Genomic DNA, 57,671 nt, shown 5'->3' with positions numbered 1-57,671 from the left:
ATTGTATCTAAAATCTCAGATAAGCTGGGAATTGAAAAAGGAGATGTACAGGCAACGGTAGAATCCTTTATGGAAGAAGTGAAAACTTCATTGGAAGGTGGAGATAATGTTTACCTTAGAGGTTTTGGTAGTTTTATTATAAAAACTAGAGCAGAAAAGACTGGAAGGAATATTTCTAAGAACACGACCATAAAAATACCTGCCCACAACATACCCGCCTTTAAACCAGCTAAGGTTTTTGTAGAAGGAGTAAAAAGCAACGTACAAGTAAAATAATAATCTAAAAGAAGAACTTTATGCCGAGTGGTAAAAAAAGAAAGAGACATAAGGTAGCTACACATAAGCGCAAAAAGCGTAGAAGAGCTAACCGACACAAGAAAAAGTAGTTTTTTAAACTACTTTTTCATTTTAATACGTTCCTTGACATAGGGATTCCAAAGATGAATCTCGGCAGGTTCAAACGAATCTGTTTCTAACATTGTTTAATCTATTTATCCGCTTTTTTAAAGCTGGATAAATACAAATATATTCAGGTGAATAGAGAATTAATCGTAAGATCTAGTTCCAATTCTGTTGATTTTGCTTTGCTTAAAGATGGGAAACTCACTGAACTACATAAAGAAGAAGACAATAATAACTTTTCCGTAGGCGATATTTTTCTCGCTAAAATTCGGAAGCCGGTCACTGGGCTAAACGCTGCATTCGTCAATGTAGGGTATGAAAAAGATGCATTTTTGCATTACCATGACCTGGGACCACAGCTTTCTTCAATGCTAAAGTTCACTAAACAAGTGAGTACAGGTAAATTAAGGGATTACTCCCTAAAAGATTTTCCATTTGATAAGGATATTGACAAACATGGCGTAATAACAGATGTTATTAAAGCCAATCAATCTCTTTTAGTGCAAATTGTTAAAGAACCCATATCCACCAAAGGACCAAGAATAAGTTCAGAACTTTCTATAGCTGGACGCTATTTAGTAATGGTTCCTTTTTCCGACCGCGTTTCCGTATCTCAAAAAATTGGAAGCTCAAAAGAAAAAGATAGGTTAAAGAGACTTGTAAAAAGTATAAAACCAAAAGGATTTGGAGTAATCATAAGAACAGTTGCAGAAGGCAAAAAAGTAGCAGAACTAGATAAAGATCTAGAAAACTTGTTGGACAAATGGTCCACAATGTGTAAAAAATTATATCGCGCTCAAACACCTTCAAAGGTATTGGTAGAACTTAACAGAGCATCCTCTATATTAAGAGATGTTTTCAACGATAGTTTTACCGGTATACATGTTGATGACACCACGCTGTTTGATGAAATTAAGGATTACGTTATGGAAATCGCTCCTAACAAAGAATCGATAGTCAAACATTATAAAGCCAATGTTCCCATTTTTGAAAAATTCGGGATAGAAAGGCAGATTAAAACCTCTTTTGGACGAACGGCTACAATGAGCAAAGGTGCCTATTTGATTATAGAACATACCGAAGCTCTTCATGTAGTTGACGTTAATAGCGGCAACCGTTCCAATAAGGCAAAGAACCAAGAAGACACTGCCCTAGAGGTAAACTTGTTGGCCGCCTCCGAAATAGCCAGACAATTGCGTCTTAGGGATATGGGAGGTATTATTGTAGTGGATTTCATTGATATGGTCAAAGCGCAGCACAGGAAAAAACTTTTTGAACATCTTAGAGATGAAATGAAAGATGACCGTGCTAAACACAAGATTCTACCGCCAAGTAAGTTTGGGCTTATCCAAATAACAAGGCAACGTGTAAGACCCGAAATGAATATTAAGACTACCGAGGAAAACCCTAATAATAGTGGGCAGGAAGTAGAAGCTCCTATAGTCTTAATAGACAAAATAAACGTAGATCTTGAACGTTTATTGAAAGGACCTGCAAAGGATAACAGCATAACACTAAACATACATCCTTTCATTGCAGCCTATCTTACAAAAGGTTTCCCATCTATACGCTTTAAGTGGTTCTTAGAGCATAGAAGATGGATTAGAATACAACCTAGGGATGCATATACGTATCTTGAATACCGTTTTAAGAACAAAGACGGTAAAACCATATATTAGTGAAACTCTTTTTTCAAAGCGAAGAGCGATGAAAAAGGAAGTTAAACTAACCCTAATTATTATTAGGGTCTGTTGAAGAATAAACAGATTCAAAATTTAAGCGACCTCAGCAAAGGGGTCGCTTTTTTTGTTTGTCTAAAGCCGTAAAAGGTTTTCTTATTTTTGACCTATGTTACAAAACAAAGCATATTCCCTAACGGAGGCCACTAAAAAACTGGAAAGCTATTGCGCTTATCAAGACCGTTGCCATAAGGAAGTAATAAGCAAATTAAAGCAGATGGGGATGATTCCCGTGGCCATTGACCAGATTGTTACTCAACTTATCCAGGAGAACTATTTGAACGAAGAACGCTTTGCGAAGAGTTTTGCCAGAGGTAAGTTCAATATAAAAAAATGGGGTAAAAAACGTATCGTGACGGAACTGAAACAACGTGATATTTCCAAGTATAATATTAATACGGCTTTGAAGGAGATTAATGAGGTAGATTACATAAAAACCCTGGATGCTCTTGCGAGAAAAAGACTCCTACAACTGAACGAGTCAAACAAGCTTAAAAAAAGAAAAAAACTTGCTGACTATTTACTTTACCGTGGCTGGGAAAGTCATTTGGTCTATGAAAAAATGAAGGAGCTTATTCCTTAATTCCAATATTGGCATTAGTGTTGACTATTGTTTTTTTATTCTTTCGCTCAATCCATCGTTGGCCTTGTAATTTTCGCATCAATACATCAAAATGGCGCATAACGAAGATATTGTAGGCCGCGTGGGCAAAATTTTTAGGATTTCGGGCTAACCCACGTAAACTCATTGAAAAGCCCGGTGTTTTGTATTTCATATAATGCCAAAATCCTTCAGGCATATACAATACCTCACCGTGCTTCAAAGTAGTTTTGTAGCCGCTTACCTTCTCCAAAGCGGGCCATTTTTTGAAATCTGGATTAGAAAAATCGATACTTTCGTGCGTGATTATAGCATGCGGTACTTTATAGAGGTATTTATTCTGCGATTGCGGAAACAGAATACACTCCTTTTCCCCCTCAAAATGAAAATGAAAAATATTGGCCAGATCAATATCATAATGCATAAACGTATGTGAATCCTTTCCTCCGAAAAACAACATAGGAACGCCTTTCAGTAGCCTAATCCCGAAATCGGGATAACTAAAGTCCTTCTGTAAAGCTGGTACTTCCTTTAAAATATTCCAAAGAAAAATTCTGTACTTGGTAGGTTCACACTTCAAAAGATCTACATACTCGGACATCAACATCTCTGCATGGGGCTCGTTAAAACCATCTTTGTGATGTACGGGACGGTCATCGTACAAGGGAACTATCTTATCCCCGGCCATCTCTTTCATATAATCTAAAGACCATTTTTTGTGCGCGGCCCAATTGCCATCAAACTCCTCAATCACCAAAGGTTTTTGTGGTTTTAAATAGTCTTTTACAAAGTCTTTCTTTGTGATAGATTGTACCCTATTTACTTCAACTAACTTCAATGGTCTTTTGGGTTTTTAGAACCTCAAATTTAGGCAAGCTCATGAAAAGAATATCTTAAAAGTTCAATAATAAAAGCTTAGTCCGTCAATTTGGCTTTTAGTTTTGCCTCCTCATTACGCTCAATTTTATGACCCGGTCTTGTCCATTTTGGTTTCTCTCCTAACGGTTTAAACTCAGAGTCCGATGCTTCGACTGTTTTTGGTTGGGAAACTTTAGTAAACGGTTTCTGAGGATTTAAGCCTAAGAGCTTGAACATCTCCATATCCTCGTTAACATCCGGATTGGGCGTAGTTAGTAATTTATCTCCCGTAAAAATAGAATTGGCTCCCGCAAAGAAACACATGGCCTGCCCTTCTCTACTCATTTCTGTTCTACCGGCAGACAAACGCACTTGTGTTTCCGGTAAAACAATACGCGTTGTGGCTACCATACGAATCATGTCCCAGATAGCAACGGGTGCTATGTCTTCCATGGGCGTTCCTTCTACAGGCACCAAAGCGTTAATAGGCGTAGACTCTGGCTGTGGACTTAAAGAAGCCAGGGCAACAAGCATCCCGGCTCTGTCCTCCAACTGTTCTCCCATGCCTATAATACCGCCGCTACATACCGTAACGTTGGTCTTCCTAACATTATCTATGGTATCTAAACGATCTTCAAAAGCTCTTGTAGAAATCACATCCTTATAATAATCCTCTGAGGTATCCAGATTATGGTTATACGCATAGAGTCCGGCCTCTGCCAGTCGTTTCGCCTGATTTTCCGTAATCATCCCTAGGGTGCAGCAAACTTCCATATCCAATTTATTTATGGTGCGCACCATCTCCAAAACCTGATCAAACTCCGGACCATCCTTTACGTTACGCCAAGCTGCTCCCATACAAACACGCGAACTTCCCGAGGCTTTAGCCCTAAGTGCCTGCGCCTTTACATGCGGAACCGTCATTAAATCATTCCCTTCAATATCTGTATGATAACGCGCTGCTTGCGGGCAATAGCCACAATCCTCAGGGCAACCCCCGGTTTTTATAGAAAGTAGTGTGGAAACTTGGACCGTGTTGGGGTCGTGGTTTTTTCTATGAACGGTAGCTGCTTCATAAAGCAACTCCATTAACGGTTTATTATAAATATCAAGAATTTCTTCTTTCGTCCAATTATTTCTCACTTTGCTCATAAAATCTTGGGTTGTTTGCAGATTTCAAAAATAGCGGAATTCAAGTAGAAATAATAATAGTAACGTTTAAATAGTTCATTAAAAAAAGTAAGTTAACCATATGTATATTTAGCCAAAAGAACATTAGTTTTAGGGTCGCCCTAGAAATACACTAACCGCATTACCTCCAAAGCCTACGGCATTGACCAATACGTTTTGGATAGTTTTAGGAACGTTATCGTAAGTGACATACGGTACTTTTATAGCCTGTTGATTTTGCAACATGAGAATTGCCATTTCTATACTTAGCATTCCCGAAGCTCCAAAGGTGTGCCCTACTTTCCATTTATTTGTAGTTAAAAAAGGCTGTTTGTTACAAAAAACTTTTTTTATGGCATTGTATTCACTTAAATCTCCCTTGATAGTGCCAGGTGCGTGCATAACAATAGCATCAACCTCATCCGGTGAAATTTCACCTAAGGCCATTTTCATTGATCGCTGAAAGCAGACGGCATCGGTGGATATGGACACATTATGCTCCAAGGGTTCCGTAGCATAGCCAACTCCTTTGATAATAGCCAAAGTGTTTTTTGAAGTACCCCTTTGCAAACACGCCATGGATGCGGCTTCGCCCAAGACCATGGTATTTTTTCTTTTAGTTAAGTCTAGGGCTTTACAAGGATACGACTGCTCAACTCCGCTCGAAGCGACAGCAGAAGAGGTATAAATTTTCAGTGCTTTTAGTTGCGCTATGGTGAACGGGGTCAGGGGCGCCTCACTACCTCCTACCAAAAACTTATCCGCCATACCTCCTTGAATCCATGCCACGCCGTTCAATAAAGAGTGTAATGCCGTAGAGCATGTAATAGAGTGCGATACATCCGGGCCCTTAGTCTGTAAATCATGACCGACCCATGACGAAATATTTCCTAAGGTTGTTGTAGGTGAAGTTAGCGTCGCTGTTCTGCCATTTTGCAGGTACTCCTCATGGAATTTTTCAAAAAGGGCTGTAGCCCCTCGTGACGAACCAATGTTTATTCCAAAATTGTTCTCCCCTGACCATCCCGCAGTCTTAATCGCTTTTCTAGAGGCGTAAATGGCGTAAAGTACACTGTTATCCAAATTCTGGTATTTGGAATCTGAGATTCTTAACTCTGTAATTTTCTCCAAAACATCGTCAGGCAAAGGAGCTATCCACGTTTTCTCTTTGTCATATTTTCGATGCGTAAAACAATGATTTCGTTGCTGATATTTTTCAAAAGCACCTTCTAATGATTCTCCCAAAGGGGATATAGAAGCAACTGCTGTTATGGATATTTCTTCTTTCAAAATAGTTTTAAAAGGTTTCCAATAGTTCTATAATTACCTCATATATATTATGCAATTGTTCATTGGTAATCACATAAGGTGGCAAAACGTATACGGTGTTTCCCAATGGACGTAAAATTACGCCCCTCTTTATAAAAAACTGATACAATTCATCCCTTAAATTACCATAGCGCTCCATTTCTACATTCAAGTCAATAGCCATAATTACCCCCATGCAGCGTGCATTGCCTACTTTTGGATGGTCTTTAATCTCGCTTACAAAATGTTCGTGTGCATTTTTTATATAGGTGCGTCTTTCCAATATTTCAGGAGATTCCAACAGGTCTAATCCGGCCAAGGCAGCGGCACAACCAATGGGATGGGCACTAAACGTATGTGCATGAAAAAAGCCCTTGTGAACGTCTTCACTTAAAAAAGCTTCATATACGTTCTTAGAGCAACTGGTAATGCTCAAAGGGAACATTCCTGCTGTAAGTGCTTTGCTAAGGCATATGATATCTGGTTGATGCTCTAGATTCTCGGAAGCGAAATTCTTGCCTGTTTTACCAAAACCGGTCATTATTTCATCCGCAATACAAAGGATATCCAATTCTTGGCATTTTTCTATTACTGCATCCAAGCCTTTTTCAGAATGAAATTTCATTCCCGCGGCTCCCTGGGCCAAAGGCTCAAAAATAAAGGCCGCACATTTATGGTTTCGCACAATGGTTTCCAATTGTGAAAGTACCTCCTCAATAGTATCCTCTTGCGGAGTAGGAATACGTTTTGCTTTTAATAGAAATTCATCAAAAGGTCCATTATACGACGAAATCCCCGATGCACTCATGGCCCCAAAAGTATCTCCATGGAAACCATCTTCAAAAGCTATTAGTACGTCTCTTTTTTCGCCTTTATTGTGATGATATTGCAAGGCCATTTTAATCCCAGCTTCCACAGCGGTAGAGCCATTATCATTGAAAAATAGCTTCTCTTGATTAGACGGTAGTATCTTCAGTAGTCTTTCTGATAACTGCACGGCAGGCTCATGTGTAAAACCGCTGAAAATCACGAAATCCAATTGCTCCATCTGTGCCGTGACAGCATTAATGATATATTCATTACAATGCCCGTACATGGCTGTATACCAAGAAGCGATTCCGTCTATATACTCTTGTCCTTCCTCATCCCAGAATAAAGCACCTTTTGCCTTAACGATACCTAAAGGAAGTGCCGCAGTTTTATGCTGGGTCAGTGGATGCCACAGATGTTTTTTATCTCTTTCCGATAGATTTTGCGCTTTCATAGAATCTAAAAATCCTCAATTTATCTATCTTGCAAAGATGGGAAATAAAAGAACGAAATGATTCTTTTATTTATGCCCAATCCGAGATTAACAGCGTAAATCTTTACGTCTTTTAAAAAGAGGTGTTCCAGTATAAGATGAAAATAAACCACTCGCATTCTATTTTTTCTTACTATCAAAGATTGAATGATAAATGGGTTTTTCTGAATTTATTAGTGCTGACCATTCTTATTCGATTTCCATTTTTCTTTAGGGATTACATTGATCGTGATGAAAGCACGTTTATTCTTATGGGACAATCTTGGGTAGATGGGCAACTACCATACTTAGAACTTTGGGATTTAAAACCTCCATTAACGTTTGCTTTTTTTGCTATTATCATTTCTGTATTTGGAAAAAGCTTTGTAGCAATTCGTTTCATCGGTGCGCTTTTAGTAGTCGCAACCGCTTTTTTTACCTTTAAAATCAGCATTAGAATCACCACCAAACAGGTTGCGTTATGGATGTCCGTTTTCTGTGTAGTACTGCTGAGTTTGTTCGGAAGTCTACAAGGGGTGATGTCAGAACATATTTGTATGGCCTTTTTTGTGCCGGGACTATACATTTTCATTTCAAAGAAAAAGCCATTATGGTTCTTTCTAGCCGGTCTATTCATGGGCATAACGGTAATGGTAAAACTGAATATGGCCTACCCCGTTCTATTACTTGGCCTTTTTCTACTCTATAAATTTCACAAGACCAAACATACCTCATGGGTTTGGAATACACTTTTATACGGCATTGGTATTTTATGTGTAATAGCCCTCACTTTTATGCCCTATTATAATTTAGGTGAAGGTATGGTTTGGTGGAAATCAGTGATTTTAGCTCCATTGGAATATACCGAAGCAAGACGTTTTTCGGTACTTAAACTAGCCCCAACGTTTTTATTGGTCTGTGGTTTTTTATTTTTCTCGTGGAAAAAAAACTGGATAGACTTCAAGAATACCACTGGCACCATTCTTTTAGTTGCTATTATCGGAGTGTTAATATCCTTTCTAAAAGGAGGTAGAATTAATGGACATTATCTCATACAGCTTTACCCTATGTTGCTTATCCTAATAGCAAGCACGGCTCACGCTCTTGTTTCCAATTACAGGTCTAAGTTACCAAAGGCCATGCTGTTACTTTTACTCCTGATACCGATGGAGAGTTATCTAGAATACGGGAACATTATACAGAACAAATTTAATAACGGTACTTTTTTTAACGGGGAAGGTTTTACAGCTCCCCAATACATACGCAATAACGAACTAGAGAAAAAAAATATTCTTTTCCTTGGGTACCACATAGGATATTGGAATTTAAGGTCTCTACCTCCGACCAAGGCCGCTACACACCCAAGTAACATTTGTAGGGATGAGCTGTTTCCTTTTTTTGATAATGAGAGAGATAAAGCAATTAAGGAACTTCGCTATATTATGGAGGAACTGCGCCCTAAAACTATAGTCGTAAGACAAGGCCGACGTGTTTTTGACAAAAAGGAGGAAAAACTAAATGCGTATATAGATGCTTATTTATTGAAACACTATCGGGTGCACGGCGTAGTGGAAAAAGCAGAAATACTACAACGCTTATAAGGTTTCTAAAATATGTCTGAACTTATCGGCATATTTCTTTATGATGCTTTTATCAAAAAACGGCTCTTCTTCAATTCTGCCGATTAAAGAAACACCTGTCTTTTGAAAAATGATATTCTCCGTATGCGGATTGGCGTCGCCGCTGAACAATAAGGAAACATCGTATCCCTTATGTTTTAACCAATTTATGGTCAGCAAAGAGTGATTTATACTGCCTAAATAATGCCTGGACACCACCACCACCTTGTAATTGGGCATAATAATATCGAACATGGTATCTTCTTCATTCAAAGGCACAAGCAGGCCTCCGGCACCCTCTATGACCAAATGGTTGTTCGTTTCCGGTTCTTTAATATGAAACCTATCGATACGAACACCTTCGATATCCGCTGCCGCATGCGGACTCATAGGTGTTTTAAGCTCATAACTACTGGGATGAATGACCGTCTTGGTATTGCTGATATAGCTCGCTACTTTATGACTATCCGTATTTTCCAAATCCCCAGCTTGTACTGGCTTCCAGTAATCTGCCGCCAGGGCTTCGGTAATTATGGATGAAGCGATGGTCTTGCCCACTTCGGTAGATATTCCGGTAACAAATATTTTCTGCATTAGGTACGGGGATTAGTGATAATACCACAATTTAAGCACTTATATTTTCTTTTTTCAAAAAATGGAAAAAGTTTATAAAAAATACCTTTCCTGTTATAATAGACTTCGGACCTACTGGCCTTGCAGTTTGGGCAGACTATAGGCTTGTCATTCTCATCCAAGGCGTAAGCGCGTACCTCATTATATATGGCAAGAGCGCGTTCCTTATCTTTTGAATACACCTGTAGTTTAACGCCCCCGATAGCATTGCTTATCAATGGGTCAGAGTTGAGCGTATTCTCATCCCTCAGAAACACAGGAATCCCCTCAGACTCTAGTTTTCCCTTTATAATCTGAACATCGGCAGCGTATTCGAAAGAGGCCAATTGGTAAAATTTTTCTCCCATACAATTAAAGATAGCGCGATAATAATTCTAATACCAATCCTATCTCTTCTTTAGAATTGTAACTATGGACGCAAAAGCGTAATCGCTCTTGACCCTCAGGTACCGTAGGAGGCAAAATAGCTTTCACATCAAAACCCTTATCCTTGAGTTTCTCCGATACCGTTTTCACCTTATCGTTACTTGTTATAACGCAGGATTGGATAGCGGCGCCACTACAGGAAAAGTATTTCTCCAGTTTCAATCTCTTTACTTGTTGCTTAAAGTAGCCGATGTTATCTAAAAGCCGTTGCCGTTCTGCTTGCCCCTCCTCTTCCAAATAAGTATACGCAGCAATACTAGTTGCCACTCCATGAGGCGGTAAAGCTGTAGAATAGATTAGACTACGAGAAAAATTTACCAAATATTCATTTAAATCAGTGCTCCCAAGAATTGCCGCTCCATGGGACCCTATGGCTTTTCCGAAAGTAACGATACGTGCAAATACCTTTTCTTGAAGTTTTAAAGCTTGAAGGTACCCTTCACCCCTTTTACCTAATACACCAACGGCGTGGGCTTCATCTACGATAAGACGATATCCTTGTTCATTGCAATGACCCGTAAACGATTTTAAGTCAGGCATATCTCCGTCCATGGAAAAAACAGATTCCGTAACCACGTAAATCTCTGTATGTGCATCGCTGCCTGCATCTTTCTGTGTTGTCTCTATCTTAGCCTTTAAAGCAGACAAATCATTATGTGAAAATTTATAACTCTTCGCATGGCTCATTCCTATACCGTCCCTAATGCTCGCATGGATATGTTCATCATAAAAAATAACATCTCCCCTTTGCGGAACAGCACTGAAAAATCCAACATTAGCGTCATATCCTGAATTGAAGACCAGTGCGGCATCGGCTTCATGAAACGCTGTTAACTTCTGTTCTAGAATTCTATACAACTGGTGATTTCCACTTAATAATCGAGAACCAGTGGCCCCATTTTCAGCAATATTATAGTTTAATAAAGATTGAAAAGTTTTGGAGAATATAGTTTCGTTCTTAGCAAAGCCTAAGTAATCGTTAGAGGAGAAATCTACCAGACCAGTCGTTTGCCCTAATCGGCGTAGGGAATTGTCCGCTATCCTATCGTTAAGTTTCTGTTGAAGTTTATGAGGTAATGTTGACATGACCCCAAATGTAGGGCGTTTCCATAATAAAATTAATGTGAAACATCAATTAATCTGAAACTACAAACTCAAAATCTTCCTGAGTTTTATCAGAGAACTGATGAATTATTTCAATACTTACTTTATCAAAATTCCATTTACTCTGTAAATCAAAGAATTGGCTGTTTAAACGATATGACCCCTCCTCTGCGAGAATTATTCCGATGCGGGATTCATAGGTGTCTCTTGCGTCGTTAAGTCTGGCCGTAGCTCCGTAAAACTCTTCTACTGTACCTTTTTCAGCAAAAATAAACCGGTCTGCAATTTCAGTAAAAACGTAACTATCACTGATAGCTGAGTATTTTAAAAGTTCTAGGGGATAAAAAAACTCTTCTGAATCCGTACTTTCATAAACGTCCAATAGGTTTGAGAAACCTTCCTCTTCTAGATAACGACTAAAGTTCAATTCTACGAAAATAGTATCCCCCACTGAATAGTTCTTATCATTTTCAAAATTGAAGGCATCCGTGAGCTGCAACTCTACATACCTTGTACCACCTTCATCATCGTAAGAAAAACAACTCTGCAACAGTATTCCAATACCGGCCAGTAAAATAAATTTTTTTGTTTTCATAATCAGTAATTAAAATCTGTATCCTACTTTAATTCCCGTCCGAACTAGCGCAGCATTCAGAAAAAAGAAATCTACATCAAAATTGGTCCTAATTCCGAACTGGGCTTCCAAAACCAGTTTCTTTTCCAGAAACAAAAACCGATAGCCATAGCCTATTCCCAAGCCGCCTACCGTAAAGTCCCGAAGGCCTCTTTCATAAACACCGAAACCCTCCTCATTGGTGTTACGGACAAATGCACCCCGTTCTTCCATTTTACTTAACGACCCAAAAACTTCAAGGAAATGGCTTTTATTCTGAGCACCTTGAAAGTAAATTCTAACAAAGGGCATAATTTCATACGTGGTGGTCAAATCATATTCATTAGTATACGAAACAGCTAAATCCTGCCCACCTTCTCCATAAACCGCAGCAGCTATTCCTATCGCCCATTTGTTGGCAATGGTACGTTCATAACTCAAATCAACACTCTCTAGAAAAGGTAAAATTAAATTGGTGGATATTTGGTTTCTTTTCAGCGTTGAATCTTCTTGGGCGTAGCAAGAAGAAAAAATAGCAGCGCTAATAACAAAAAACAATACTTTCTTTATCATAAATGTGGGGACTTATAAGTAAGATGATAAAAACCCTAAAGGTTGCTTATTTCTGTAATATTAGTGAATTCTACCAAGAGGCCCCTTGTTAATTCCTATATTTAATCCAGTTTATTAAAAAAATGCTCAATGAAAATTTCACATCTTACATGTTTGCTTTTATTTATTGCTTACGCCTCTAGTGGACAGACAAATGCCTATAAAATTTCATTTGACAACGCCGTTCACCACGAAGCTGAAATAGCTGGGTATTTTCCAAATATTGCTGCGGACACCTTAGCCATTAGAATGAGTAGAACTAGCCCAGGACGTTATGCGCTTCATGAATTTGCTAAAAACGTTTACAACTTCAAAGCAACGGATGGGTCAGGTAAAAAACTAAAAATTACCAGACCGGACCCCTATCAATGGCTAGTAAGCGGGCATAATGGTGAGGTCCATATTTCATATACCTTATTCGCAAACCGCGGAGATGGCACCTATTCTCAAATAGATGAAACACATGCGCATTTAAATATTCCTGCTACGTTTATGTATGCACCGTCTTTGAGCGAAAGAGAAATAGAAATCACCTTTCTCCCGAGGGAAGACCTCAACTGGAAAATTGCCACACAATTACCACTTTTGGAGAAAACTACTTACACCGCTCCCAACCTACAGTACTTCATGGATAGCCCTACAGAAATTAGTGACTATAGTCTAAGGGAGTTTACGGTCGATAATCAAACCATACAGTTTGCACTACATCATAACGGCACTAAGGAGGAATTGGACACCTATTTTGAAAAGGTAAAGAAAGTGGTGCTAGCGGAAAAGGAGGTGTTCGGGGAGCTTCCGATATTTGATTATGGTACATACGTATTCTTAGCTTGCTACATCCCTAATGCTTCCGGAGACGGCATGGAACATAGAAATTCTACCATTTTAACAAGCACCAGAAGTTTGGCAGAAGGAGGTATGGAGCGTAACATCGGAACGGTATCACATGAGTTTTTTCATGCTTGGAACGTGGAGCGAATACGACCTAAATCCTTAGAACCCTTTGATTTTGAAAAGGCCAACATGAGCGGTGCCTTATGGTTTGCCGAAGGTTTCACCAGCTACTACACGAATCTTATGCTTTGCCGAGCCGAACTCATATCGCAGGAAAGTTATGTAGAGAGACTTTCAGGCACGTTCAATTATGTATGGAACTCTCCTGCTCGAAAATTCTTTAATCCTATTGAAATGAGCTTTCAGGCGCCTTTTGTGGATGCTGCCACCTCGGTAGACCCCGTAAACCGCGAAAACACCTTTATCTCTTACTACTCGTATGGAAGTATACTAGGATTGGCGTTAGATTTAACCTTAAGAGAGCACAACTTAAATCTGGATGACTATATGAAATTAGTTTGGAAAACTTATGGCAAAAACCAGAAACCATACACAATTAGCGATTTGCACGATAGTTTAAATACGTACGCCGGTGCGGCTTTCGGAGATAATTTTTTCAACAGGTTTATCTATAAAAGCGAAATGCCCGACTATAAGGTATTACTTGAAGCAAACGGTATTCTTTTAAAACGAAATGCCAATAACCCTTATTTTGGAGTAGCTGCGGCAATAAATGACGACTTAAACGGAGTTATTAATAGTAATCCTAGAATTGGTAGCCCAGCCTACAAAGCTGGTTTAGACAAAGGCGACGTTATTTTGCGCATTAATGAACAAGCATTTCCAAATGGAGAATCCTTTGATAAATACATTGCCAAATTAAATGTGGGGGATGTATTGAATGTCGAATTCGAACGTTTTGGAATTAAGAAAAATAGACAGGTTACATTGCAGCCTGATCCTACTTATGTAATTACCTTAATGGAGAAAGAAAGTCTTGAACCAAACAAGGAAACATTACAAAAAAGAACGGCATGGTTAAAGAATTAATCATTTTTTCCCAATACTAATCCTAAAACAAAGTACCGTTTTTCTTTCTCTAGGATGTAAATGACGAATGCGCCCAAAATTTAATATTATTGTTTTTCAATAATTTTTATATATTTGTTATCGTAAAACGATAATATTATAAGTATGAAGATTTTTGGACCCAATTCACTCTCTCATTTTCTCTTTTATTTAAGTCGCCTATGTATCATTGGAAGTGTATCATTAATTGCCTTTATTCTAATCTCGTTACTACTTCGTAATTATGAAATCGTCAATAATCAATTTAAAATTGGCCTTCCCTTTTTTCCTGAGACTTTTATAAGGGCCAATTATCAATCTCAGCATATTATTACAATTACTTTATCAATGTTATTTTTTGCGGTATTTTTTTACCTCCTTTCTACTATTTTTAAAACTTTTAAAGCTCCAAAACTTTTCACGGATAGGGCTATCAAGCAATTAAACTATTTTGCGCTGCTAAATTTGATTGCGGCACCTCTATTGTTCTTAACCATAGATTTCTTTATCATGCAAAAACAACAGATAGGAAACATTTTAAATTACCTTTTGACCTTCCTTTTAGGAATTTTTCTACTATTTATTGTGGCTATTTTTAAACAAGGTTATCAGGTTCAAAATGAAAACGATTTAACGATATAACATGGGCATCTTAGTAAATCTGGACAAAGTACTTGCTGACCGAAACATGAAGAGCAAAGAACTTGCAAGGGCTATTGGGATTACTGAGGCCAACTTGTCCATACTAAAATCTGGAAAGGCAAAAGCGGTTCGCTTTTCCACTCTAGAGGCTATTTGCAAAGAATTGGATTGTCAACCTGCGGATATTCTAGAATACAAACCATAAAAAAAGCCATACGTAAGGTATGGCTTTTGAATAATATTTGAATTTCATACTATCTAATCCGCTAGTACAATCACTTTATTATCTTTCATTTCAATGGTTCCACTAGAAATAGAAAGAATTGTTTTCCCTGTAGAATCCGTAGAAAATTTATTTTCGTGCGCTTCTTCAATAGCAATATTTCCTTCTACCTTAACGTCTCCTTTTTGCAAAAGCGATACCACTGGTGCGTGACCTTGTAACATTTGAAATTCACCGTTAATACCTGGCACCGTAACTGATGTTACTTCACCTGAGAATAAGGTTGCTTCTGGAGATACGATTTCTAAATACATAGTTCAATAGTAGTTAGTAGTTAGTATTCAGTAAAGCGTTGCTGATCGCTCAATACCAAATGCGAACATCTCAATATTATTTTTAAGCTTCAGCGAGCATTTTTTCACCAGCTTCTATAGCCTCTTCAATAGTTCCTTTAAGGTTAAAAGCAGATTCTGGCAAGTGGTCTAATTCACCATCCATAATCATATTAAATCCTTTGATAGTATCTTTAATGTCTACCAACACACCTTTAAGCCCGGTAAACTGCTCAGCCACATGGAAAGGTTGTGACAAGAAACGCTGTACACGTCTTGCTCTACCTACGGCCAATTTATCTTCTTCGGATAACTCCTCCATACCTAGGATGGCAATAATATCCTGTAATTCTTTATAACGTTGTAACAACTCTTTTACTCGTTGTGCACAAGCATAATGGTCGTTTCCTAAAATTTCTGCCGTTAAAATTCTAGAAGTAGAATCCAGTGGGTCCACGGCAGGGTAAATTCCTAATTCCGCAATCTTACGAGATAATACCGTAGTTGCATCCAAGTGAGCAAATGTTGTTGCCGGAGCTGGATCCGTTAAATCATCCGCAGGAACATAAACCGCCTGTACAGATGTAATAGAACCTCTTTTAGTTGATGTGATACGCTCTTGCATTGCACCCATTTCCGTTGCCAAGGTTGGTTGGTAACCTACCGCAGAAGGCATACGACCTAAAAGTGCCGATACCTCTGAACCCGCTTGTGTAAAACGGAATATATTATCAACGAAGAATAAAACGTCTTTACCTTGACCTTCACCAGCACCATCACGGAAATACTCCGCTATGGTCAAACCTGAAAGCGCAACACGTGCACGTGCTCCAGGTGGCTCGTTCATTTGACCAAAAACGAAAGTCGCCTTTGATTCTTTCATCGCTGTCTTATCCACTTTGGATAAGTCCCAGCCGCCTTCTTCCATAGAGTGCAAGAAATCATCTCCGTACTTAATAATACCGGACTCTAACATCTCACGAAGTAAATCGTTTCCTTCACGAGTTCTTTCACCTACACCTGCAAACACAGAAAGACCACCGTGACCTTTTGCAATGTTGTTTATCAATTCCTGAATCAATACTGTTTTACCAACACCTGCACCTCCAAACAAACCAATTTTACCCCCTTTAGCGTAAGGCTCAATCAAATCGATTACTTTAATACCTGTGAACAAAACTTCAGTAGTAGTGGTAAGGTCTTCAAATTTTGGAGCTTCTCGGTGAATTGGCAAACCATCTTTACCCGCTTTAGGTAAATCACCTAAACCATCAATAGCATCTCCAATTACATTAAACAAACGTCCATAAACATCATCTCCAATAGGCATCTGTATAGCGGCTCCAGTAGCAACTACATCAGTACCTCTGCTTAGTCCATCAGTAGAATCCATTGAAATTGTCCTAACCGTATTCTCTCCTACGTGAGATTGTACTTCTAACACCAATTTAGACTTATCCTTATTCGTGATCTCTAAAGAATCATAGATTTTAGGAAGGTCTGCGCCTGATTGAAACTCTACATCAACCACTGGGCCAATGATTTGTGAAACTTTACCTGTAACTTTTGACATTACTCTTTTGTTTATGTATTGCGTTTAAAATAAGCTGGAGAATGCTTTCATTTTCCGGCTGCAAAGATATGTCATTACATTTTAAAGAAAAACTGTTTTTTGGGTTTTTTACCAAACAAAAGAGGCACTACGAAAGTGCCTCTTTTAATTTCTCTTATACATGTTATTTTACTGAAGCGCAGGCGAATAATTAGTTGGAAAATCCCCAACATTGACAAGATTGCCCGAAGCTTCGAAGTTAGAGCCGTATGTAGCATCTATAGCTTTCATAAATTCGTTTGCCAAAAGTGCATAGCCCCTTGCTGTTGGATGAATTCCGTCTAATGAAAAAGCGCTACCTGTAACCAAACTTGATGTTAACGTAAAATCACCACTAGTAATGCCTCCATTGGCCAATTGATTCAACAAACCATTAGCATCGACCAAAGCCAAACCTGCAGCGTTTGCAGTAGCCTCAATAATCGTATTAAATGCCGCCGTGGCTGTTGCTATTTCTGCTTGCTCCTCTGGAGTAAGCACCCATTTATCTTCTAAAGGAAGTGAAATACCCTCAACAGAGAACTGGCCGGCCAATGCTTGCGGTAATCCTTGGGCAACTAGTGCCCCAACGGAAGCTGTGTTTACAGTACCAATAATGGAAGCACTTGGTAAGACCAAAAGATCATCTGCAGTGGCTTCCCTTGTCTGTCCGTAAATGTTACCTAACAAGCCCGCAACCAAGGGTGCTGCTTCTGCAGGAAGCCCGAAGGATTGTACAAATAATGGAAAAGCAGTACTAGCATTAAAAACTCCTGCAATCTGAGCCGACAAATCCGGTAAATTCTCATCCTTTATCACTACCTCACTGGCAGCTGTTGTAGAAAATTCAATACTTCTTTCTGGAACACCTAAAAAGGCATAAACTTGATTTAATTGTCCGAAAATACCATTTAGCGTAGCTATTTGAGGACCGAAATCAGGATTCGTAGGGTCTAACGGATTATGCGGTACCGTAGTAAAATGCGGAATATCGATGACATTTGGGATATTTGAAACAACGCCTTGCGCCCCACCTGCTGTAAGTGTTGCTATCAACGCACCATAACTACCATCAAAACCAACACCGGGCGCTCCGTTTACAGGCGTTAAAGGGTTAGTCCCGTCGCCACCTGTAGTAGCATAACCCAGTACATCATTATTCCCAATCCAAAGTGAAAAGAAGCTTGGTGCTTGGCCTACGGCCAATTCAAGAACACTAGCGTCTGGTGTACTTCCCGTCATCCGAACAAAGAATGGATTAGCAAGTCCCAAAGGAACATTTGCTAAATTACCGTAGCCAGGTGCTAGGAGATGAAAACTTTTAGCACCAGGCACTCCTAAATTGTTAAAAGGACCTGTTGGATTGTTCAAAGCGATATCTGTAGTCACCGTAACTGGACCTATCACAGATTCCAACCCTACCGGACCTGCTCCTCCAAAAACCAGTCTGGGCCCTTGAATTCTAGTCCCCGCCAATGCTAAACCTCCTAAATTATCGTTGGTTAAGGGTTGCGTAAAACTACCTCCGCCGACTATTGCAAACTTTTGAGAAAGAATGTTCGGAAAAGATAAGTTTTGACTTGCTTGAAACAAAGCGCCATCAGTAAAACCTGCCGTCAAAGAGTTTCCTAAAGCCACATAGTTGGAAAAGTCCGCCGAACCTGCGGTAAGTTCTGGAGTAGGCTCCATTACCTCTGGAGCATCCAAATCTATATCTTCAATATCATTACAATTGACAAATAGTAAGGATGCCGTTAATAAATAAATATATTTTAAGTTTTTCATGTCAAATACGTATTTGATTTTCATTTAGTTGTTGATAGTCCATGATAGGTAATACATAGAACCTATAAACCCTGTTCCAAAAGCAGTAAAATATTCATCGCCTAACAAGTTATTACCACCTATTTTAAAAGTGGACTTAATACTAGGCACAGCATAATTTATCTGTGCATCAACTACATGGAACTCAGGTATTACTCCGTTGCCAAAAGTAGCCTCCCAGAAATAATCATCGCTAAACCTGTAATTAACATTGAATCCGAAATTTTTGAATAACTCTGTATTACCAAATGAGGCTTTGAACTGATGCTCCGGTGTATTGAACTGCACCTGAAAATCAGGATTTAGCTCTCTATCAAAATCTAGTTTAGTAAAGGTATAACTACCGCTTAAGTCAAAATTACCAAGCACTTTAGCAGTAAGCCCTAATGAAGCTCCGTAGGAATTGATGTCCACATCAGAATTCGTGTAAGCCTGATAGGTCTGAAAATCTCCATTAGCAATCGCAGCAACGGACAAAGAGCCATCACCAACAGTACCATAATAGGGAGCAATCACGTTCTCCGGAGAAAGAAAATCTTTATAGCTATTGTAATATGTACTGAAATCGATGACCAATTTATCAACCTTACCACGGTAACCTATCTCAAAAGATGTTACCTGTTCTGGCTGCACCAAATCAGGATTTGCGATTTCCAAATCCGCTGGATTGCCGGTTTCGGACAAACGAAGTACAGATTCGGCAGAGTAAGAATTCTCATAAGCCGCTCTACCGGTCTGCGTAATCTGCGCAGGCTGACCTAATAATTGACCTCCACCACTAACTTCGTAAGGTCTAGAAAAACGATCTAGGTTATCAGGTGCCGCTCCGATCAATATGGCCCTACCCGCATTTAAGCCGATAAACAAATCTTGAGTGGTAGGGTTTCTGAAACCTGTTTGTATAGAAGCTCTGATGTTATGATCTCTATTCAGGGTGAAACCTGCAGAGACTCTTGGAGAAAAGAAGCCATCAAAAAATTCTGACTTATCATAACGTACGGAACCAGTTAGTTTCAAACTTTTTTCTCCTTCTAATTCAATCTTCTTTTGAATTTGTGTGTACACCCCAAATTCTGAATAGTCTATCGGTCCATCAAAATCAGTATAAATGGTTCCTGACGAATTTAGACTATACTGTCTGTAAGACCCCCCTATCTGAATCTCAGCAAAATCTATCAAATGACTGAAATTATAATTGGCATCTGCGTGATAGTACTTAGAGGCATCTTGGAACTTAGAACCCGTTGATAAATCCGGATCATTTATACTACGATTAAAAGCCGCCTGAAACTCTGGTGTTCCTGGTAAAAATCTTCCCGTTTCTGCCTGTGCCCGTGCCGCTGCATGTGCTTGTTCGTTTGTAGCTCCTCCTAGTGTAGCCTGCACATAGGTGCCAGTGTACTCGCCAAACCAAGTGTTATCGTCTTTCCAAGCTCTATTAATATTAATACCCGTAAATACCATATCGTAAGAATCACCGGCCTTATCCGCCACTACATAACCTCTAACAAAGAAATTATCGTTTCTAATCTCCAGCTTATGCTGTTCTTGGAAGAACCTCGCGATATTATATCTGTTCGTGCCTTGATAAATCGTGTTCCCCGTTCCTATTTTCCCTACATAGGAAAGTTCAAGACTTTTACCTTCTATTGGTCTATAATAAAGACCCCAGTCAGATTTAATACTTCGTGCCGTATAGTTAGTAAGGTCTCTTTCGTTGTAGCCTGTTCTACTTACTTCAACAGAGGGAACCAATGCATTGGCACCAGCGGGTAAGACCCCTAAACCTTCTAAAGTAACGGCTACATCCTTAATATCTGTTGAAACTTCATCACCATAAACATTGATTCCGTCATAATTTAAATCTGCCCTTGTAGCTCCGGGATTAAACTTATCAACTTCGCTCGTAGCGGCCCAATCAGTACCATCTAAGAATCCAAAGTTCCATTTCACCGCAAATTTATCACTGAATTTGTGCGCGGCCCTTATACCAACATCCGTGTAGGAATTGGTTCCCGCAGCCTCTTGTGAAGTGACCCCTTGTTTTACGGAAGCACTTATGCCTTGATAATCAAAAGGACTCTTACTACGCATAAAGAGAATTCCATTAAAAGCATTTGCACCATAAAGTGCAGAAGCTGCACCTGGTAGTAATTCCACACTAAGCACGTCTGGCTCTATCATACCTACCAAATTCCCAATAGGGAAATTCAAAGCCGGCGTGGAGTTGTCCATCCCGTCCACCAATTGCATAAAACGAGTATTGGCAAAAGTGGCAAAACCTCTGGTGTTTACCGACTTAAAGGTTAAACTGTTCGTGTTAACGTCTACGCCTTTTAGATTTTCTAATCCTCCATAAAAATCGGCAGATGCAGTGTTTTGAATTTCTTGTAATCCAAAACGCTCTACGGTAACCGGAGATTCAAAAATACGTTCCGGAGTCCTGGAAGCGGATATCACCACTTCATCCAAAAAGGTCTGTGTTTCTTCCAATACCACCGTAAAGGTTTGGTTGTTAGAAGTAACGTTCTCTACTGCGTCCGCATACCCAATACTAGAAATATTAATTTGAAAGGGGGGGACTTCTGATGTTTCCAAAACAAAATTACCGTCAAAATCAGCGGTAGTACCGATTGCTTTTCCTACGATGACAATATTTGCACCAGGAATAGGTTCATTGTTCTGATCAACAACATTTCCATTGATTATTGTTTGGGACAACCCTACGGTTCCAGACAGCATCAATGCTAAAAATAGTATTGCTCTCATTATAAATTTGAGTTAAAATTAGTTTGGGGTCAATATACAGATAATTTTAAACGGAAAATAGTAAAATGAAAAAAATTATGCATGCATAGTATTATTTTGATAAAAATCATCCATACATAATGGGAAATCCTTAAAAAACAAAAGGAACCCAGTAAAATCAGGTTCCTTTTTAAAACAAATTTTAAAAACGTTTATTCTACGGTAACAGATTTTGCTAGGTTACGTGGCTGATCCACATTACACTCTCTCATCACCGCAATGTGGTAAGAAAGTAATTGCAATGGAATCGTCGTAAGCAAAGGCGTAAGACTTTCTAAAGTTTCTGGCACTTCTATTACGTGGTCGGCAAGCTCTGTTACTTGTTCATCACCCTCCGTTACGATAGCGATAATTTTACCTTTTCTTGATTTTATTTCCTGAATATTGCTAACTACTTTTTCATAATGTCCTCTCTTGGTAGCTATCACAAAAACAGGCATTTGTTCATCAATAAGCGCTATAGGTCCGTGTTTCATCTCCGCAGCGGGATATCCTTCTGCGTGGATATAGCTTATTTCTTTTAGTTTTAAAGCACCTTCCAGAGCAACCGGGAAATTGTAGCCCCTACCTAAATAAAGACAGTTACTTGAATCCTTATAAACATTGGATATGATTTCGATTAACGGATTGGATTCCAAAGCTTTTTCTACCTTGGCAGGAATAGTCTCTAATTCCGTTAAGTATTCGTGATATTGTGTTTGTGAAAAAACACCTTTCTCCTTGGCCAATTTTAAAGCGATAAGCGTTAAAACGGTAATCTGTGTGGTAAAAGCTTTGGTAGAAGCCACCCCGATTTCCGGTCCTGCATGTGTATAAGCTCCCGCATCGCTTTCTCTTGCAATGGAGGAACCTACTACATTACAGACGCCAAAGACGAAGGCTCCTTTTTCCTTGGCTAATTTAATTGCTGCTAACGTATCTGCTGTTTCTCCAGATTGGGAAATAGCAATTAATACATCGTTTTCCGTAATAACCGGATTTCTATATCTAAACTCAGAGGCATATTCGACTTCGACAGGTATTCTGGCCAAATCTTCAAAAATATACTCCGCCACCAAGCCAGCATGCCAAGAGGTTCCGCAGGCAACAATTATAATTCTATTGGCATTCAAGAACTTTTCTAAGTTTTGGTCAATGCCGGCCATACGTATCAATCCTTGATCGGCGAGTAATCTACCACGATAAGTATCCTTAATTGCTCTAGGTTGTTCATAGATTTCTTTAAGCATAAAGTGATCATAACCACCTTTTTCAATTTCTTCAAGATTCATCTGTAACTCTAAAATCCTAGGGTAAGCAACGGCATCATCCTTGATTTTGCGGAGTTTTATCTCTTTCCCTAAACGGATAATAGCCATTTCCTCATCTTCTAAGTAAACAGCGTTATTTGTAAATTCTATGAAAGGTGAAGCATCTGAAGCTATAAAGAATTCATTTTCCCCTATTCCTATTGCTAATGGACTCCCTAACTTCGCTACCACTATCTCGTCCGGTTTCTTTTTGTCAAAAACAGCAATTGCATAAGCTCCCACTACCTGATTCAAAGCAATCTGAACAGCCTGGCCCAGTTTTACATCTTCGGTCTTCTTGACCTCTTCTATTAAATTCACGAGAACCTCAGTATCCGTATCCGACTCAAAAGTATAGCCTCTTTTCGTAAGCTCTTTTTTGATGGACTCATAGTTTTCTATGATTCCGTTATGTATGATAACCAAGTCACCAGAATTTGAATAATGAGGATGAGAGTTCACGTCATTAGGCACACCGTGAGTGGCCCATCTTGTATGACCTATACCAAGGCTTCCTTTTTGAGAAATACCCTTGGCTTTATTCTTTAAATCCTCGACTTTTCCTTTTGTCTTGACAAGGTTGATTTCGTTTCCATCAAATAGGGCAACGCCAGCACTATCGTAACCACGATATTCTAGTCGTTGTAATCCTTTGATAATAACCGGGAAAGCTTCCCTATGACCTATATAGCCTACAATTCCACACATGTTGTTAGTGTTTGGTGATTTATATTAAATTTCCTACGTAAAAGTAACCTAAAATGTAAAAAAACATTTAGCTTCTGGATATAGAACGCTTATAATCTATGAATTGTATAAACCGGGATAATATTTATTAAAAAAGAATCTTAATTAATCTCCGTGTAAGAAATCTCAAGTTTCAGGCGCTTGTCAAAATTAGGATCCGACTCCGGGATATTACTTCCATAAAAAACGGTACCTAATGGCGTTAAGGTTGACGTAGCAGGAATATCGACCTCTCCTTCTTCTAAAATGGCATTAGCCAAACCTACTGCTTCAATATTGGTCGTAAGTACAAGGCCCAAGGTGCTATTGGCCGCCTCTCTAACAATTATCTCATTGATATAATCGGTGATACGAACGGTGTATTTTACATTACCGTCATCATCAGTCTCTACAATTCCATCATAATTAAGGAAAAGTCCAAAAATGTTCTCAGCAGTGTTCTGTTCCGTCAGAGGATTATATAATGGACTTCCCGTCTCCATGTTATACAGATAAAGTCTTGGCGGAGCTATATTATCACCAGTTAAGGAGGCATCTACATTAAAAACCAAATTGGCTTCGTTTATAACCCAATTTTCCGCTCTTATTTGCTCAATAATACTTTCTCCTTCATTCGCCTCAAAAAGGTTGATTCTAGCGGTAACACCAGCCCCTCCTTTAAGAAAAATTCTTGAAGCATTTTCTTCGTTATCCAAAACCTGTGGGGAATACATTTCATTGTTTAGGGTATTCACGGCATTGCCAAGTATACCCCCATTAGGAAGCCCAGATATGAGATTAAAGACAACATCCCTTTCATTGGTTTCTATCTCATCATCGGACACATCATCCGCTGTGCCATTTGTATTATACGAATTAAAAGTGTAAGTCATTGTAATATTGGCCTGTCTTAAGTCTAACAACAACATAAGGTCCTCTCCTTCCTGAGGGGTCAACGCTAAATGTATACCACGCATAAACTCATTGAAATTGGCTTGACTTAATAATTCTGAACTTCCTTCTTTGTTCAGAATATTTTCCTGAAACCATTGATTGTCTAATGGGATTCTTAATCCAGGGGCTAAACGCACAAAAGCTTGTGACTCATCTACGTCCTCGGTAGACTCATCATCTTCCCTTGGTGTTAAAATTTCTTTACTATCTATAACAAGCTGCCCGTCTTCATTAGAGTCAAATAAAACATCGGATACAAATGAAGGGGCGAATTCCTGTGAAGAAAAATACTCTTGCGCCTCTTGGAAGCCACTACTCGGGTCTAAATCTCTAAGAAAAAATGTAGAACGCGCTACTCTTAAATTGAAAGTAGGCGGTGCAATTACCTCTAAATCCGCATTAACCTCTAAATCATCGTAATTTTTACCATTGAAATAAATACTATCTAAATCTACCCTTCTAGCAAAGTTATTTGCAAAGATTGTAGCACCGTCCGTATCGTTTTTGCCATCAGCATCAGCATCTACACTGTTTGGGTCTAGCGGATCTGTATTGGTGGCGTTCTCTACCCTGTTGGAAACACCGTCGCCATCATTATCGTTGTCCGCATCGTTCGGTTCCTTATCGAATTCGTCATCCACACCGTCAAGGTCACTGTCCCTTGATCCACTCTTAGTCAAAAATGGAATATAAAGAAATACTTCCTTGACCGTCTCTTCTTCGTCGATTGTGGTGATAACATCATCGGTCTCCGCATCTTCTTCCGTTCTTTGGGATAGATTGCCAAAAGTAGGATTGCCATTGGGAAGCTGTACTTGCGAGGTAATAGAAGCCTCCGTTGTACCATAAGCCGCATCTGTAAACGTACCCAATTGATACACGGGTAATTTATTGGTTCTTACCGCCTCAATATTTTTATTGAAAGCAAAAACATCGTAAACCTCTTTTCCGGTGGTAAAAGGATCTGTTGCTACGACACCTGCTCCTATGGTGGTTAATTCTTCTTCACAGGAACTGAAAAGGGTAACCACAAAGATTAAGCCCATTAGGACCGAATAAGGGCTATTCTTAAAAAAATTCATTCGATTATTTTAAAACTTCCGTGTTATAAAAATTGGCATATGCTTCTTCAAATTCTTGAACAGGAACATAGGACAACACTGGTTTTTGGAGGTTAGCAATATGTGAATTCAATTCTTCTGGAATCTCTTCAGAGGCTAAAATAACCGCATCTGAAAAATCTACAGCTACTTTTAACAAATTATTATATGTGGGCGACCCCAAAGAAGCAATTTCTTCCTCGGGAATACCATCAAAAGTGATTTTTTTGAGCATATCCTTATCAAGCTCGCCTTCAAAGGTTTTACCATACACGGAAAGTACTATTTTACTATCGGCAAAAAGAGGTTCGTCTGCGTAGTACTTTTTGAGATATAGTGGTAATAGACTCGCCATCCAACCATGCACATGAATAATGTCCGGAGACCAATTTAGTTTTTTGACCGTTTCCATGACTCCTTTTGCAAAGAATATGGCTCTTTGGTCATTATCGGGAAATAAGTTCCCTTCTTTATCTGTAAAAGTGGCCTTTCTTTTGAAATATTCCTCGTTGTCTATAAAATATACCTGTATGCGTTCTCTTGGTATAGAAGCCACCTTAATAATCAATGGCATATCCATATCGTTAATGACAAGATTCATCCCCGATAACCGAATAACTTCGTGCAGTTGATGCCTTCTTTCATTAATATTACCATACCTAGGCATAAAGATTCTAATTTGCCCTCCATTACTATTGACCATTCTCGGAGCCTCGTAAGACATTAGAGAAACCTCATTTTCCGGTAGATAAGGAACTAATTCAGAAGATACAAACAATATCTTTTTACCATTCATAAAAGCTATTTTTTATTTTTCGCAGAAACGCAGGTGCAAAATTACAAAAAATATAGAGATTAGCAGTATTTATAGTAAGTTTGCTCGCTAATGACAAAATTACATGCTCCCCGTTAAAACAAAAAAAGAGCTTTTAAGTCACTTGAAAAAGCTATCTCCTCATGGTAATCTTGGACTGGTCCCTACCATGGGGGCTTTACATCAAGGCCATGCTTCTTTAATCAAAAGAGCCGTCTCGGAAAATGAACACGTTGTCGTTACCATTTTTGTAAACCCGACCCAATTTGATAATTCGGAAGATTTAAAAAAATACCCTAACACTCTCAGTAAAGACTTGAAATTGGTTCATAATATTGCTCCTAAAATTATGGTCTTTGCCCCTTCAATTCAAGAAATCTATGATGATACCGTGGTTTCAAAAACCTACGATTTTCACGGTCTGGACAAAGTAATGGAGGGAGAATTTAGAGACGACCATTTTAATGGCGTTGGCACAATAGTGGAAACCCTTCTAAGGCTTATAAAACCTACAAAGGCCTACTTCGGAGAAAAAGATTTTCAACAACTGCGCATCATTCAAAAATTGACCGAAATCGAAAAAATACCAGTTGAAATCGTACCCTGCCCTATTGTACGAGAACCACATGGTTTGGCCATGAGCTCCAGAAATGAAAGACTAGATGCTTCGCTAAGACTTAAGGCCAGTTTAATTTACAGCACTTTAAAAACTGCCAAAGAAAAATTTGGCACGGAAAGTGCTTCTAGTTTAAGGGAATGGGTTAGTGGGGTTTTCCAGTCTGATAACGATTTTAAATTAGAGTATTTTGATATTACCGATGTGGAAACATTGACTCCTATTCAAAGAAAACAAGAAAATATAAAATATAGGGCCTTCATAGCCGTTTACGCTGCAGAAGTTAGACTTATTGATAACATAGCCCTTAATTAATTTTTGCCAAATGCAAATAGAAGTAGTTAAATCGAAAATTCATCGTGTAAAAGTTACAGGTGCAGACCTTAATTATATCGGCAGCATTACCATTGACGAAGATTTAATGGACGCCGCCAACATTATTAAAGGTGAAAAAGTACAAATCGTTAACAACAACAACGGAGAACGGCTTGAGACTTATGCCATTCCCGGACCAAGGGGAAGCGGTGAGATTACCCTGAACGGTGCGGCCTCTAGACGCGTAGCCGTCGGCGATATCCTAATATTGATCACGTACGCTAGAATGGATATAGAGGAAGCCAAAATCTTTAACCCGTCTTTAGTTTTTCCAAATGAGGAAAACAACTTGTTGCTTTAAATTAAGTAACTTGGTCCTGTTCTAAGTTAAACTTCAGTACAGATTTTGACCAATTCCCTAAAGAAAACCTTAAAAACAGTCCTCCCCATTGCCATAGGAGTATTCCTTGTCCTCTATTGGTATTACAACACGGCGCCTTCCGATCGCGAACAGATTTTATTCTATATTAAAGAGGCTAATGTTTTTTGGATTACCATTTCTCTAATTCTTGGCTTACTGGGACATATATCAAGGGCCATAAGGTGGAACTATCTCTTGGAACCTTTGGGGTATAAACCCAAATTAATCAATAATATTTTTATGATCTTCATGGCTTATTTGGCCAATTTAGGTGTACCAAGAACCGGAGAAATATTAAGAGCAACTGCACTTACCACTTATGAAGGAGTCCCCTTTGAAAAAGGTTTTGGCACTATTGTTACCGAGCGTGTTATTGATGTCTTTATGCTTTTACTCGTTGTCGTTATTACCTTGGTGCTTCAGACAGAAATAATAATTACGTTTTTTCAAGAGCGTGGACTTAACCTTAATAGTATTTTCATACTGTTGGTAGCCGGCGTAATTGGTTTTTTAATATTTGTGTTATTCATAAAGAAATCGGAGTCTAACATTGCCCTACGTATAAAGTCTTTTGTAAAAGGCTTGTTAGACGGGGTTTTCAGTATTTTCAAAATGAAGCGGAAATGGGCATTTGTAGCACACACCTTTTTTATCTGGTCATGCTATATCGGCATGATGTGGGTTATTAAATTCACGGTCCCTTCTACAGCGAATTTAGGGCTTAGTGAGGTTATGGTCGCTTTTGTTTTTGGCGCATTTGCTATGGCTACCACCAATGGCGGGGTAGGACTTTTCCCCATATTGGTAAGCAAAGCTTTGGCGCTATTTGGTATACAAGAAGTTTCGGGAGATGCATTCGGTTGGATAATGTGGATCGCACAAACCCTTATGAACATTGTTTTTGGTGCAATATCTTTTCTCCTATTACCGTTATTGAACCGTAATAGGTAGCAATGGTTGCTGCCAAAATATAGTATATGCAGCGTATTTTTCTTCTTTTGATGCTATCCGTAGGGTTTTTAGCCAACGCACAGGTAAAACAAGAAATCTTTGAATCTTTCAAACTTCAGGAAAGAAGGGATGTGCAATACTATTTTCCGGAAAATCTAGATGACACCAAAAAATACCCTTTAATTATTGTTTTAGACGGCAACTATCTTTTTGATCAGGTGGTCGCCACCTCAAAGTTCTATAGTAGATTCCATGGTATGCCAGAAAGTATTATCGTTGGAATAAACCAAAGCAAAGATGATTTAAGGTATGAAGACTGCGCCTTTGAGCCAGATAGTGGATTACCAAGCGAGAAGGGAAAGAAATTCTTCGAATTCTTGGGAATGGAGCTAATACCTTATCTAGACCTTAATTTCAGCACTGCGCCTTTTAAAATGATCGTAGGCTATGATATAACCGCTAATTTTCAAAACTATTGGTTGTTTAAGGACAATTCCCTTTTTAATGCATACGTGAGTATATCCCCGACATTAGCACCAGAAATGGGAACTAGGGTCGCGAGTAGATTAGGAGCATTTGATAAGCAAATATTTTACCAACTGATCGTAGAAGGAGAAAAAAATAAAGGAACTGCTGCCGTGCTGGAGATGAATACGGCCCTTAAAGCTATTGAAAAGGAAAGTTTACATTATTTCTTTGACGAATATAAGAGCGCCGACCACATATCCGTAGCAACGTATGGTATAGGGAAAGCTTTTGATAACATTTTTGGAATGTTTAAACCCATAAGCCCTAAAGAATATAAAACACAAATATTGACGTCTGAAGATCCTGTTTTTGACTACCTCGAAAATAAATACAAAGGCATTGAAGACCTTTTTGGTTTTAGTAAACCAGTAGAACTGAATGATATTATGGCTATCTATGCAGCATCTAGAAAAAAAGAAGATTTTGAATCATTAAAACCTTTATCCGACCTCTGTAAGCAGCAATATCCGGAAACAATGCTTGGCTTCTATTTTGAAGGTGAATATTACGAGCAGTTAGGAGAGCCTAAAAAAGCTTTGAAAACTTTTGAAAAAGCCTTTCAGATGGAAGAAATAGATTTTTTGACCAAAGAAATGGCTCTTGAAAAAATGGATGCCCTAAAAGCCGATTTTGGTTTTTAGCCCTACCATACGGAACCCAAATCCCAACCATTTTAATACCTACTAGCAATGATAAAAATAGACTCCAAATACTTTATAATATCAGGTATATTATTTACCTATTTTGGATTAAAGGGCGAGTTTAATCTCGTATACAACGGTCTAGCCTTACTAATGGCCTGGGCTTCCTTTTTTATCGCTTTTACGGAATTCAGTAAGCAAAAGTACAAGGATAAATAGCTCCGTATCCGTAAAAATTACCTTATCATTTTCAAACTTCTTGTTACCTTTAGCACAAATAGTACCTGCTAGAGAATGGCTAAAACAAAAACTGCATTTTTTTGTCAGAATTGCGGAACACAATACGCAAAATGGGTGGGACAATGTTCCGCGTGTAAAGAATGGAACACCGTGGTAGAAGAAGTTGTTCAAAAGGAGGAAAAAACAAGTTGGAAAACACCCGAAAACCAAGCTAGAAGAGTTTCCAAACCACTTCTTGTTAATGAAATAAGTACAGAGAAAGAACTTCGGTTAAATACGTTTGACCTTGAATTTAACCGCGTTCTAGGCGGAGGGTTAGTCCCAGGAGCCCTGGTGCTTTTGGGCGGAGAGCCCGGGGTAGGAAAAAGCACCCTGCTTCTTCAAATAGCACTTAAATTACCCTATAAAACCTTATACGTGTCCGGGGAAGAAAGTCAAAAGCAAATACGTATGCGTGCAGACCGCATATTTCCAAATAGTGAAACTTGTTTTATACTAACGGAGACCAAAACTCAAAATATATTCAAACAGATTGAAGCTACAGAGCCAGATATTGTAGTTATAGATTCTATACAGACCTTACATTCCGATTATATTGAGTCCGCCGCCGGAAGCATCTCTCAGATAAGGGAATGTACAGCAGAGCTTATCAAATTTGCTAAAGAAACCAATACTCCGGTAATCTTAATTGGTCATATTACAAAAGATGGTTCCATTGCTGGCCCAAAAATTCTAGAACACATGGTAGACACGGTGCTTCAGTTCGAGGGTGACCGTAATTATGTTTACAGAATTCTGAGATCTTTAAAAAATAGGTTCGGTTCTACCGCCGAGTTGGGAATATATGAAATGCAGGGTAATGGATTACGCGAGGTGAACAATCCTTCCGAGGTACTCATCTCTAAAAACGAGGACGGCCTTAGTGGTACTGCGATTGCATCTACCGTAGAGGGAATGCGACCCCTACTTGTAGAAATCCAAGCTTTAGTGAGCACCGCCGTATATGGCACACCGCAACGTTCTACTACGGGTTATAATGCAAAGCGATTGAATATGTTGTTAGCAGTATTAGAAAAGCGTGCTGGCTTTAAACTAGGGGCTAAAGATGTATTCCTGAATATAACCGGTGGTATTTCTGTTGATGATCCAGCTATTGATTTGGCCGTTATTGCAGCAATCTTATCCAGTAATGAGGACATCCCCATAGAAAAAGGAATTTGTTTTGCCGCAGAGGTTGGCCTCGCTGGGGAAATAAGACCCGTACAACGAGTAGAACAAAGAATTCTCGAAGCAGAAAAATTGGGCTACACTACGATTATTGTATCCAAAAACAATAAGATAGGACTTAAGAATACCAAGATAAAAGTGTTGTTAGCCTCAAAAATCGAAGATGTTGTCAGAGGCTTATTCGATTAACGCTTATCTCTCATTATCCTTGCCATTACAAGAATGATAATAATTACGGCAACAATAAGAACAATTTGACCGAAACCTACTTTTAAATTGAACATCGCTATCATCTTATGGCGCAGGATTAGGTATACTATTATGAACCGACTCTATGCCTTTTAGGATATCCTCCGATAATGAGACATCAATACTCGCTATATTTTCAGCCAGCTGTTTTATTGAAGTTGCACCTATAATATTACTGGTCACAAAAGGTCTAGTATTTACAAAGGCAAGAGCCATCTGAGCAAGCGATAAATCGTTCGCCTGTGCCAATTCGTAGTATTTTTGTGTAGCTTTAGTGGCTATCTCCCCATTATAGCGGTCAAATCTAGGAAATAACGATACTCTAGAACCTTCTGGCATTCTTCCTCCTAAATATTTTCCGCTCAATGCGCCAAAGCCTAGTGGAGAATACGCTAACAGGCCTATTTTTTCGCGCATGGAGACCTCAGCAAGTCCAACTTCAAAAAGCCTATTCAATAAATTATATGGGTTTTGTATGGTTATGGTTCTTGGTAAGGTGGCATGCACTTTACTCTCCTCTAGATAACGCATAGTTCCCCAAGGTGTCTCATTGGATATGCCTACATGCCTAATTTTTCCTTCGCGTATCAAATCTCGCAGGGTTTCTAGAACCTGATGGAAATTGTCTTCCCAATAGTCGGTAATCTCATGCTCGTACCCTCTCTTTCCAAAATAATTAGTATTGCGTTCTGGCCAGTGTAATTGATACAAATCAATATAATCTGTTTGAAGTCTTTCCAGACTACCCTCCACCGCCTCTATAATAGATGCCCTAGAAAAACCAGTAGATCGGATAAACTTGGTGTAATCGCCATTACCGGCAATTTTAGAGGCCAACACCACCTTATCTCTGTTCCCATTTTTCTTAAACCAACTTCCTATTATTTTCTCCGTGTGTCCATATCTTTCAGCTTCTGCAGGTACCGGATATAACTCTGCCGTATCAAAAAAATTTACCCCTTGGTCCAAAGCATAATCCATTTGCTCATGACCTTCTTCCTCTGTATTTTGCTTACCCCAGGTCATAGTGCCCAGACAAATTTTACTTACTTCAATATCAGTATGTGGCAGCGTGGTGTACTTCATATAAATGCGGATTGTCCCTTTAAGTTTGCAAAATTAGTAAATAAAATATCCTTAAACGGGACTGTAGTCAAATTCTAACTTATTCTTAAAGTTTACTTGGATAGATTGGTCAAAAGCAATACCTGTGGAAAAGTGTTTGTCCCGGTATTCATGGTAATGGAAATCATTTCAGGAATATTGTAAATGTAAGTTCCCAACATAACATCTAGTTTAGCGTCCTTGTTAAAATCCCCTACTTCCATGGTTAGCCAATTGCCATGAATAGGCACTTCCATATAGGATGGGGCAAAATTCAATCCTCCTTTATTTTCCAGATAAACAACGCTTTCCTTTGCGTTTCGTTTGTCCGTGTATTCCGAATACAGCGCCGCTCCAATAATATCAAGGTCACCATCGCCATCAAAATCGCGGGTCATTGCCTTGCCACAATCGTACATGGGGTAGAAAAAAGACTCTTTAAACATAGCGTTACCGTCATTTAAATAAATCCGTATTCCGTGATAGGGTTTATCTATTGGGGAATAGTCTCGATTATCCCCGTTCGTTACCAAGATATCTTGATAACCATCTCCATTAAAATCTGCCAACTCAAAATAACTAGTGCCATTTACGGCATCAAAACTTAACACATTCTTTTCTTCAAAAGTGTTGTTCCCCTGATTATAGTAAATTGTTATTTGCTCCCTGGCTTGGGTCATAAGAGCCATGATATCAGGTCTGCCATCCCCATTAAAATCGGAAATCTCTACTTTTCTTGTTCCCGGCAGAGTATTTAGAACATGCTCTTTTGAAGTATCAAAATTATCTAACCAAGAAAGTTTCCCGGCATAGTGGCCAAAACTGCACAAAATTAAATCCTTTAACCCATCATCGTTCAGATCCTCCACCTGAAAATTCACAGGCCGTTTTAAACTGGACAGTAAAATATCGTTTTTACCAGAACTCACATTCGTATCTAACCGCAACAATTTACCTAAGGCTTGATCAGATGGTGAAAGCTTGCCCAAGGTAAGGAGCAATGGTTCCTTGAATTCTACGAATTTAATATCGGATGCCGGACTCTCCAAATCCCATGTATTGGTAATGTTTCCTCTGGTATCAATTGCGATTAGACTCTGAAAATCTCCGATATAAAGTTCTGAAGTGTTTGGATCAAAACGAAGTAAACTTACTTGGGGTAACTTAGAATCTCCAATACTGATACTCTGGGCACTAAACGGAAAGACGGTGTTACTTATATCCTTTTCTCTGGTTTGAGCAGGCAGCTCTTCTGGTGCGTTATTGAGGTAGTACTGTTTTACCAACGCCCAATCCTGTTTGGAAATTAATGGATACTCGGGGTATATCTTCAAGCTTCTAACGATATCGGCTTCCACTTTGCTCATGGTATCATCCCAGTTTTTCCCATCTATTTTAAGACCTAAACGCAGGCCCATATTGGGTAGGACACTATTTTCCCAAGTTCTTTTATCCAATGATTCTGGCTTAGGTAATGTATGACAAGTAGCGCAATACATAGCTGCCAAAGTTGCTCCTTTATCTTGTACCTCTACGGTATCGATAACAACAGTATCAACAACAGACAAATACTCCTCTTTAACCTCATTTCCAGACAACCAAATTAAAATTGATAGTGGAAAAGCAAAAAGTAAAGGAAGTCTGTTCTTAAGCATAAAAGATGTTATTCTACCTCGACCAAAATAGGACAGTGATCGCTATGTTTAGCTTCTGATAGTATTACAGAACGCTTTAATCTGTCCCTTAAAGGTTCCGCAACCATAGCATAATCCAGGCGCCAACCCTTATTGTTGTTTCTTGCATTAGCTCTATAACTCCACCACGTGTAATTGTCAGGTTCCTTATTGAAATGACGGAAGCTGTCTATGAAACCGCTTGCTATCAGATTACCGATCCACTCTCGTTCTACCGGTAAAAACCCGGATACGTTTTTAAGCCCTACAGGGTTATGAATATCGATGGCCTCGTGGCATATATTATAATCTCCAAGAACAATAAGATTTGGATTTTCTTTTCGCAATTCATTGAAATATTCTTGAATTTCCGCCATGTAATTCAGCTTAAAATCGAGTCTATCCATATTAGTGCCAGACGGTAGATACATACTCATAATCGAAATATCCCCGAAATCTGCCCTTAGATTTCTTCCTTCGAAGTCCATAGTTTCAATACCTGTGCCAAACTCAATATGGTCTGGCTCCGTTTTTGAAAGAATAGCAACCCCACTATAACCCTTCTTCTGCGCACTGTACCAATAATTATAGGTATAGCCCGCATCTTCAAAAACAGTGAGGTCCAATTGATCTTCTTGTGCCTTGATTTCTTGTAGACAAACGACATCAGGGTTTACCGATTGCAACCATTCTATGAACCCTTTTTTCAAAGCCGCTCGGATACCGTTAACATTGTACGATACAATTTTCATAAATTAAATTTGATTCAAAAATAGAAAAAGCCAATGGCAATAACCCTTTTTAGATAGTATTAAAATTCTAACTTCGCAGCTTTGGAATGCCATTTGCTTCTAACAAATCGTAATTTCTAAATGAAAGCAATGAAAAATATACTTCTTATCTCCGTACTCTTTGTAACATCTAATTCATTGTTAGGGCAGGCCTATCCTGCTTTTTCCAACAATCATGAAGTAAAATTCAATATCGGTCACTTTTTAGCTACTACCACCGTAGAGGGTTCCTATGAATATTATTTGAACGAGGATACGAGCGTTGGCGGAACACTATATTTTAATAGTGATGCCACAGATTATAACGGTAATTTTGGAATTGGTCCCAACCTCCGTGCTTACTTTGGGTACAATCCCAGGAGTGGTTTTTTCGCAGAAGCTTTTGGCCTCTACTATACTGGCGAAAATGAGGACCTAACCGAAACTCTTGGAAGCCGCAATAATGATTTTGGAACCTTGGCTTTAGGTCTTGGGCTAGGAACCAAATGGGCAACGCGAAGCGAGCGTTTTACCCTGGAAATAAATGGTGGACTAGGAAGAAACATTAACCCTGAAGATTTTCAAAATTCATTCATGTACAGGGCAGGACTGTCCATAGGGTTTCGATTTTAAATCCTATTTTTGAAGCTTCAACTTTTTACATGAAGCATATCTGTATACTCTTTTTTCTTTTTCTCAACGTCCTTGGTATAAGTCAAGACCCCCAGAAAAGAGATAGTATTACCGTATTGAACGAAGTAGTACTGATCGATACTCTAACGGCTAAAAATAGTATTGGTATAGTACCTTCTAAAATAATCGGAGCCAAAGTCTTTCAGAATTATAGTCCTGTAGATCTTGTGAACTCCATTAATCAAGTTTCTGGTGTGTATGCCTTATCCGGTGCTTTAAACACCAATAGAATTACCATTCGTGGGGTTGGCGCGCGTACCCCTTTTGGCACGGACAAACTACGCTTGTACTACAACAACATACCTGTCACCAATGGAACAGGATTTTCTACCATAGAAGCTTTTGATTTGGAAAATCTAACTTCAATGGAAATCATAAAAGGTCCCAAAGCAACAGGATTTGGGACAAATCTTGGTGGCGCAATTGTCTTGAATACCAAAAAAATAAGAAATCAGCCTACAAAATTTACCAATAACACTACCATTGGCTCCTACGGACTTCTCAAAAACAGTTTAGGTTTTGTACACTCGGATGAGAACTTTCACCTAACACTACAATATGGACACATGGAAATTGATGGGTATCGCGAAAACAATAGATTTGAGCGAGATGGTATTCTATTGAACTCAAATTTCAGATTAAGTTCTAAAAGTGAATTAGGTCTTTTAGTGAACCATATTGATTATACCGCCCAGATAGCTAGTTCCATTAGTCAATCCGCTTTTGACGAGGATCCAACACAGGCTGCATTTACTTGGAGATCCGCCCAAGGTTTCGAAAGTAATAACTATACGCTTATCGGACTTTCCCATACATATAAACACAATGCTAAACTCCAAAACACCACTAGTCTATTTTACACCTATCTAGACCATTATGAACCCAGACCCTTTAATATTCTGGACGAATATACCAATGGATATGGCTTCCGCACACTATTCTCCGGAGCTCTTGGCATAAATCGACCTAATTTACAGTATACTTTTGGAGGCGAATTGTACAAAGATGAATTCACGTGGGGAACTTTTGAAAATTTATATGAAGACAATAACGGAAACGGCAGTTTACAGGGTGATAGAATAGCTGACAATAAAGAATTTCGTAGGCAATTCAACGGTTTTGCCACCGTCACCGGTCCTATTTCTCAAAACTTTACTGCGCAATTGGGCATCAACATAAACAAGACCAACTATAACTTCAGGGACTTATTTAATACTGGCGCACTTAATAAAAGTGCCGAAAGGAATTTTAACGCCTTGTTACTACCCAGTCTAGACCTTACCTATTTGCTAAGAAATGACGTTGAACTCTTCGCAAATCTAAGCCGAGGTTTCTCTAATCCGAGTTTAGAAGAAACCTTAACCCCGGATGGACTAATAAATCCCGATATTAAGCAAGAAACCGGTACCAATTACGAACTTGGATTACGAAAGAACAATGGTTCGTTTACAATGGAGGCCGCGCTATACCACATGCGTATAAACAACCTACTAGTTGCCGAGCGTGTTGGAGATGACCAGTTCATAGGTAGAAATGCAGGCAAGACCCAACATCAAGGGTTAGACCTAGACATCAGCTATAGGCTGTCGCTTTCGGAAAAAATAAGTGCCACGCCTTTTGTGAGTTATACTTTTAGCGATCACTCCTTTATAGATTTTGTTGACGGTGACGAAGATTTTTCCGGAAACCAATTGACCGGAGTACCAAAACATCGTATCGTTTCTGGGTTACAGACTAATTTTGGAAACGGTTTGTATTGGAATACCACCTATCAATTTGTGGATAGAATATCGCTTCGTGACGAAGAAACCCTATTCAGCGATTCTTTTTCAGTGCTAAATACCCGTATTGGATTCAAAACAACCATACTTCAAAAACTATTACTTGGTCTAGATTTTGGTATAAACAATATCCTCAATACTACTTATGCACAGTCCGTTCTCATTAACGCCAGCAGTTTCGGAGGCAGGAAACCCCGCTACTTCTATCCTGGAAACGATAGAAATTATTATGGAAGTTTAAAACTGAACTATACACTTTAATTTAAGTTAATCCAGAAATGATGTATTTCAATTTTTTGTTTTGAGATTCTAGAGTGTTCGGATTTATATGTTGAATTCGGTGTATTAGGAACTATTTTATCCTTTAAATCCCAAACAATATCTGTTTCCCTGCTAATTAAATCATCAATCCACCTATTTATTTTTCTCTCCCAATATATTTGATTCTCATCCTGAATATAACCGACTATTGCTCCATTATTGAGATGCTTTCCAAAATCATCCTGTTCTCTTTTAATTCGCTCAATACCGCCATTACGACCAGACACATAATCATAACTAGTTTTGCAAAGTCTTTTTGCTTCAATCATAAACAAGGGTTGTGCACCAAATTGAAAAGGATGCACATACACGGTAAAATCTACACCTTTTTTCTCGTTAAATTGAAACAATAAATTCTCTTCACGTGCTATATCTCCGAGATACCGGAACAGTTCTTTAGATATATCATCTTCTTTATAAAGGCTGCTTTTGGACTGTTTAATAATGGTTTCAAACTTAGGTAAGGTGTTTTTTACAAAGACCAATATTCGTTGTACCGTATAATCTTCTGGAATTGAAAATTCCTTTACCGATGTAGGTCGATTATGTCCTTGTTTGCTTATCACTAATAACCACTATTCACCAAATCTATCATCACATCACCAGCATCCCTCAATGCAACAGATTTTAACCAATACCGAAGTGTTTTTGGCTTAATAAGAAATATAATATCCTTTTGATATAACCTTAAAACCCTTCTATATAAAACTGATTCTTGTTGGTTTTCTATTAATTCTGATAAATCTCCTTCCTTTATTTTTTTAATTGTATCAATCGAAAGTTCTTGGTTGGCATAAGAGAAAGGGAAACATATGTATGAAAGCGTCTCTATTGGCGCTAATGGCTTAAAAACTTTATTGTCATTATTATAAATTGGATTTAAACTTTCGCAAAATGTTTTTCCAAATTCTTCTAAGCCCTCTGCCTCGGTTTTTTTCGTATTAAGTTTTGCCTTTTCTCCTTTAGAAAGTTCTTCTAATTTGTAATTAAGAACGTCTGCTTTAATTATTTCTTCAGAAATTGATAAAGAGAGATTTTCTTTATTTTCCGGATAAGGAAGGTTTAAGACATCTTTCATATACATTACGTACCCTCCTGACCTACTAATACCTGCCTCGGCACTAGTAGCCATTAAGAAAAGTTTGTAAAATATATAATTCTCTTTTAAGGTCAACTCCAATAGTCTTAGTTCTTCTTTTTGATTTAAGGGCGCATATATTCCTATTATTCTTTCTTTAAATATTAGATCATAGTTCAAAAGGTGTGCGGTAAAATTATTCTTTCCAATAGTTCTTTTTATTAGAAGGTGCGGAGCCAAAAATATATTCTTATTGGGTTCTCTTGACCATTGGAATTTTGTCTCATTTTCGATTTTTGTTTTTAGAACGCCTTCTTCTGTGAAATCTTTTGTTTCTACCATTAGATGTCCTGTGAGGTGAGGTGCGGGCTTGGTTTTTCTTGCAATTTGATATCCTAGTCCAACTTCCCAATCATCATTTCTCCTTTTGAAATCCAGAAAACTTCCTAATTTTCTAAGCCCATCAAATCTCTTAATAAGAAAATATAACTGATAACCTCCTACCAAATTCGATTTCCAAACTACCAAGTCATTTTCAGCAACCTCTTGCGAAACATTATTCATATCATAACTATCAATCTCAAAGAACAAACGCTCTCTGGTTGTTTTAGTTCTTTTTGTAGCGATGTGAAGAATATGATGATTTTGAGATGGTTTTCTATTTTTTGCGAAAATTACGGCCGTAGCAATAGTCTTTTCAAATAGTACACCGGAGTCCCTTAATTCCGATAAATCAATAATTTGCGGTACTTCATACCTAGAGAAGAACTCCTTTCTAAAATCTAAAGTATTATTGTAAAGTAAAGGTCCGGAAGGCATAACAAATGAAAGCAAACCGTCTGGCTTTAAGAGTTTCATAGCTTGCTGTAAAAAAAGCATAGCAATTTGATTTCTTGGAATATGATAGGGGATATTTATATTAAATTCAGAAATAAGACTATCAAAATTCTTAACCTTATCTTCAAATGGCGGATTGCCAATTACCAAATCAAAACGACCCTTTTCGTTATCCATTAGATACTTGAAGAAGTTACCTTCATAAATATTCTTCTCCCGTAAATCGTCAAAACGTAAATCTGTCCATATCTCTGTAGGAGTCAGCATATCACATAAGGCGATGCTCAAACTAAAAACGGATAGTCTCACAGAATCTTCCTCTATATCTACACCGTAAATTGAATTTTTAAGGATGTCCTTTAAGTTGTTGATTTTTGGAGAAATAACTTCCCCTGTTTTATCATAATGTATTTTTTGCCACCATTGCACCATTCTTTTAAAAACAGCAACCAAAAAAACTCCAGAACCACAGCTAACGTCAATTACTTTATAGTCCAACTTTGGTTCTAAAATCGGCATACACTCATCTACCATTAAACGTGCTAGATGAATTGGGGTAAAGACGGCATCCTTACGCTGATCTATAAATTCTTCGTAAATACGGCTAATAAGTTCTACTGGCAAATAATCAAATGAATACAAGGGCCATAATACGAGTTGATTGCCATCCAAACTACCATCAAGATAATTGGCAAGTTTACCAAGGTCGGTATTTTTTAGAATAGCCTTGTCAGTATCTTTTAATTCAAATATCTTACCATTGAACTGGGAGCTTAATTCATCGAAAAAATCCGTAACAAACCCTTTTTTCAGTATCTCGCAAAAAGAAGATGCCCCATCATATTTGTTAAAATAATTGCTTGGGAAAACATGATTGCCCTTTTCATCAATCCTTTCTTCCAAATACTTGACTAGAATTGATAGCACCAATAATTGTTGTGCCAAAGACTTTTCAATCCCACTTTCTATTATAAAGTGAGTCCTAACTTTTTTTAAACCTTCGATTAACTTGTTTTCTGAACTGCCCTTACTTAAAAACCTGTTATTCAAAACTTTTTGTTCCCAAAACACGCCATTAGAAAAAAGCTTGGCAGAGTATTTTTCGTAATCTTGGTGCGAAGCGGATATAAGTGACAAAACATCAAATGGAGAAACACTGATTTCCTTAGAAACCTGATCATAGTCTACTTGCTTTCTAGCATCATAAATATGAAGATTTGTTCTATCAAAAACATAATAAATTGGTACTATTCCAGCACTCCATATTTTACGATGGATATCTGCAAGTTCATTTTTTGATAATCTTAGATTTGAATTATCAAATACGAATAGCTGTGCTTTAGAAGACTGATTATCAGGGAATCTTCTAAAATAAACTGCCGTTGCTCTCAACTTTTTGGCAGCATCAAGAATCAATTTCTCTTCAAATAAAATTTCGTTGGAAGAATAACTTTTAGAAGTAAAAAACAAAGTAGAATAGGTAGACTTTACATTGAAGTCAAGCTTTTCCAATACTTCATCGATTACCATAGTCTCCATAATAACAAAAATACATTTAATTCTTGCATATTGGAATTAGAGCCAAACAAAGGTCTAAAAAACCTACTCCATCTTTTTTAACCACGAACGCATATCCACGGCCTTATGCAGTATCGATTTTAAATCTGAAATAGCTACCCTTTCTTGCTCCATAGTATCGCGATGACGAATAGTGACCGTCCTATCTTCTAAAGAATCATGATCAACCGTAATGCAAAATGGTGTGCCATTGGCATCCTGCCTGCGATACCTGCGACCTACTGCATCCTTTTGGTCGTAAAGCACGTTAAAATCCCATTTTAAATCATCAATAATTTCATTTGCCAGTTCTGGTAACCCATCTTTCTTTACCAATGGAAGTACGGCGGCCTTTGTTGGCGCCAGTACCGCTGGTAATTTAAGTACCGTCCTCGTAGTACCGTTCTCTAGCTCCTCTTCCTGTAAGGAGTTAGAAAAGACCGCTAAGAACATGCGATCTAGACCTATAGATGTTTCCAAAACGTATGGAACATAGTTTTTGTTAGTCTCATGGTCAAAATATTGAAGTTTTTTGCCTGAGAATTCTTGATGTTTAGACAGATCAAAATCTGTACGGGAGTGAATTCCTTCTAATTCTTTAAATCCGAATGGAAAACGGAATTCTATATCCGCGGCGGCGTCTGCATAATGCGCCAGCTTATCATGATCATGAAAACGGTAATTATCTTGACCCAGCCCTAAAGATAAGTGCCATTTCATTCGTTTCTCTTTCCAGGTATCGTACCATTCCTTTTGTGTTCCCGGTTGAATGAAAAATTGCATTTCCATCTGTTCAAACTCGCGCATTCTAAAAATGAACTGTCTAGCGACAATTTCATTTCTAAAGGCCTTTCCCGTCTGTGCAATACCAAAAGGAATTTTCATCCTTCCGCTCTTCTGAACGTTCAAGAAGTTAACAAAGATACCTTGGGCGGTCTCCGGTCTTAAATACAGGTCCATAGCACTATCGGCGCTGGCTCCCAATTTTGTGCCGAACATGAGATTAAATTGCTTCACGTCTGTCCAGTTTTTGGACCCGGACATGGGGCAGGCGATATCCAATTCCTCGATAAGTACCTTTACATCCGCTAAATCTTCTTTCTCCAAAGACTTTCCCATACGGCTCAAAATGGCCTTACCTTGCTCTTGGTAATCTACCACTCTTTGGTTGGTCGCCAAAAACTGCTCCTTATCAAAGGCATCCCCAAATCTTTTAGCTGCTTTTTTTACTTCTTTCTCTATTTTAGCATCTAGTTTACCAACATAATCCTCGATAAGGACATCTGCCCTATAGCGCTTTTTAGAGTCTTTATTATCTATTAAGGGGTCATTGAATGCATCAACGTGGCCAGAGGCCTTCCATGTAGTGGGATGCATAAATATGGCGGAATCGAGACCAACGATGTTATCATTCAGTTGCACCATGGCTTTCCACCAATACTCGCGAATGTTCTTTTTTAGCTCAACACCATTTTGTCCGTAATCATAAACGGCACTTAATCCATCATAAATTTCGCTGGATTGGAATACATAGCCGTATTCCTTTGCGTGGGATATAACCTTCTTAAAACTATCTTCTTGATTTGCCATGCGGCAAAAATAGAATTTTAGGTCAAAAGAACTGTAATTATTTTAGTTGAAATTCTGAAGAAGTAATCAAACGCTCATCTTCAAAAACATTAAGTGTATAGGTCCCTTCTTTTAGAGAGCCCTCAGGAACCGTAACCGCTTCGCACACGGAAGTTTCTATGCCCATGTAGATAAATTCTACACGCTTACTATAAATGTTACCGTTTACGGTAATCGTATTGGCATTATCCTCTATAATTTGTTTGTCCGGGTCTAGAAACTGTAGGTAAATAACCTTTTCTTCCTCCCCCTCACTAGCGTCGGCCAGGACGGTTACACATCCTCTTAATTTCTCTATGGTCGAAGCCTTGTTGGTCAGTATAGGTCTGGTTCCTCTCATCCTAAAACCATCTCCCTCGGAGAAATCCATTTTTAGATAACTTTTGTTCTTCAATTTTTGGTTCAGCTCCATAATCTTCCGCCGCTGCAAGGCCTCTGCCTCTGCCAAGGAACTGCTATTGGCCCTAAGAATTTCTATCTCCTTTCGAGTCTCGTCGTACTTATCCGTAAGTAACATATTATTATAACGAAGGAAATTGTTCTTAAGCTTTAAACTATCGTTCTTGGCCTCCAACCTTCTAAGTTCTGTCTTATACTCCCTTAGTTTCTCCACGGTAAAATTTAATCTACCAACGGAATCCAACAACTGTTGTACTTTATATTTGGAATCTTCAAGCTCAATTTCGTTCATTTCACTTAAAGCCGAAAGACGATCGACGTCGGCCTTCATAATGGTAAGATCTTTTACCAAAATGTCTTTTTCCTGCTCTAAAAAATTGATTTGTGTTTTGGACTGTGCATAGCTGTAGTAAAATGCAATTAGAATGCCGATAATAACGGCGACCAAAGCAGCAAGTATTATTTTATAATTGAATTTATTATCTTGACTGTCCATCAATAAAGTTGGCCTTATAGTAGGTTAATAGATACTTAAGATTTGTTTCGCAACAAGCTACCAAATATACTAAATGCTATAAACAACCTCCTATTACCAAGGGTATGTTTTGGATGTAATGCGCGATTAAACGGAGGAGAGCAACATCTGTGTACCGTTTGTCGACATCAATTACCGCTCACCGATTATAACTTTAACGACGAAAACAGGGTAGATCGTATTTTTTATGGCAGAATTAACATTAAAAAGGCCAATTCCTTCTTATTTTTCACTGATCAAGGTATTGTAAAGAACCTTATTCATAATCTGAAATACAGAAACCAAGAACAAATCGGTGCTTTTCTGGGAGATTGGTTCGGTCAACAAATAAGCGAGAATAATCATTTAGAAAAAGTAGATTATGTAATACCTGTGCCTCTGCATGAAAAAAACTTAAAAAGAGAGGATACAATCAAACCGCACTCTTCGCAAAACGATTGGCATTTCATTTAAACAGTACGTATCTGGAGAATGTACTCATAAAGACCGCCAACACCAAAACCCAAACCAAGAGAAGTAGATTAGCAAGATGGTATGATAACAGATCCTTATATGAAGTTACTGATGAGAAAATCCTAAAAAATAAAAGAATACTATTGGTAGATGATGTAATTACCACTGGTGCTACCATGGAAATCTGTGGCCGGCCGTTGAAAAAAATTGAAGGAACCGTTGTTTATATCGCCACTATGGCCGTAGTTGAATGATTACCATTTTCTATAAAATATGTTGTTTCTTTGTTCTAGAAATTATATCGATGTTTCGAAAATTTTTATCCTATATTTTTATTTTTTTCATAGTATTCGCATCCTACCAATGCGCCCGCAAAGGAACCCCGACCGGAGGGCCAAAGGATGAAACACCTCCTACACTTATAAGAGCGGAGCCAGATAATATGACCACTAACTTTAAATCCGCCAAAATACGACTCTATTTTGATGAGTTGGTAAAGCTACAGGATGTACAAGAGCAGTTAATAGTTTCTCCTCCCCTTAAATATCCTCCTCTATTAAGCCCGCAGGGCGGAGCTAATAAATTTGTTGAAATTACCATTAAAGACACTCTTCTAGAAAATACTACGTACACCCTTAATTTTGGACAGAGTATCGTGGACAATAATGAGGGAAACCCTAATAGTTTTTTAACCTACGTTTTTTCTACGGGAGATTACATTGATTCATTGGAGTTGGCAGGTGTTGTCAAAGATGCCTTCAACAAAGAGGCGGATGATTTTATTAGTGTGATGCTGTATAAAATCGATTCTTCCTACACCGATTCTACACTTTACCAAAAGCCCCCGAACTACATCACCAATACCTTGGATAGCACGGTGATATTTCGGCTTAAAAATCTCAAGGAGGGGAAATACGCCCTATTTGCAATCAAGGACGAGGCAAAGGATAATATCTTTAATCAGAAAACGGACAAAATTGGCTTTACAAAGGACACCATTAACTTACCCACAGACTCTATTTATTTGCTGACCTTGTTTAAAGAAATACCCGATTACGGGGCCGCTGTTCCTTCTATGGCAGCGAAAAACAAAATTAGTTTCGGGTATTATGGTGAAGGACAAGACCTTCGCATAGACCTCATTTCCGCAATTCCCGATACCGTAAGAACCACTGTACTAAAAGAATTCGATAAAGACACACTGAACTTTTGGTTTACCCCTTTTGAAATGGATTCCCTCGTATTTACGATAACCAATGATGCTCTCAAGGTTATAGACACCTTTACCGTAAAAAAAAGAAAAATTGGTGTGGACTCGCTTCGTCTTACGCCCAATAAAAAAGGGAATCTAGATTTTGGAGAATCTTTCAGTATAGCCGTAAATACCCCGATAATGGTGTTGGATACCTCTAAAATTAAAATGATATCGAAGGATTCTACCACTGTAGCCTACTCTACAAAATTAGACAGTATAGCCAATAAGGTCGATTTTGATTTTAGCGTAGAACCAAATGAAAACTATAAAATTGAACTCTTGCCAGGTGCTATTCAAGATTTTTTCGAAGAGACCAATGATACTATCAACTATAACTTGAATACCAAAAGTCTAGCCGATTTCGGAAACCTAAGTTTGAACGTGAATGGCACGAATATTAACTATCCTTTGATTGTACAACTAACGAACGAGAAAGGACAAACAGAAAGAGAAATCTACGCAACAGGACCTCAAGTTTTTGAGTTCAACAATATAGATCCGGGAAACTATTTGGTCAGGATAATATTTGATGAGAATGAAAATAAACAATGGGATACTGGGAATTACCTTAAAAATATACAACCAGAAAAGGTGAGCTATTACCCCGGCCCCATAGAAATGCGTGCCAATTGGGAAAAGATAGAGACGTTTAATCTATTAGATTAATATTGACTATATTAACGGAATTCAAAAAAAATATGAACAAGATAATTTTTTTAACTTTTGTATTCGTGACTTTTTATTCCAAAAGCCAAGTAAATTATACCACTGATGAAGGGGCCTCTTTTCAATTTGACAACGTAACCAGTGGTGCGCCCATACGCGTTTCTGAAAATTCAGGTGTTAAGGTAAAGGGGTCGGAATTTCTAAATGAGGAATGGCAACAGGCAACCATCTTGGATAAAAAAAACAAAAAGAAAGTTACACTTTTGGCAAGGTTTAATGCGTACACCAGAGAAATCGAGGTGCTTAAAGTAAAAGATATCGTTTCTTTAACACCCGTCGATGGAATCTCTGTTCAACTCGCCGGTAAAAACTTTGTTCCTCTTAAAATAAAAGGTGTAAACAAAAGAATATTCGCCGAACGACTTGTCCAAGGTAAAATCAGTTTGTTCAGAGTTTACAATACTAAAATTATCAAAGCAGTTTCAGATTCTAACTTATTAGGGATAGATAACGAAGATAAATTAACGATTGTTGATGACCTTTATTACACAAACGAAGTGGAAGAAGCCATTCAGCTTCCGTCTAAGAAAAAAATTATCACAGGTCTCTTTGACAATGAAACACTAAATTTCATAAAAAAAGAAAAACTTTCCTTTAAAAAAGAAAAAGATTTAGCTAGAATTCTAGAATATTATAACTCTAAAAATTAGTTTGCAGAATTAATTCAAAACTATCCCTATCATCCAGAAAACCTAAGGTATCCCGAGTCTTTTTAATATGGTTTTTATGAACGGTAATTTCAATACACTCCTCTTTATCGGAAAATGTTATCCGTTTTCCTAGTGCGTCATAAACTGCGGAATGTCCAGGGTACTCATGTCCGCTATCATCCGTGCCTATCCTATTTACCCCTACGCAATAAGCCATGTTCTCAATAGCACGGGCTTTAAGTAACGTATCCCAAGCCCCTATTCTTGGTTTGGGCCAATTGGCCACATATAGTAAAACGTCATAGGCCTCTGTATTTCTGCTCCACACAGGAAAACGTAAATCATAACAAATAAGAGGACAAAACTTAAAACCCTTGTAGGTTTCCAATAATTTTTTGCTGCCAGCAACATACTTCTTATCCTCACCGGCTAATGTGAAAGTGTGTCTTTTATCATACGATGAAGAACTCCCATCTGGTTTTACAAACCAAAGCCGGTTATAATAACACTCTCCTTCTTTGAAAACAATACTTCCTATAATTGCTGCGCCAGTCTCCTTTGCCTTCTTTTGCATCCATGCAACGGTCTTTTTCCCTTCTTCTTCTTCAATATGTACAGGGGACATGGTAAAGCCCGTAGTGAACATCTCGGGCAGCACAATAACATCGATATCACCCTTCAGGCCTTCGAGCTTTTTTGACAGTATCGCTCTATTCTTCTTTGGATTTTCCCAAATCAAAGAGGTTTGAACAAGTACTATTTTTAGAGCTTCTTGCATTTTATTAGTCTATATGAACAGATTGATTATCTGATTTAGCCAGTTGAAATAATTGTTTTAATTGGCTCTCTAAAATTCTTGGTTCCGAAAGTTCGGGTAAATCGGTTAATGAAAAAAAATCGGCGCCCTTCATATCAAACCCATGTTGCAAATTTCCACCTGTAATCGTACATAGAAACATGAGTTTATAAATATAAAAAGGCTCCGGCGGATGGTTATGACAACGTTTATCATAAATGGCAAGAAGTCTCACTACTTCAGCGTCCAAACCGGTTTCTTCCCTAATTTCTTTAACAACAGCTTCTGTAGGGGTATCACCGATATCTGCCCATCCTCCAGGAATTGTCCATTTTCCGTCTACGCTTTCCTTTGCCATTAGAATTTGGTCGTCCTTGTTCAGAACGAAACCGCGCACATCTACCTTTACGGTTGGATAATCCATTTCTCTTAGGAAAAAACTATCTAGTGCTTTAAAAGGCTTGTTCGTTAAACCGCCCATGAGTTGAAGACTAATTTCCCAAAGCTCTTCATACCTTTCTCTGGCATAATCATCCTCTACATACACTAAACCTGTCTCCGCTAAGGACTTCAAACGTTTTATTAGTGTAAGTTGTTCTTTAAGTTCCATGTATTCAAATTTACCATTTTGAACCTTAAACTGTTTTTAGATGAACTATTCAAAATTATCTATTTCTGCATCAAATGAGACAAAAAAAGGTAAAATAGCATATTTTTTGGCAAATAATGTTGTTGTACCAACTTAGTCTTTCAAGCAACTTTGTACCCACAAATGGAATTGTTATGGATTTTACCTCTATTATCGGAAATTTGGCAGCCGTTCTCACCACGGTGAGCTTTCTTCCTCAGGCCCTAAAAACGATTAGAACAAAAGATACGAAAGGTCTGTCCTTACCTATGTACGTCCTTTTTGTATTGGGTGTTGGTCTATGGTTGCTCTATGGCATGCTAAATAATCAAATGCCTATTATTGCGGGAAATTCAATAACATTTATACTCGCAGGCACCATCCTATTATTTATGGTGAAGGGCTTACTATCTAGAAAATAATCTCGGTCCTTCTCTGCTGTAATGTCTTATTTAGCGCTCCAAAAGGTCTATGAGCTCTGGCGCACCTTGCAACTTGGCATGATCTAAAGCCGTATTTCCTCGCTGGTCTTTTATACTGGTATCCGCATTTTTTGCCAGTAACAACTTGGCTATTTCTAACCTGTTAAATGTTGCTGCATAGATAAGGGCTGTGCCTCCCATTGCATTTCTTTCGTTTATACTGGCCCCTTTCTCAATTAGTTTTTTGGCAATACTGATGAATCCCTTAAAACAAACACCCATCAATGCCGTGTTTCCGGAAGCATCCTTATCATCTAGGGCAGCGCCTTGCTCCAAAAGCAAATCTACAATCTCTTCTTGATTGTAATACGTAGCCAGTATCAAAGGTGACGACCCGCGCTGATCTTTTGCTCCTATTAAATCCGGAGTTTCATCGAGCAAATTTTTAAAATCTAAAAAATTACCTTCCCTGATCGCACCAAAAAACAATTCGATTTTATTCATATGCCTAAGATATTAAAAAAGAGTAATTGTAGAAGTTGAAAGACATTTATAGTATCACTTCAAACATAGATAATATCAATGATGAAATAAGGCAATTCAAGATTATATCTATGTAACTTGTGCTATATTTTTATAATTTTAAAATTAGAAAATCAAAATAACAGAACAATGGATAATAATGAGAGTAATCCACATGGCAAAGCCTGGGATATCAACGATTCTAGTAAATGTCCCTATTTAGGTGGCGAATTAAAACAAACTGCTGGTGGCGGTACTACCAATCTAGACTGGTGGCCAAACCAGTTACGATTAAACGTGCTGCGCCAGAATTCATCGTTGACCAATCCTATGGATGAGGACTTCGATTATGCCGAAGAATTTAAATCTTTGGATTTGGCGGAGGTAAAAAAAGATATTGTAGAAGCCCTGACCACATCACAAGACTGGTGGCCTGCGGATTATGGCCACTACGGTCCATTTATGATTCGCATGGCATGGCATAGTGCCGGTACCTATCGTATTGGAGACGGTCGCGGAGGTTCAAGTTCTGGATCTCAACGTTTCGCACCCCTGAACAGTTGGCCAGATAATGGTAATCTAGATAAAGCAAGGTTGCTTTTATGGCCCATTAAGAAGAAATATGGTAAAAAGCTTTCTTGGGCGGATTTAATGATCCTTACAGGAAATTGCGCCTTAGAATCCATGGGATTCAAAACCTTTGGTTTTGGTGGCGGTCGTGAAGACATATGGCAACCAGAAGAAGATATTTACTGGGGTTCAGAAACGGAATGGATGGGTAATGAAGAGCGTTTCTCAGATGGCGAATATGTTTTAGAAGCAAATCTAGGTGCCTCTCACATGGGACTCATCTACGTAAATCCTGAAGGTCCAAATGGGGAATCAAATCCCTTAGGAACCGCAAAATTGATGAAAGAAACTTTTGGACGTATGGCTATGAACGATGAGGAGACAGTGGCCTTAGCGGCTGGCGGACATACGTTTGGAAAAGCACATGGTGCAGCTAACCCAGATGAATTTGTTGGACCGGAACCTGCGGGAGCAACAATGGCGGAACAGAGCATGGGTTGGAAAAACAGCTACAAAACCGGAGTACTTGATGATGCAATTACTAGTGGTATCGAAGGAGCTTGGACACCAAACCCAACAAAATGGGACCATGATTACTTTGAGGTGCTCTTAGGTTACGATTGGGAATTAACAAAAAGTCCGGCAGGGGCGAACCAATGGAGGCCTACCGCGGCTTCAGCAGCCAAAAAAGCACCTAGGGCGGGAGACGCATCGCTTACCCAAGACCTTATGATGACAGATGCCGATATGGCCCTAAAAATGGATCCTGCTTATCTTGAAATTTCCAAGCGCTTTCATAAAGACCCCGCGGCCTTCGAGGATGCATTTGCACGTGCTTGGTTTAAATTAACACACAGAGATATGGGACCTGTTTCTCGATATCTTGGACCAGAAGTGCCCAAAGAAGAGTTATTATGGCAAGACCCGATTCCCGCCGTTGATCACGAGTTGATTACGGACACGGACGCAGCGGAATTAAAGAAAAGGCTTTTGGCCTCAGGATTAACCATATCCCAATTGGTAAGTACAGCGTGGGCTTCTGCCTCTACTTATAGGGATTCTGATAAAAGAGGTGGCGCAAACGGCGCACGTTTACGTTTAGAACCACAAAAGAATTGGGAAGTAAACAACCCGGCAGAGCTCTCTAAAATCATAGGAATATTAGAAGGAATCCAAAAAGAATTCAACGCGGCGCAAACAGGAAACAAAAAAGTCTCCTTAGCTGATTTGATAGTCCTTGGAGGATCTGCCGGTATTGAGGAAGCTGCACGAAATGCAGGTCATGAGGTAGAGGTCCCCTTTACTCCTGGTCGTATGGATGCGACTCAAGAGCAAACAGATGCGTATTCATTTGAGGCTTTAGAACCTGCAGCAGACGGTTTTAGAAATTATAAGAATGCAGATTTCAAGGCTTCTGCGGAAGCACTAATGGTTGACCGAGCACAGTTAATGAAGCTAACCGCTCCAGAAATGACGGTACTAGTAGGTGGTATGCGGGTATTGGACACAAATTTTGATAAATCTAGACATGGTGTTTTTACCGATCGTAGAGAAGTATTGACAAATGATTTCTTCGTGAATCTTTTAGATTTAAGCGTAAAATGGGAAGATACCTCGGACAATGAAACGCTCTTTGCGGGACGCGATAGAATGTCCGGAAATATAAAATGGACAGGCACCCGTGCCGACCTTATCTTTGGTTCTAACACAGAATTAAGGGCTTATGCCGAAGTATATGGTTCCTCGGACGCTGAGCAAAAGTTTGTAAAAGATTTTATAAAAGCTTGGACCAAGGTTATGAATCTAGATCGTTTTGATTTGGTGTAATACCTAATTAAACAGATATGATTGTTAAAAGTGGCTCTAATTAGAGCCACTTTTTTCATACTTAAGAATGAGAAAACTAGATAATAATAGCTTAATTTCTTACAATTTTATACTATTTTCCTACGTTGAAATAAAGGCGTATCTTTAACAAAACCTGATTAAATTGGAAACCCTATCCATTAATTTTTTAATAAAAGATTCCCCCACAGCTGTAGCCATACTGGATAAGGATTTAAATTTTATAAGTCATTCCGATGAATGGTTAAAACAGTTTTGTCCAGATTCTCCAAAAATAGTAGGTGTCAAATTTGTGGATGCGCTCCCAGTGGTTCCTTCTCAACTCCTCGCTGATTTAGAAAATAGCCTTCTAGACAAAAAAAGCGTAAACCTTGGAACTAAATTCATTCTAAACAACCATAGAACAGTATGGTTGAAATGGAGAATAAAAGCTTGGAAGACACCAAACGACGAAGTAGGAGGGGCTATTATAATTTTAGAAGATATTACAGAAGAACAGCGAGAAAAAGAACTTCTACTAAAAGCCGAAGTTGTGGCAAGGATAGGTGGATGGGAAGTAGACCTGTTGAAAAACGAAGTGTATTGGAGCGCAATGACCAGAAAAATACATGAAGTTTCCGCCGATTACAAACCCGATTTAGAAGAAGGCATTAACTTTTATAAGGAAGGTGATTCTAGAGAAAAAATTATGGCCTTGGTTAATCAGGCCTTATCACAAGGAAAACCATGGGATACCGAACTCATTATAGTTACTGCTAAAAAGAGGGAGGTTTGGGTGCGTACCAAAGGAGAAGTTGAATTTAGGAACGGAAAATGCGTACGAATGTTCGGTACTTTTCAAGCTATCGATGAAAAAAAGAAAGCAGAGCTTAAATATGAGGAAATCGCAGAACGTCTAAAAATAGCTACGAATACCGCAAATATTGGTATTTGGGAGTATGATATTACAAGCAACGCACTTCTTTGGGACGCTAATATGTATAAGCTTTACGGGGTAAATAAGAAAGATTTCTCCGGGGAGTACGAAGCTTGGGAAGCGGGAGTGCATCCAGATGACAAAGAAAGGGGAAGTGCGGAAATAGCTCAGGCAATTTTTGGTGAAAAAGAGTTTGACACCGAATTTAGAGTCCTCTGGCCCAACGGTGCGGTAAGGAACATTAGGGCAATAGCCCGAACCGAAAGGGATTCAAATGGGAATGCCATAAAAATGATCGGGACCAATTGGGATATTACCGAACTTAAAAGAACAAAACTAAAACTGGAGCTTAGTAAGGCATCCTTTGAAGAGACTTTTCAAAACTCTGCAACCGGGATGGCCTTGGTAAGTCTTGATGGTAAATGGATTAAAGTGAACAAACGCCTTTGCGAAAGTTTAGGGTATTCAGAACAAGAACTTCTCAGTTCAACTTTTCAAGATATTACGCATCCTGACGATGTAAAACGGGGGCTTCCCCTATTGGAAGAGGTAATTGCCGGTAAACGGGAGAGTTATCAATTAGAAAAAAGATATTACCATAAAAATGGACATTTGAGCTATGCATTGGTCACCGTTAATGTAATACGCAATATAGATGGTTCCATTTCGCATTTAATTTCCCAAATTTTAGATATCACTTCAAGAAAAGAAGCGGAGCACGAGCTGAGGGAAACCGCGGAACGCTTAAAAGTTGCTACCCAAGCAGCCAGCATAGGCATCTGGGATTATCGATTAGCAGAAAATGTGGTCATATGTAATGAGAATATGTACACCATGTACGATATTCCTAGAGACGCGTCAGATTTATTGGATGCCTGGATGAAAAGAATACATCCGGACGATGCAGCCCGTGTAGCAGAAGAGTTAAAAAATACTATTGAAGAAAAGCTTCCGTTCAATTCGCAATTTAGGGGAGTAAGACCAAACGGAGACATTGTGCATTTTGTAGCCTTTGGCGAAGCTCAAACGGATAAAGACGGTAAGACCTTTAAAATTATAGGTGCAAATTGGGACATTACGGAACTTCGAAAAATGAGGTTGAAGTTAGAGCGAAGTCAAGAATCTTTTAATCTTACTTTTCAGAATTCAGTTGCCGGAATGGCTTTAGTGGGTCTTGATGGTAAGTGGATTTCTGTAAACAAAGGAATTTGTGACAGCTTTGGATATTCTAGAGAAGAACTTTTGGATATTACGTGGCAGGAAATTACGCACCCAGAAGATTTAGACGACGATTTAGAATTATTGCAGCAGGTTCTAGATGAAGAAATCACAACCTACCAGCTTGAAAAACGATTTTATCATAAGAAAGGACATATCATTTACACCTTGCTTACCGTTACGGCGACAAGGGACGAAGATGGTAATCTTAGCCATCTTATTTCCCAATTGTTGGACATTACCTCTAGAATAGAAGCTGAAAGGAGACTCAGAACTTTAGTAGAAGTTACCAAGGCCCAGAACGATAGCTTATTAAACTTTGCCCATATCGTCTCCCATAACTTGAGGTCGCACTCCACCAACTTATCCATGTTGACCAAATTCCTGAAAGATGAAGAAAGTGCCGAGGAAAGGGAAAATTTAAATACCATGTTAATCAATGCTACCAGTAGTCTATCAGAAACTATACAGCATTTAAATGATGTAGTACAAGTAAGAACAGGAGCTTTGGAAAAAATGCAGAGTATTAGTCTGCTCAACACCGTACATAATATTGAAAAAAGCATCGAAGGTCTTCTAAAAGAGAAAAGTGCAATTATAAAACTTAGTATACAAAAATCTCATTTTGTGATGGCGGTACCCGCTTATTTAGAAAGTATACTACTAAATTTGTACACTAATTCCTTAAAATATTGTTCTCCAGAAAGGGAACCGGTCATTACCGTTAGCTCCTCTTCAAAAAAGAACTATATTCAAATAGAATTTAGAGATAATGGTCAAGGAATTGATTTGGAAAGACATGGAAACAAGGTGTTTGGAATGTACAAAACGTTTCATGCACACAAAGAAGCCAAGGGAATAGGTCTTTTTATCACCAAGAACCAGATTGAATCCATGAACGGGAAAATCTGGCTAGAAAGTAAAGTGGATAATGGAACAACGTTTTTCATAAAATTAAAAAAAGGATAAAAAACTTAGTTATGGGTAAGATAGAAAGTTGCTGTATTATTGATGATGACCCCATTTTCATCTATGGGACAAAGCGCATAATGAAAGAAATAGAATTTTGCGAAAACATTATTGTATTTAACAACGGACAAGAGGCCTTAGATGGAATCATGGAAATATCCCAATCTACCTCGAAAATTCCACAGGTTATCTTTCTAGATTTGAACATGCCCATAATGAACGGGTGGGAATTTTTGGACGAGTTTATTAAGATACCTAATAGTAATCTTGAAAAAACCATCGTTTATATCATCAGCTCTTCGGTTGATCCCAGAGATTTGGAAAAAGTAAAGGATTACAAACAACGAGTAAACAATTATATTTTAAAGCCCATTACTCCAAACGACTTGGAAAGTGTCCTAGGCGCACTGACTATTTAATTCGTTCAGATATGAATGCTTAATTGTTGAAGAATTATCCCGTTATTGCTTCTATAAACTAAAATTCTTTAAAAAAAATTAAATAGATAATACTACATCGATTTCGTTATCGCTTTTTATTGTTATCTTAGGTATACTTCTCCCGAATTGAAAATTGAACAGCATAAAATATTTCATGAGTAAGTTTAAAAGTTGTTGTATCGTTGATGATGATGAGTTCTTTGCGTTTCAGACCAAAAAGCTAATGAAAGAGAAAGGCTTCTGTGAAAATGTTCTCGTTTTTTCTGATGGTCAAGATGCAATCGATGGTTTAGTAGGTCTACTCATTGAAAATATTCCCCTACCAGAAATCATACTTTTAGATTTAAATATGCCCAGGAAAGATGGCTGGGAATTTCTAGATGAATTCGTTAAAATACCCCTTTCTCAAAGAGAAAATTGTGCCGTCTACATTGCTAGTTCTTTCGTAAGTCCTAAAAATCTCGAAAGAACGGAATTCTACGATGTAATAAGAGACTATTTAGTTAAGCCTCTTACCAAAGAATCGTTGCAACAAATAATAGAGACAAAGAAGACGCCTTGTTAATCAAAACCGCGCTCCCGGTGAAAAATCCGCAGGGGCATTTTTTGGAGCATTCGTTGTCCCCGAACTCCCGGTATCATTACATATTTCCCATTCGGTAATCGTGTACATACTATTACCCTGCAAGACGGAAGAATTTCGCAGGGCCCTACCATCCTCAAATTCATGATTTGTACCAGAACCATCTTCCCCTACGATACCAAAAACATCTATAACGATACCAAAAGGGTCTACCAATTGTAAATTATCGTCTCCGTTAGAATCTGCTGGAGAGTTTGTGCCCACGGCTACATCAGGAGCAAAGCCATACACTGCCTCAAATTCCATTGCGTTAGGAGAAATGACCAAGGTACTTTCAGAACCAATTTCTATACCAGACAAATCTAGAGAAGAACTGACCTCTTGACTGGCATTGTTGTAGCGCAACAAGGTCCAACCATTTAGGGGTAGTGCAGTATCAGAAGCATTATAAAGCTCTACAAATCTGGCGCCTGCATTATTATTAGGGTCGGCCAGTTCAGAAAAGAAAATATTTGATGAGGTAAATTCGGTAATAAGATCTTCACAACGTTCTTCTTCAAAATTAATATCACTCAATTTGCGAACTATCAATTGATACTCATCTCCTTCTCTTGTTAAAACTCCTGTTATATGGCCCCTACCTGCTGGTAAAAGATTATTTTGAAACTCCGCAAAACCACTAGTTTTAAGTATAAGTTCGTTATCTACGCAATCCACTAATTTTCTTTCGGTTTCCTCCCTTTCCAACGCAAAGGTGGAACCCAACTCTTCCGCTAAAAATTCAACGTTCTCAATGGTAATTAAGGTATTTACCAATGCATCGTTTAATTCTGAAATTGTAGTTGTTGTGGGTATTATGTTGCTGCTTCCTCCACAAAGGACCTTGGTTTGTTCAAAAACAGTGGCGGAGGGAAGTCTGCCCACAATTTCGTTTCCAAAAGAACTAAAAACGCCACCCAACTTAAAAACACCTTTAGATTTTCCCAGATACAAGCCTTTAACATTGAGTAAAACCCTATCCCCTATGTCGTAAAATAAGTAAGAATTCCTTAGGTCTATTTCTATCTGAAAACCATCTGTCGGATTCTCCGCAGCATCTTGGAAATGCAGGACACCAAAAAAATTATTTTCTTGATCAGATGATATAACATATCCCTCTATTAAAAAATCTTCTTGAATTTGAATTGTCTCATCAACATACAGGTTTTTTATATCTAAGAATGTGGCATTAGCGCTCAAAACACTTTCACAGGTAGCATCTGGCTCCTCAAACACCTTGCTTTTAACGCATCCACAAAAACCCATAAGTAAAGAAAACACTAAAAGAATCTTCACAATACTGCTAAACGGTTTATTGATAAAATATTTTTTCAACATAACTTTCTTTAAAAACTAATGGCAACGTTTAGAAAATAAGTGCGTCCGTAACCGTACCAGTACTTTGGCGCAAATGAGGGTGAACCACTTAGGTTGTCTTGTCTTAACTGACCAAAATTTCCATTTCTACTTTGTTCATATCCGCCAGTTCTATAAACCTCATC

52 protein-coding genes (2 of these 52 cut by a window edge) are annotated in these 57,671 nt (G+C 38.5%); 24 read left to right on the top strand and 28 right to left on the bottom strand.

Annotation, left to right across the window (positions count from 1 at the left end; translation table 11 throughout):
- The 3 genes from EJ994_RS15175 to EJ994_RS15165 form a co-directional block, all read left to right on the top strand.
- Positions 1-276 carry the 3' portion of an HU family DNA-binding protein gene (locus EJ994_RS15175; protein ID WP_099572450.1) on the top strand. Its footprint begins 15 nt before the window's first position, so 276 of the gene's 291 nt are visible here — the last part of the coding sequence; its start codon lies beyond the left edge, outside the window; its stop codon occupies positions 274-276.
- Positions 277-533: 257 nt separating this feature from the next.
- Positions 534-2,081 carry a ribonuclease E/G gene (locus tag EJ994_RS15170; protein WP_126593257.1) on the top strand — a complete coding sequence of 516 codons (1,548 nt, stop codon included), beginning with the start codon at positions 534-536 and terminating at the stop codon, positions 2,079-2,081.
- A 169-nt stretch (positions 2,082-2,250) separates the two neighbouring features.
- A complete protein-coding gene (locus EJ994_RS15165; protein ID WP_126593256.1) occupies positions 2,251-2,724 on the top strand; it encodes a regulatory protein RecX in 474 nt (157 codons plus the stop codon).
- Here EJ994_RS15165 and EJ994_RS15160 read toward each other — a convergent pair.
- The 4 genes from EJ994_RS15160 to bioA form a co-directional block, all read right to left on the bottom strand.
- Complete coding sequence (locus EJ994_RS15160; RefSeq protein ID WP_126593255.1) at positions 2,714-3,580, bottom strand: cupin-like domain-containing protein; 867 nt, start codon at positions 3,578-3,580, stop codon at positions 2,714-2,716. The genes EJ994_RS15165 and EJ994_RS15160 overlap by 11 nt on opposite strands.
- A gap of 77 nt (positions 3,581-3,657) precedes the next feature.
- On the bottom strand, positions 3,658-4,752 hold the full coding sequence (gene bioB, locus EJ994_RS15155) for a biotin synthase BioB (protein ID WP_126593254.1): 1,095 nt from the start codon (positions 4,750-4,752) through the stop codon (positions 3,658-3,660).
- Positions 4,753-4,881: 129 nt separating this feature from the next.
- Complete coding sequence (locus tag EJ994_RS15150; protein ID WP_126593253.1) at positions 4,882-6,060, bottom strand: beta-ketoacyl synthase N-terminal-like domain-containing protein; 1,179 nt, start codon at positions 6,058-6,060, stop codon at positions 4,882-4,884.
- A 7-nt stretch (positions 6,061-6,067) separates the two neighbouring features.
- Positions 6,068-7,342: an adenosylmethionine--8-amino-7-oxononanoate transaminase gene (bioA, locus tag EJ994_RS15145; protein WP_126593252.1), complete on the bottom strand. Its 1,275-nt coding sequence runs from the start codon at positions 7,340-7,342 to the stop codon at positions 6,068-6,070.
- A gap of 137 nt (positions 7,343-7,479) precedes the next feature.
- Here bioA and EJ994_RS15140 point away from each other — a divergent pair, with 137 nt between their 5' ends.
- Positions 7,480-8,961 (top strand): ArnT family glycosyltransferase, encoded by a 1,482-nt coding sequence (locus EJ994_RS15140; protein ID WP_126593251.1) that lies wholly within the window; start codon positions 7,480-7,482, stop codon positions 8,959-8,961.
- Here EJ994_RS15140 and bioD read toward each other — a convergent pair.
- From bioD to EJ994_RS15115, 5 genes are read right to left on the bottom strand one after another with little or no spacing between them, the layout of a single operon-like run.
- Positions 8,956-9,573, bottom strand: a complete 618-nt coding sequence (bioD, locus tag EJ994_RS15135) for a dethiobiotin synthase (protein ID WP_126593250.1) — start codon at positions 9,571-9,573, stop codon at positions 8,956-8,958. The genes EJ994_RS15140 and bioD overlap by 6 nt on opposite strands.
- The gene (locus EJ994_RS15130) at positions 9,573-9,959 is read right to left on the bottom strand and encodes a DUF2007 domain-containing protein (RefSeq protein ID WP_126593249.1); all 387 of its coding nucleotides are present in this window, start codon (positions 9,957-9,959) and stop codon (positions 9,573-9,575) included. The genes bioD and EJ994_RS15130 overlap by 1 nt, the downstream gene beginning before the upstream one ends.
- A gap of 4 nt (positions 9,960-9,963) precedes the next feature.
- Positions 9,964-11,124 (bottom strand): aminotransferase class I/II-fold pyridoxal phosphate-dependent enzyme, encoded by a 1,161-nt coding sequence (locus EJ994_RS15125; RefSeq protein ID WP_126593248.1) that lies wholly within the window; start codon positions 11,122-11,124, stop codon positions 9,964-9,966.
- A 49-nt stretch (positions 11,125-11,173) separates the two neighbouring features.
- Complete coding sequence (locus EJ994_RS15120; protein WP_126593247.1) at positions 11,174-11,737, bottom strand: hypothetical protein; 564 nt, start codon at positions 11,735-11,737, stop codon at positions 11,174-11,176.
- 9 nt (positions 11,738-11,746) lie between these two features.
- Complete coding sequence (locus EJ994_RS15115) at positions 11,747-12,328, bottom strand: DUF3575 domain-containing protein (protein ID WP_126593246.1); 582 nt, start codon at positions 12,326-12,328, stop codon at positions 11,747-11,749.
- Between the two features lie 129 nt (positions 12,329-12,457).
- Here EJ994_RS15115 and EJ994_RS15110 point away from each other — a divergent pair, with 129 nt between their 5' ends.
- The 3 genes from EJ994_RS15110 to EJ994_RS15100 all read left to right on the top strand — a co-directional run bounded on the left by EJ994_RS15110 (position 12,458) and on the right by EJ994_RS15100 (position 15,116).
- Positions 12,458-14,251: a M61 family metallopeptidase gene (locus tag EJ994_RS15110; RefSeq protein WP_126593245.1), complete on the top strand. Its 1,794-nt coding sequence runs from the start codon at positions 12,458-12,460 to the stop codon at positions 14,249-14,251.
- 144 nt (positions 14,252-14,395) lie between these two features.
- Positions 14,396-14,911, top strand: coding sequence for a DUF2975 domain-containing protein (locus EJ994_RS17790; RefSeq protein ID WP_126593244.1), 516 nt, complete (start codon positions 14,396-14,398; stop codon positions 14,909-14,911).
- A gap of 1 nt (position 14,912) precedes the next feature.
- Complete coding sequence (locus tag EJ994_RS15100) at positions 14,913-15,116, top strand: helix-turn-helix domain-containing protein (protein WP_126593243.1); 204 nt, start codon at positions 14,913-14,915, stop codon at positions 15,114-15,116.
- Between the two features lie 53 nt (positions 15,117-15,169).
- On the opposite strand, the gene EJ994_RS15095 is transcribed toward EJ994_RS15100, so the two are convergent.
- The 7 genes from EJ994_RS15095 to EJ994_RS15065 all read right to left on the bottom strand — a co-directional run bounded on the left by EJ994_RS15095 (position 15,170) and on the right by EJ994_RS15065 (position 26,554).
- Positions 15,170-15,448, bottom strand: a complete 279-nt coding sequence (locus EJ994_RS15095) for a F0F1 ATP synthase subunit epsilon (protein WP_126593242.1) — start codon at positions 15,446-15,448, stop codon at positions 15,170-15,172.
- 82 nt (positions 15,449-15,530) lie between these two features.
- A complete protein-coding gene (gene atpD / locus EJ994_RS15090; protein WP_126593241.1) occupies positions 15,531-17,039 on the bottom strand; it encodes a F0F1 ATP synthase subunit beta in 1,509 nt (502 codons plus the stop codon).
- Between the two features lie 168 nt (positions 17,040-17,207).
- Positions 17,208-18,842, bottom strand: a complete 1,635-nt coding sequence (locus EJ994_RS15085; RefSeq protein ID WP_126593240.1) for a G-D-S-L family lipolytic protein — start codon at positions 18,840-18,842, stop codon at positions 17,208-17,210.
- A 24-nt stretch (positions 18,843-18,866) separates the two neighbouring features.
- Positions 18,867-21,650: a TonB-dependent receptor gene (locus tag EJ994_RS15080; protein ID WP_126593239.1), complete on the bottom strand. Its 2,784-nt coding sequence runs from the start codon at positions 21,648-21,650 to the stop codon at positions 18,867-18,869.
- 191 nt (positions 21,651-21,841) lie between these two features.
- Positions 21,842-23,686, bottom strand: coding sequence for a glutamine--fructose-6-phosphate transaminase (isomerizing) (gene glmS, locus EJ994_RS15075; protein ID WP_126593238.1), 1,845 nt, complete (start codon positions 23,684-23,686; stop codon positions 21,842-21,844).
- 140 nt (positions 23,687-23,826) lie between these two features.
- Positions 23,827-25,740: a DUF4270 domain-containing protein gene (locus tag EJ994_RS15070; protein WP_126593237.1), complete on the bottom strand. Its 1,914-nt coding sequence runs from the start codon at positions 25,738-25,740 to the stop codon at positions 23,827-23,829.
- A 4-nt stretch (positions 25,741-25,744) separates the two neighbouring features.
- Complete coding sequence (locus tag EJ994_RS15065) at positions 25,745-26,554, bottom strand: glycogen/starch synthase (protein WP_126593236.1); 810 nt, start codon at positions 26,552-26,554, stop codon at positions 25,745-25,747.
- Between the two features lie 103 nt (positions 26,555-26,657).
- On the opposite strand from EJ994_RS15065, the gene panC reads away from it, so the two are divergent.
- From panC to radA, 6 genes are all read left to right on the top strand, one after another.
- Positions 26,658-27,503: a pantoate--beta-alanine ligase gene (gene panC / locus EJ994_RS15060; protein ID WP_126593235.1), complete on the top strand. Its 846-nt coding sequence runs from the start codon at positions 26,658-26,660 to the stop codon at positions 27,501-27,503.
- A 10-nt stretch (positions 27,504-27,513) separates the two neighbouring features.
- A complete protein-coding gene (gene panD / locus EJ994_RS15055) occupies positions 27,514-27,864 on the top strand; it encodes an aspartate 1-decarboxylase (RefSeq protein WP_099574296.1) in 351 nt (116 codons plus the stop codon).
- A gap of 45 nt (positions 27,865-27,909) precedes the next feature.
- Positions 27,910-28,875 carry a YbhN family protein gene (locus EJ994_RS15050; protein WP_126593234.1) on the top strand — a complete coding sequence of 322 codons (966 nt, stop codon included), beginning with the start codon at positions 27,910-27,912 and terminating at the stop codon, positions 28,873-28,875.
- A 26-nt stretch (positions 28,876-28,901) separates the two neighbouring features.
- Positions 28,902-30,044, top strand: coding sequence for an alpha/beta hydrolase (locus EJ994_RS15045; RefSeq protein ID WP_126593233.1), 1,143 nt, complete (start codon positions 28,902-28,904; stop codon positions 30,042-30,044).
- 48 nt (positions 30,045-30,092) lie between these two features.
- Positions 30,093-30,263 carry a hypothetical protein gene (locus EJ994_RS17480; RefSeq protein ID WP_164721482.1) on the top strand — a complete coding sequence of 57 codons (171 nt, stop codon included), beginning with the start codon at positions 30,093-30,095 and terminating at the stop codon, positions 30,261-30,263.
- Positions 30,264-30,338: 75 nt separating this feature from the next.
- Positions 30,339-31,700, top strand: a complete 1,362-nt coding sequence (gene radA, locus EJ994_RS15040) for a DNA repair protein RadA (protein ID WP_099574294.1) — start codon at positions 30,339-30,341, stop codon at positions 31,698-31,700.
- A gap of 105 nt (positions 31,701-31,805) precedes the next feature.
- On the opposite strand, the gene EJ994_RS15035 is transcribed toward radA, so the two are convergent.
- From EJ994_RS15035 to EJ994_RS15025, 3 genes are all read right to left on the bottom strand, one after another.
- Positions 31,806-32,846: an NADP(H)-dependent aldo-keto reductase gene (locus EJ994_RS15035; protein ID WP_126593232.1), complete on the bottom strand. Its 1,041-nt coding sequence runs from the start codon at positions 32,844-32,846 to the stop codon at positions 31,806-31,808.
- A 92-nt stretch (positions 32,847-32,938) separates the two neighbouring features.
- Positions 32,939-34,519 (bottom strand): FG-GAP repeat domain-containing protein, encoded by a 1,581-nt coding sequence (locus tag EJ994_RS15030; protein WP_126593231.1) that lies wholly within the window; start codon positions 34,517-34,519, stop codon positions 32,939-32,941.
- Between the two features lie 8 nt (positions 34,520-34,527).
- Positions 34,528-35,289, bottom strand: coding sequence for an exodeoxyribonuclease III (locus EJ994_RS15025; protein ID WP_126593230.1), 762 nt, complete (start codon positions 35,287-35,289; stop codon positions 34,528-34,530).
- A 129-nt stretch (positions 35,290-35,418) separates the two neighbouring features.
- On the opposite strand from EJ994_RS15025, the gene EJ994_RS15020 reads away from it, so the two are divergent.
- Positions 35,419-35,940, top strand: coding sequence for a DUF3575 domain-containing protein (locus EJ994_RS15020; protein ID WP_126593229.1), 522 nt, complete (start codon positions 35,419-35,421; stop codon positions 35,938-35,940).
- Positions 35,941-35,969: 29 nt separating this feature from the next.
- Complete coding sequence (locus EJ994_RS15015) at positions 35,970-38,042, top strand: TonB-dependent receptor family protein (protein WP_126593228.1); 2,073 nt, start codon at positions 35,970-35,972, stop codon at positions 38,040-38,042.
- Here the strand turns inward: EJ994_RS15015 and EJ994_RS15010 are convergent.
- The 4 genes from EJ994_RS15010 to EJ994_RS14995 form a co-directional block, all read right to left on the bottom strand.
- The gene (locus tag EJ994_RS15010; RefSeq protein ID WP_126593227.1) at positions 38,039-38,668 is read right to left on the bottom strand and encodes a hypothetical protein; all 630 of its coding nucleotides are present in this window, start codon (positions 38,666-38,668) and stop codon (positions 38,039-38,041) included. The two genes, EJ994_RS15015 and EJ994_RS15010, sit on opposite strands and share 4 nt — an antisense overlap.
- Positions 38,668-41,556, bottom strand: coding sequence for a class I SAM-dependent DNA methyltransferase (locus tag EJ994_RS15005; RefSeq protein WP_126593226.1), 2,889 nt, complete (start codon positions 41,554-41,556; stop codon positions 38,668-38,670). Before EJ994_RS15005 ends, EJ994_RS15010 begins: the two co-directional genes overlap by 1 nt.
- Positions 41,557-41,619: 63 nt before the next feature.
- Positions 41,620-43,164, bottom strand: a complete 1,545-nt coding sequence (locus EJ994_RS15000; RefSeq protein ID WP_126593225.1) for a glycine--tRNA ligase — start codon at positions 43,162-43,164, stop codon at positions 41,620-41,622.
- 37 nt (positions 43,165-43,201) lie between these two features.
- A complete protein-coding gene (locus EJ994_RS14995) occupies positions 43,202-44,098 on the bottom strand; it encodes a hypothetical protein (protein WP_099574288.1) in 897 nt (298 codons plus the stop codon).
- A 42-nt stretch (positions 44,099-44,140) separates the two neighbouring features.
- Here EJ994_RS14995 and EJ994_RS17660 point away from each other — a divergent pair, with 42 nt between their 5' ends.
- From EJ994_RS17660 to EJ994_RS14980, 4 genes are read left to right on the top strand one after another with little or no spacing between them, the layout of a single operon-like run.
- On the top strand, positions 44,141-44,590 hold the full coding sequence (locus tag EJ994_RS17660; protein ID WP_241240802.1) for a ComF family protein: 450 nt from the start codon (positions 44,141-44,143) through the stop codon (positions 44,588-44,590).
- Positions 44,575-44,844 (top strand): ComF family protein, encoded by a 270-nt coding sequence (locus EJ994_RS17655; RefSeq protein WP_241240801.1) that lies wholly within the window; start codon positions 44,575-44,577, stop codon positions 44,842-44,844. The genes EJ994_RS17660 and EJ994_RS17655 overlap by 16 nt, the downstream gene beginning before the upstream one ends.
- Positions 44,845-44,894: 50 nt before the next feature.
- The gene (locus EJ994_RS14985) at positions 44,895-46,511 is read left to right on the top strand and encodes an Ig-like domain-containing protein (RefSeq protein WP_126593224.1); all 1,617 of its coding nucleotides are present in this window, start codon (positions 44,895-44,897) and stop codon (positions 46,509-46,511) included.
- Between the two features lie 32 nt (positions 46,512-46,543).
- Positions 46,544-47,221 carry a hypothetical protein gene (locus tag EJ994_RS14980; RefSeq protein WP_126593223.1) on the top strand — a complete coding sequence of 226 codons (678 nt, stop codon included), beginning with the start codon at positions 46,544-46,546 and terminating at the stop codon, positions 47,219-47,221.
- Here EJ994_RS14980 and EJ994_RS14975 read toward each other — a convergent pair.
- Positions 47,211-47,999, bottom strand: coding sequence for a nitrilase family protein (locus tag EJ994_RS14975; protein ID WP_126593222.1), 789 nt, complete (start codon positions 47,997-47,999; stop codon positions 47,211-47,213). The two genes, EJ994_RS14980 and EJ994_RS14975, sit on opposite strands and share 11 nt — an antisense overlap.
- A 4-nt stretch (positions 48,000-48,003) precedes the next feature.
- Positions 48,004-48,627 (bottom strand): NUDIX hydrolase N-terminal domain-containing protein, encoded by a 624-nt coding sequence (locus tag EJ994_RS14970; RefSeq protein ID WP_126593221.1) that lies wholly within the window; start codon positions 48,625-48,627, stop codon positions 48,004-48,006.
- A 173-nt stretch (positions 48,628-48,800) separates the two neighbouring features.
- Here EJ994_RS14970 and EJ994_RS14965 point away from each other — a divergent pair, with 173 nt between their 5' ends.
- The gene (locus EJ994_RS14965) at positions 48,801-49,067 is read left to right on the top strand and encodes a SemiSWEET transporter (protein ID WP_126593220.1); all 267 of its coding nucleotides are present in this window, start codon (positions 48,801-48,803) and stop codon (positions 49,065-49,067) included.
- 30 nt (positions 49,068-49,097) lie between these two features.
- Here EJ994_RS14965 and EJ994_RS14960 read toward each other — a convergent pair whose 3' ends face one another.
- Entirely contained in the window at positions 49,098-49,571 is a 474-nt protein-coding gene (locus EJ994_RS14960) for an ankyrin repeat domain-containing protein (RefSeq protein WP_126593219.1), read from the bottom strand.
- A gap of 168 nt (positions 49,572-49,739) precedes the next feature.
- On the opposite strand from EJ994_RS14960, the gene katG reads away from it, so the two are divergent.
- From katG to EJ994_RS14940, 4 genes are all read left to right on the top strand, one after another.
- Positions 49,740-51,986 (top strand): catalase/peroxidase HPI, encoded by a 2,247-nt coding sequence (gene katG, locus EJ994_RS14955; RefSeq protein ID WP_126593218.1) that lies wholly within the window; start codon positions 49,740-49,742, stop codon positions 51,984-51,986.
- A 163-nt stretch (positions 51,987-52,149) separates the two neighbouring features.
- A complete protein-coding gene (locus EJ994_RS14950) occupies positions 52,150-55,107 on the top strand; it encodes a PAS domain-containing protein (protein WP_126593217.1) in 2,958 nt (985 codons plus the stop codon).
- Positions 55,108-55,118: 11 nt separating this feature from the next.
- Complete coding sequence (locus tag EJ994_RS14945; RefSeq protein WP_126593216.1) at positions 55,119-55,526, top strand: response regulator; 408 nt, start codon at positions 55,119-55,121, stop codon at positions 55,524-55,526.
- A gap of 175 nt (positions 55,527-55,701) precedes the next feature.
- The gene (locus tag EJ994_RS14940) at positions 55,702-56,112 is read left to right on the top strand and encodes a response regulator (protein ID WP_126593215.1); all 411 of its coding nucleotides are present in this window, start codon (positions 55,702-55,704) and stop codon (positions 56,110-56,112) included.
- On the opposite strand, the gene EJ994_RS14935 is transcribed toward EJ994_RS14940, so the two are convergent.
- Together EJ994_RS14935 and EJ994_RS14930 are read right to left on the bottom strand one after the other, a co-directional pair.
- The gene (locus tag EJ994_RS14935) at positions 56,113-57,507 is read right to left on the bottom strand and encodes a DUF5689 domain-containing protein (protein WP_126593214.1); all 1,395 of its coding nucleotides are present in this window, start codon (positions 57,505-57,507) and stop codon (positions 56,113-56,115) included.
- Between the two features lie 8 nt (positions 57,508-57,515).
- Positions 57,516-57,671, bottom strand: the end of a protein-coding gene (locus EJ994_RS14930) for a carboxypeptidase-like regulatory domain-containing protein (protein ID WP_126593213.1). Its footprint extends 2,586 nt past the window's final position; 156 of the gene's 2,742 nt are visible here — the last part of the coding sequence; its start codon lies off the right edge, out of view — the gene reads right to left on this strand; it ends in the stop codon at positions 57,516-57,518.

It is taken from the genome of Maribacter sp. MJ134 (assembly GCF_003970695.1).
Lineage (GTDB): Bacteria > Bacteroidota > Bacteroidia > Flavobacteriales > Flavobacteriaceae > Maribacter.
Note: the sequence above shows the minus strand (reverse complement) of the source record. Positions and strands in the feature narration are given on the sequence as shown.

Coding starts and splice junctions, on each gene's coding strand:
- EJ994_RS15030 (WP_126593231.1), bottom strand. CDS start 34,519: ATGCTTAAGAACAGACTTCCTTTACTTTTTGCTTTTCCACTATCAATT.
- bioA (WP_126593252.1), bottom strand. CDS start 7,342: ATGAAAGCGCAAAATCTATCGGAAAGAGATAAAAAACATCTGTGGCAT.
- EJ994_RS15020 (WP_126593229.1), top strand. CDS start 35,419: ATGAAAAATATACTTCTTATCTCCGTACTCTTTGTAACATCTAATTCA.
- EJ994_RS15095 (WP_126593242.1), bottom strand. CDS start 15,448: ATGTATTTAGAAATCGTATCTCCAGAAGCAACCTTATTCTCAGGTGAA.
- EJ994_RS14940 (WP_126593215.1), top strand. CDS start 55,702: ATGAGTAAGTTTAAAAGTTGTTGTATCGTTGATGATGATGAGTTCTTT.
- EJ994_RS14945 (WP_126593216.1), top strand. CDS start 55,119: ATGGGTAAGATAGAAAGTTGCTGTATTATTGATGATGACCCCATTTTC.
- EJ994_RS15165 (WP_126593256.1), top strand. CDS start 2,251: ATGTTACAAAACAAAGCATATTCCCTAACGGAGGCCACTAAAAAACTG.
- EJ994_RS15120 (WP_126593247.1), bottom strand. CDS start 11,737: ATGAAAACAAAAAAATTTATTTTACTGGCCGGTATTGGAATACTGTTG.
- panD (WP_099574296.1), top strand. CDS start 27,514: ATGCAAATAGAAGTAGTTAAATCGAAAATTCATCGTGTAAAAGTTACA.
- EJ994_RS15000 (WP_126593225.1), bottom strand. CDS start 43,164: ATGGCAAATCAAGAAGATAGTTTTAAGAAGGTTATATCCCACGCAAAG.
- EJ994_RS14980 (WP_126593223.1), top strand. CDS start 46,544: ATGAACAAGATAATTTTTTTAACTTTTGTATTCGTGACTTTTTATTCC.
- katG (WP_126593218.1), top strand. CDS start 49,740: ATGGATAATAATGAGAGTAATCCACATGGCAAAGCCTGGGATATCAAC.
- EJ994_RS15065 (WP_126593236.1), bottom strand. CDS start 26,554: ATGAATGGTAAAAAGATATTGTTTGTATCTTCTGAATTAGTTCCTTAT.
- EJ994_RS15035 (WP_126593232.1), bottom strand. CDS start 32,846: ATGAAGTACACCACGCTGCCACATACTGATATTGAAGTAAGTAAAATT.
- EJ994_RS14975 (WP_126593222.1), bottom strand. CDS start 47,999: ATGCAAGAAGCTCTAAAAATAGTACTTGTTCAAACCTCTTTGATTTGG.
- glmS (WP_126593238.1), bottom strand. CDS start 23,686: ATGTGTGGAATTGTAGGCTATATAGGTCATAGGGAAGCTTTCCCGGTT.
- EJ994_RS15080 (WP_126593239.1), bottom strand. CDS start 21,650: ATGAGAGCAATACTATTTTTAGCATTGATGCTGTCTGGAACCGTAGGG.
- bioD (WP_126593250.1), bottom strand. CDS start 9,573: ATGCAGAAAATATTTGTTACCGGAATATCTACCGAAGTGGGCAAGACC.
- EJ994_RS15015 (WP_126593228.1), top strand. CDS start 35,970: ATGAAGCATATCTGTATACTCTTTTTTCTTTTTCTCAACGTCCTTGGT.
- EJ994_RS15025 (WP_126593230.1), bottom strand. CDS start 35,289: ATGAAAATTGTATCGTACAATGTTAACGGTATCCGAGCGGCTTTGAAA.
- bioB (WP_126593254.1), bottom strand. CDS start 4,752: ATGAGCAAAGTGAGAAATAATTGGACGAAAGAAGAAATTCTTGATATT.
- EJ994_RS15140 (WP_126593251.1), top strand. CDS start 7,480: ATGAAAATAAACCACTCGCATTCTATTTTTTCTTACTATCAAAGATTG.
- EJ994_RS14985 (WP_126593224.1), top strand. CDS start 44,895: ATGTTTCGAAAATTTTTATCCTATATTTTTATTTTTTTCATAGTATTC.
- EJ994_RS15130 (WP_126593249.1), bottom strand. CDS start 9,959: ATGGGAGAAAAATTTTACCAATTGGCCTCTTTCGAATACGCTGCCGAT.
- EJ994_RS15110 (WP_126593245.1), top strand. CDS start 12,458: ATGAAAATTTCACATCTTACATGTTTGCTTTTATTTATTGCTTACGCC.
- EJ994_RS14970 (WP_126593221.1), bottom strand. CDS start 48,627: ATGGAACTTAAAGAACAACTTACACTAATAAAACGTTTGAAGTCCTTA.
- EJ994_RS14965 (WP_126593220.1), top strand. CDS start 48,801: ATGGATTTTACCTCTATTATCGGAAATTTGGCAGCCGTTCTCACCACG.
- EJ994_RS15005 (WP_126593226.1), bottom strand. CDS start 41,556: ATGGAGACTATGGTAATCGATGAAGTATTGGAAAAGCTTGACTTCAAT.
- EJ994_RS15100 (WP_126593243.1), top strand. CDS start 14,913: ATGGGCATCTTAGTAAATCTGGACAAAGTACTTGCTGACCGAAACATG.
- EJ994_RS17480 (WP_164721482.1), top strand. CDS start 30,093: ATGATAAAAATAGACTCCAAATACTTTATAATATCAGGTATATTATTT.
- EJ994_RS14935 (WP_126593214.1), bottom strand. CDS start 57,507: ATGTTGAAAAAATATTTTATCAATAAACCGTTTAGCAGTATTGTGAAG.
- EJ994_RS15045 (WP_126593233.1), top strand. CDS start 28,902: ATGCAGCGTATTTTTCTTCTTTTGATGCTATCCGTAGGGTTTTTAGCC.
- atpD (WP_126593241.1), bottom strand. CDS start 17,039: ATGTCAAAAGTTACAGGTAAAGTTTCACAAATCATTGGCCCAGTGGTT.
- EJ994_RS15115 (WP_126593246.1), bottom strand. CDS start 12,328: ATGATAAAGAAAGTATTGTTTTTTGTTATTAGCGCTGCTATTTTTTCT.
- EJ994_RS15125 (WP_126593248.1), bottom strand. CDS start 11,124: ATGTCAACATTACCTCATAAACTTCAACAGAAACTTAACGATAGGATA.
- EJ994_RS15085 (WP_126593240.1), bottom strand. CDS start 18,842: ATGAAAAACTTAAAATATATTTATTTATTAACGGCATCCTTACTATTT.
- EJ994_RS14960 (WP_126593219.1), bottom strand. CDS start 49,571: ATGAATAAAATCGAATTGTTTTTTGGTGCGATCAGGGAAGGTAATTTT.
- EJ994_RS15070 (WP_126593237.1), bottom strand. CDS start 25,740: ATGAATTTTTTTAAGAATAGCCCTTATTCGGTCCTAATGGGCTTAATC.
- radA (WP_099574294.1), top strand. CDS start 30,339: ATGGCTAAAACAAAAACTGCATTTTTTTGTCAGAATTGCGGAACACAA.
- EJ994_RS17790 (WP_126593244.1), top strand. CDS start 14,396: ATGAAGATTTTTGGACCCAATTCACTCTCTCATTTTCTCTTTTATTTA.
- panC (WP_126593235.1), top strand. CDS start 26,658: ATGCTCCCCGTTAAAACAAAAAAAGAGCTTTTAAGTCACTTGAAAAAG.
- EJ994_RS14995 (WP_099574288.1), bottom strand. CDS start 44,098: ATGGACAGTCAAGATAATAAATTCAATTATAAAATAATACTTGCTGCT.